At 74.1% G+C, this 45,647-nt stretch carries 46 protein-coding genes; 20 read left to right on the forward strand and 26 right to left on the reverse strand.

Annotation, left to right across the window (positions count from 1 at the left end; all coding sequences use genetic code 11):
- The first annotated feature begins 49 nt into the window (after positions 1-49).
- Together E6R62_RS20030 and E6R62_RS20035 are read left to right on the forward strand one after the other, a co-directional pair.
- Positions 50-652 carry a sigma-70 family RNA polymerase sigma factor gene (locus E6R62_RS20030; protein ID WP_136214848.1) on the forward strand — a complete coding sequence of 201 codons (603 nt, stop codon included), beginning with the start codon at positions 50-52 and terminating at the stop codon, positions 650-652.
- Positions 649-1,377 (forward strand): anti-sigma factor, encoded by a 729-nt coding sequence (locus E6R62_RS20035; RefSeq protein ID WP_136214849.1) that lies wholly within the window; start codon positions 649-651, stop codon positions 1,375-1,377. Before E6R62_RS20030 ends, E6R62_RS20035 begins: the two co-directional genes overlap by 4 nt.
- Positions 1,378-1,775: 398 nt before the next feature.
- Here E6R62_RS20035 and E6R62_RS20040 read toward each other — a convergent pair whose 3' ends face one another.
- The 7 genes from E6R62_RS20040 to E6R62_RS20070 form a co-directional block, all read right to left on the reverse strand.
- On the reverse strand, positions 1,776-2,507 hold the full coding sequence (locus E6R62_RS20040; RefSeq protein ID WP_136214850.1) for a hypothetical protein: 732 nt from the start codon (positions 2,505-2,507) through the stop codon (positions 1,776-1,778).
- A gap of 84 nt (positions 2,508-2,591) precedes the next feature.
- Positions 2,592-3,827: a cytochrome P450 gene (locus E6R62_RS20045; protein ID WP_136214851.1), complete on the reverse strand. Its 1,236-nt coding sequence runs from the start codon at positions 3,825-3,827 to the stop codon at positions 2,592-2,594.
- Positions 3,824-5,062 carry a cytochrome P450 gene (locus tag E6R62_RS20050; protein ID WP_136214852.1) on the reverse strand — a complete coding sequence of 413 codons (1,239 nt, stop codon included), beginning with the start codon at positions 5,060-5,062 and terminating at the stop codon, positions 3,824-3,826. The genes E6R62_RS20045 and E6R62_RS20050 overlap by 4 nt, the downstream gene beginning before the upstream one ends.
- Positions 5,059-5,676 carry an ATP/GTP-binding protein gene (locus tag E6R62_RS20055; RefSeq protein WP_136214853.1) on the reverse strand — a complete coding sequence of 206 codons (618 nt, stop codon included), beginning with the start codon at positions 5,674-5,676 and terminating at the stop codon, positions 5,059-5,061. Before E6R62_RS20055 ends, E6R62_RS20050 begins: the two co-directional genes overlap by 4 nt.
- Positions 5,657-6,010 (reverse strand): DUF742 domain-containing protein, encoded by a 354-nt coding sequence (locus tag E6R62_RS20060; RefSeq protein ID WP_136214854.1) that lies wholly within the window; start codon positions 6,008-6,010, stop codon positions 5,657-5,659. The genes E6R62_RS20055 and E6R62_RS20060 overlap by 20 nt, the downstream gene beginning before the upstream one ends.
- Positions 6,007-6,408: a roadblock/LC7 domain-containing protein gene (locus tag E6R62_RS20065; protein ID WP_136214855.1), complete on the reverse strand. Its 402-nt coding sequence runs from the start codon at positions 6,406-6,408 to the stop codon at positions 6,007-6,009. Before E6R62_RS20065 ends, E6R62_RS20060 begins: the two co-directional genes overlap by 4 nt.
- Entirely contained in the window at positions 6,405-7,964 is a 1,560-nt protein-coding gene (locus E6R62_RS20070; protein WP_136214856.1) for a sensor histidine kinase KdpD, read from the reverse strand. Before E6R62_RS20070 ends, E6R62_RS20065 begins: the two co-directional genes overlap by 4 nt.
- A 263-nt stretch (positions 7,965-8,227) precedes the next feature.
- On the opposite strand from E6R62_RS20070, the gene E6R62_RS20075 reads away from it, so the two are divergent.
- Both E6R62_RS20075 and E6R62_RS20080 read left to right on the forward strand, forming a co-directional pair.
- The gene (locus E6R62_RS20075; protein ID WP_136214857.1) at positions 8,228-9,127 is read left to right on the forward strand and encodes a RimK family alpha-L-glutamate ligase; all 900 of its coding nucleotides are present in this window, start codon (positions 8,228-8,230) and stop codon (positions 9,125-9,127) included.
- A complete protein-coding gene (locus tag E6R62_RS20080) occupies positions 9,124-9,954 on the forward strand; it encodes a RimK family alpha-L-glutamate ligase (protein ID WP_136214858.1) in 831 nt (276 codons plus the stop codon). The genes E6R62_RS20075 and E6R62_RS20080 overlap by 4 nt, the downstream gene beginning before the upstream one ends.
- Positions 9,955-10,057: 103 nt before the next feature.
- Here E6R62_RS20080 and E6R62_RS20085 read toward each other — a convergent pair whose 3' ends face one another.
- Positions 10,058-11,128, reverse strand: coding sequence for a DUF2330 domain-containing protein (locus E6R62_RS20085; RefSeq protein WP_136214904.1), 1,071 nt, complete (start codon positions 11,126-11,128; stop codon positions 10,058-10,060).
- Between the two features lie 118 nt (positions 11,129-11,246).
- On the opposite strand from E6R62_RS20085, the gene E6R62_RS20090 reads away from it, so the two are divergent.
- Positions 11,247-11,726, forward strand: a complete 480-nt coding sequence (locus tag E6R62_RS20090; protein ID WP_136214859.1) for a hypothetical protein — start codon at positions 11,247-11,249, stop codon at positions 11,724-11,726.
- Between the two features lie 66 nt (positions 11,727-11,792).
- Here the strand turns inward: E6R62_RS20090 and E6R62_RS20095 are convergent, their stop codons facing one another.
- Entirely contained in the window at positions 11,793-12,551 is a 759-nt protein-coding gene (locus E6R62_RS20095) for a DeoR/GlpR family DNA-binding transcription regulator (RefSeq protein WP_136214860.1), read from the reverse strand.
- Positions 12,552-12,624: 73 nt separating this feature from the next.
- Here E6R62_RS20095 and E6R62_RS20100 point away from each other — a divergent pair, with 73 nt between their 5' ends.
- Positions 12,625-13,809, forward strand: coding sequence for an MFS transporter (locus E6R62_RS20100; RefSeq protein WP_136214861.1), 1,185 nt, complete (start codon positions 12,625-12,627; stop codon positions 13,807-13,809).
- 173 nt (positions 13,810-13,982) lie between these two features.
- On the opposite strand, the gene E6R62_RS20105 is transcribed toward E6R62_RS20100, so the two are convergent.
- Together E6R62_RS20105 and E6R62_RS20110 are read right to left on the reverse strand one after the other, a co-directional pair.
- The gene (locus E6R62_RS20105) at positions 13,983-14,666 is read right to left on the reverse strand and encodes an HAD family phosphatase (protein WP_136214862.1); all 684 of its coding nucleotides are present in this window, start codon (positions 14,664-14,666) and stop codon (positions 13,983-13,985) included.
- A 155-nt stretch (positions 14,667-14,821) separates the two neighbouring features.
- Positions 14,822-15,607, reverse strand: a complete 786-nt coding sequence (locus E6R62_RS20110; protein ID WP_136214863.1) for a hypothetical protein — start codon at positions 15,605-15,607, stop codon at positions 14,822-14,824.
- 133 nt (positions 15,608-15,740) lie between these two features.
- On the opposite strand from E6R62_RS20110, the gene E6R62_RS20115 reads away from it, so the two are divergent.
- Positions 15,741-17,201: a condensation domain-containing protein gene (locus E6R62_RS20115; RefSeq protein WP_136214864.1), complete on the forward strand. Its 1,461-nt coding sequence runs from the start codon at positions 15,741-15,743 to the stop codon at positions 17,199-17,201.
- A 69-nt stretch (positions 17,202-17,270) separates the two neighbouring features.
- Here the strand turns inward: E6R62_RS20115 and E6R62_RS20120 are convergent, their stop codons facing one another.
- Both E6R62_RS20120 and E6R62_RS20125 read right to left on the reverse strand, forming a co-directional pair.
- Positions 17,271-18,500: an RNA polymerase sigma factor gene (locus tag E6R62_RS20120; RefSeq protein WP_136214905.1), complete on the reverse strand. Its 1,230-nt coding sequence runs from the start codon at positions 18,498-18,500 to the stop codon at positions 17,271-17,273.
- A 71-nt stretch (positions 18,501-18,571) separates the two neighbouring features.
- Positions 18,572-18,931 (reverse strand): YciI family protein, encoded by a 360-nt coding sequence (locus tag E6R62_RS20125; protein ID WP_136214865.1) that lies wholly within the window; start codon positions 18,929-18,931, stop codon positions 18,572-18,574.
- Between the two features lie 235 nt (positions 18,932-19,166).
- Between E6R62_RS20125 and E6R62_RS20130 the strand changes: the two genes are divergently transcribed.
- A complete protein-coding gene (locus E6R62_RS20130; RefSeq protein ID WP_136214866.1) occupies positions 19,167-19,544 on the forward strand; it encodes a hypothetical protein in 378 nt (125 codons plus the stop codon).
- Between the two features lie 118 nt (positions 19,545-19,662).
- On the opposite strand, the gene E6R62_RS20135 is transcribed toward E6R62_RS20130, so the two are convergent.
- Positions 19,663-19,932, reverse strand: a complete 270-nt coding sequence (locus E6R62_RS20135) for a hypothetical protein (RefSeq protein ID WP_136214867.1) — start codon at positions 19,930-19,932, stop codon at positions 19,663-19,665.
- A 114-nt stretch (positions 19,933-20,046) separates the two neighbouring features.
- On the opposite strand from E6R62_RS20135, the gene E6R62_RS20140 reads away from it, so the two are divergent.
- From E6R62_RS20140 to E6R62_RS20150, 3 genes are all read left to right on the forward strand, one after another.
- Positions 20,047-20,385, forward strand: a complete 339-nt coding sequence (locus E6R62_RS20140; RefSeq protein WP_136214868.1) for a co-chaperone YbbN — start codon at positions 20,047-20,049, stop codon at positions 20,383-20,385.
- A gap of 128 nt (positions 20,386-20,513) precedes the next feature.
- Complete coding sequence (locus E6R62_RS20145) at positions 20,514-21,701, forward strand: cytochrome P450 (RefSeq protein ID WP_136214869.1); 1,188 nt, start codon at positions 20,514-20,516, stop codon at positions 21,699-21,701.
- Between the two features lie 5 nt (positions 21,702-21,706).
- Positions 21,707-21,901 (forward strand): ferredoxin, encoded by a 195-nt coding sequence (locus tag E6R62_RS20150; protein ID WP_136214870.1) that lies wholly within the window; start codon positions 21,707-21,709, stop codon positions 21,899-21,901.
- Between the two features lie 71 nt (positions 21,902-21,972).
- Here the strand turns inward: E6R62_RS20150 and E6R62_RS20155 are convergent, their stop codons facing one another.
- Positions 21,973-22,971 (reverse strand): BtrH N-terminal domain-containing protein, encoded by a 999-nt coding sequence (locus tag E6R62_RS20155; protein WP_168714116.1) that lies wholly within the window; start codon positions 22,969-22,971, stop codon positions 21,973-21,975.
- Between the two features lie 91 nt (positions 22,972-23,062).
- Between E6R62_RS20155 and E6R62_RS20160 the strand changes: the two genes are divergently transcribed.
- Together E6R62_RS20160 and E6R62_RS20165 are read left to right on the forward strand one after the other, a co-directional pair.
- Positions 23,063-23,416 (forward strand): DUF1304 domain-containing protein, encoded by a 354-nt coding sequence (locus E6R62_RS20160; protein ID WP_136214872.1) that lies wholly within the window; start codon positions 23,063-23,065, stop codon positions 23,414-23,416.
- A complete protein-coding gene (locus tag E6R62_RS20165; protein WP_136214873.1) occupies positions 23,413-23,982 on the forward strand; it encodes a TetR/AcrR family transcriptional regulator in 570 nt (189 codons plus the stop codon). The genes E6R62_RS20160 and E6R62_RS20165 overlap by 4 nt, the downstream gene beginning before the upstream one ends.
- 66 nt (positions 23,983-24,048) lie before the next feature.
- Here the strand turns inward: E6R62_RS20165 and E6R62_RS20170 are convergent, their stop codons facing one another.
- On the reverse strand, positions 24,049-24,255 hold the full coding sequence (locus E6R62_RS20170) for a cold-shock protein (protein WP_136214874.1): 207 nt from the start codon (positions 24,253-24,255) through the stop codon (positions 24,049-24,051).
- A 495-nt stretch (positions 24,256-24,750) separates the two neighbouring features.
- On the opposite strand from E6R62_RS20170, the gene E6R62_RS20175 reads away from it, so the two are divergent.
- On the forward strand, positions 24,751-26,127 hold the full coding sequence (locus tag E6R62_RS20175; protein ID WP_240801785.1) for a DEAD/DEAH box helicase: 1,377 nt from the start codon (positions 24,751-24,753) through the stop codon (positions 26,125-26,127).
- Positions 26,128-26,148: 21 nt separating this feature from the next.
- Here E6R62_RS20175 and E6R62_RS20180 read toward each other — a convergent pair whose 3' ends face one another.
- The 5 genes from E6R62_RS20180 to E6R62_RS20200 form a co-directional block, all read right to left on the reverse strand.
- Entirely contained in the window at positions 26,149-27,081 is a 933-nt protein-coding gene (locus E6R62_RS20180) for a class I SAM-dependent methyltransferase (protein ID WP_136214876.1), read from the reverse strand.
- A gap of 194 nt (positions 27,082-27,275) precedes the next feature.
- The gene (locus E6R62_RS20185; protein WP_136214877.1) at positions 27,276-27,773 is read right to left on the reverse strand and encodes a hypothetical protein; all 498 of its coding nucleotides are present in this window, start codon (positions 27,771-27,773) and stop codon (positions 27,276-27,278) included.
- 108 nt (positions 27,774-27,881) lie between these two features.
- A complete protein-coding gene (locus E6R62_RS20190; RefSeq protein ID WP_136214878.1) occupies positions 27,882-28,412 on the reverse strand; it encodes an SRPBCC domain-containing protein in 531 nt (176 codons plus the stop codon).
- A 66-nt stretch (positions 28,413-28,478) separates the two neighbouring features.
- Complete coding sequence (locus E6R62_RS20195; protein ID WP_240801783.1) at positions 28,479-29,555, reverse strand: NUDIX domain-containing protein; 1,077 nt, start codon at positions 29,553-29,555, stop codon at positions 28,479-28,481.
- A gap of 310 nt (positions 29,556-29,865) precedes the next feature.
- Positions 29,866-30,273, reverse strand: a complete 408-nt coding sequence (locus E6R62_RS20200) for a hypothetical protein (RefSeq protein ID WP_136214880.1) — start codon at positions 30,271-30,273, stop codon at positions 29,866-29,868.
- 158 nt (positions 30,274-30,431) lie between these two features.
- Between E6R62_RS20200 and pip the strand changes: the two genes are divergently transcribed.
- Positions 30,432-31,397: a prolyl aminopeptidase gene (pip, locus tag E6R62_RS20205; RefSeq protein ID WP_136214881.1), complete on the forward strand. Its 966-nt coding sequence runs from the start codon at positions 30,432-30,434 to the stop codon at positions 31,395-31,397.
- Positions 31,398-31,443: 46 nt separating this feature from the next.
- On the opposite strand, the gene E6R62_RS20210 is transcribed toward pip, so the two are convergent.
- Positions 31,444-32,400, reverse strand: a complete 957-nt coding sequence (locus E6R62_RS20210) for a YafY family protein (RefSeq protein ID WP_136214882.1) — start codon at positions 32,398-32,400, stop codon at positions 31,444-31,446.
- 101 nt (positions 32,401-32,501) lie between these two features.
- Between E6R62_RS20210 and E6R62_RS20215 the strand changes: the two genes are divergently transcribed.
- The 3 genes from E6R62_RS20215 to E6R62_RS20225 all read left to right on the forward strand — a co-directional run bounded on the left by E6R62_RS20215 (position 32,502) and on the right by E6R62_RS20225 (position 38,045).
- Positions 32,502-33,122 (forward strand): TIGR03086 family metal-binding protein, encoded by a 621-nt coding sequence (locus tag E6R62_RS20215; RefSeq protein WP_136214883.1) that lies wholly within the window; start codon positions 32,502-32,504, stop codon positions 33,120-33,122.
- A 100-nt stretch (positions 33,123-33,222) separates the two neighbouring features.
- Entirely contained in the window at positions 33,223-35,076 is a 1,854-nt protein-coding gene (locus E6R62_RS20220) for an RNA ligase family protein (RefSeq protein ID WP_136214884.1), read from the forward strand.
- Entirely contained in the window at positions 35,076-38,045 is a 2,970-nt protein-coding gene (locus E6R62_RS20225; protein WP_136214885.1) for a poly(A) polymerase, read from the forward strand. Before E6R62_RS20220 ends, E6R62_RS20225 begins: the two co-directional genes overlap by 1 nt.
- Before the next feature lie 210 nt (positions 38,046-38,255).
- Here the strand turns inward: E6R62_RS20225 and E6R62_RS20230 are convergent, their stop codons facing one another.
- Positions 38,256-39,173 carry an NADP-dependent oxidoreductase gene (locus E6R62_RS20230; protein ID WP_136214906.1) on the reverse strand — a complete coding sequence of 306 codons (918 nt, stop codon included), beginning with the start codon at positions 39,171-39,173 and terminating at the stop codon, positions 38,256-38,258.
- A gap of 115 nt (positions 39,174-39,288) precedes the next feature.
- Complete coding sequence (locus E6R62_RS20235) at positions 39,289-40,002, reverse strand: peptidoglycan-binding protein (RefSeq protein WP_136214886.1); 714 nt, start codon at positions 40,000-40,002, stop codon at positions 39,289-39,291.
- 247 nt (positions 40,003-40,249) lie between these two features.
- Here E6R62_RS20235 and E6R62_RS20240 point away from each other — a divergent pair, with 247 nt between their 5' ends.
- Entirely contained in the window at positions 40,250-40,696 is a 447-nt protein-coding gene (locus E6R62_RS20240; RefSeq protein ID WP_136214887.1) for a hypothetical protein, read from the forward strand.
- 253 nt (positions 40,697-40,949) lie between these two features.
- Here the strand turns inward: E6R62_RS20240 and E6R62_RS20245 are convergent, their stop codons facing one another.
- Complete coding sequence (locus tag E6R62_RS20245) at positions 40,950-41,261, reverse strand: hypothetical protein (RefSeq protein WP_136214888.1); 312 nt, start codon at positions 41,259-41,261, stop codon at positions 40,950-40,952.
- 92 nt (positions 41,262-41,353) lie between these two features.
- Here E6R62_RS20245 and E6R62_RS20250 point away from each other — a divergent pair, with 92 nt between their 5' ends.
- Complete coding sequence (locus E6R62_RS20250) at positions 41,354-41,815, forward strand: hypothetical protein (RefSeq protein ID WP_136214889.1); 462 nt, start codon at positions 41,354-41,356, stop codon at positions 41,813-41,815.
- Between the two features lie 75 nt (positions 41,816-41,890).
- On the opposite strand, the gene E6R62_RS20255 is transcribed toward E6R62_RS20250, so the two are convergent.
- Positions 41,891-44,629, reverse strand: coding sequence for a DNRLRE domain-containing protein (locus E6R62_RS20255; protein WP_206308782.1), 2,739 nt, complete (start codon positions 44,627-44,629; stop codon positions 41,891-41,893).
- Positions 44,630-45,647: the final 1,018 nt, after the last annotated feature.

Genomic DNA, 45,647 nt, shown 5'->3' on the forward strand with positions numbered 1-45,647 from the left:
GCGCGTGTTCGGACCGCACCACGCAAGCGAGGAAGACGGAGAGGGTGAGATGGCCGGACCACTGTGGCCCCGCACTCGGCGGGGCTCGACCGATGAGGCACTGATCACGTCGGTGTACGAGGAGCACGGCCACGCCCTGCTCGCGTACGCCACCCGGCTCACCGGGGACCGGGCCGCCGCCGAGGACGTGGTCCAGGAGACCCTCTTGCGGGCCTGGCGCCACTCCGAGGTCCTGGTCAACGGGAAGGGCTCGGTGCGCGGCTGGCTGCTCACGGTGGCCCGCAACATCATCACCGACCGGTACCGGGCCAAAGCCGCCCGGCCGCCGGAGGTCTCGGGCGCGGCGGCGGCTCCCCCGGTGGAGCTGGACCACGCGGACTCCGTCGTCGACACCATGACGGTGCTCGGCGCACTGGACCGCTTGACGCCGGAACACCGGGACGTGCTGACCGAGTTGTACTACCGCGAGCGCAGCGTCGCCGAGACCGCCGATCGGCTCGGCATCCCGGCGGGCACGGTCAAATCGCGCGCGCATTACGCGCTCAAGGCCCTGCGCGAGGTCTTCACGGAGGGCGCCAGGGAAGGCAACAGGAGCAAACGATCGGGCAGGCCGCCCCAGCAGCCCGGTGGACTGCGGGAGGTGGTGGCATGAGCCGGCAGCGGCACGAGGAGGAACTGCTCGGCCCGTACGTGCTCGGAGTCCTCGACGAGGCGGACGTACGGCGCGTCGAGGAGCACGTCGGCGACTGCGTGCAGTGCCGGGAGGAGGTGGCCGCGTTGCGCGAGATGGAGACGGCCTTGGGCGAGGTTCCCCCGGAGGCGTTCCTCGACGGGCCCCCGCAGGGGGGTGACCTGCTGCTCCGGCGCACGCTGCGGCAGGTCCGCGGTGAGCGGGCGGCGCGGGAGCGCCGACGCTACGGTCTGGCGGGACTGGCGGCGGCCGCGGCGCTGGCCGCGGTGTTCTGGACCGGTACGCAACTGGGCGCGGACGACGCCGAGAACGTCGCGCAGCCCCCGCCGCCGTCCCCGACCGCGTCGGCCGCGCCTTCGGCGGTGCCCGGGACCCGGGTGGCGTCCGCGACGGACGCCGGCAGCGGTGCGCGGATGACGGTGCAGGTCGTGCCGGCGGCGGCCTGGGTGCGGGTGCACGCGGCGGTGACCGGTGTGCCCGCGGGCGAGCGCTGCCGGCTGGTGGTGGTCTCCCGGGACGGGACGCGCAGCACGGCGGGCGGTTGGGTCGTGGGCACGACGGAACACGGCGAGGGCAAGGGTGCCTCGCTGGACGGTTCTGCGGCGGTCGCGGCGTCCGACATCAAGGAGGTCCTGGTCGAGAACGAGGCGGGCAAGACCTTCGTGTCGGTGCCGGTACGGGCATAGCCGGGGCGTGACGGAGCCCGGGAGCGTATCCAGCTCCCGGGCTCCTGTGGTGCCACCCAATTGCGCACACCGGCGGCGTTTAAGAGTCGCGGATCAGTCTTAAATCGACGTGTTCTACCTTTGAACTACCGCGCCGTGAGAGAGGCACAGAAGGGACTTGAACCCCTATCCATCGATGATCGTCCGCGCTCGGTCGATCCGGTGTTCGGCGGCGAATACTGAGACTGGAGCGAGAATCTGAGATTCAGGGGCCGCCTCTGCCAGGCTTGGGCCACCCCCGCGTGTGGTGCGGGGGGAGGGATTCGAACCCCCAACCGACGCCCCGTGTCAGCTTCAACATCAGTTTCAGCTTGCGCTCTTCGCGCCACCCCCCGCTCGCACGGGGGGCGATCTCGGGGCTACCCGAACAGGTAGCCGAACACGGCGTCGCCGATCCTCTGGTCGGCGACGTCGACGTTGTTGGCCTCTTCGCGGGCGAACTTCACGGCCTGCTGGATCTTCTCGACGCGGTCGAGCAGTTCGTTCACCCGGCGCGCGGGCAGCGCCCCGGAGAACTTCACCGTCGTCCAGTAGCCGACCGGGACGTCCTCGTAGTACACCTCGACCTGCGCCGGGTGCTTTTCGGTCGCCTCGGCCTTCACGTGGTTGCGCGGGACCTTCTTCGTCCGGATCGTGCGGACCGGGTCGGTCTTCCACGAGTCCGTCGAGGGGTCCAGGTTCCAGGACTCCGAGGCGTCCAGCACCGGCAGCTTCCGCACGAAGGTGTGCAGGTCGGTGAGTTGCTTCTCCAGGAAGAGCAGGTACGGGACCGGAACCTGGGCCAGCAGCACCCGCCCGTCGACGACGACGTCGGCCGCGGCGGTGCGGTTGGCCCAGTCCTTGGTGGCCGTCACGTCGAAGAGCCGGGTGAGGGTCCCGGCGGTGGCGCGCAGCACGTCCTCGGCCTTGATCTGCACCCGGGTGGACTCGGGCGGCAGTTGTTCGCCCTCCTCGTCCTTGGGCTGGTACGTCCGGGAGATGCCCGCGAGCAGGGCGGGCTTCTGGACGTCCTGGTGGGCCTGGGTCAGCTCTTGGAGCGACTTGGACTTGACGCCCTTTTCGACGGCGATGATCTGATTCAGCTTCGGCACGTGATGAACCTAGCAGGGCTCCTCGTACGGGCTTTCGTATTTTTCGCCGCCGGATCCCGTTCGCCGTCGTACGGCGCCCGACGCTCAGCGCAGGCGGACCGGAAGGTCGAACAGGTCGTTCTGGGTCAGGATCGGCTTGTTGCGCAGTTCCTCGCGCGGGACGGCGAGCGCGAGGTCGGGGAAGCGGGCGTAGAGCGCGGGGAGCGCGACGAGCGCCTCCAGGCGGGAGAGCGCCGCGCCCGGGCAGACGTGCGGGCCGTGTCCGAAGGAGATGTGCCGGTTGGGGGTGCGGGTGACGTCGAACTCGCCGGCGTCCGGCCCGTGTTGGAGCTCGTCGCGGCCGATGGCGCCGAAGGAGACGATCAGGCCCTCGCCCTTCGGCAGGACGCGGTCACCCACCTCGATGTCCTCGGCGGCGAAGCGGATGAGGACGTGCGAGGTCGGGGTGGACCAGCGCAGGGTCTCCTCGATGACGTTCTCCCACGGCACCTCGCCCTTGAGGACGCGTGCGCGCTGCCCCGGGTGGGTCTCCAGGGCGACGACGGCGTTGACGATGAGGCTGATGGTGGTCTCGTGACCGGCCGCGACCATCAACTGGAGGGTGTTGGTGATCTCCTCGGTGCTGAGGTGGTCGCCGTTCTCCGAGGCCGCGAGCAGCGCGCTGGTCAGGTCGTCGCCCGGGTTCTCCCGCTTGGACTCCACGATGCGGGAGAACAGCGCGGACAGGTCGGCCATCATCTGCGGGACTTCCTGCGGCAGCGTCTGCGTCGAGAAGAACTTCTCGAACAGGGCCTTCAGGCGCGGGTGTTCGGCGGTGTCCACGCCCATCAGCTCACTGATGACGTTCATCGGCAGCGGGTAGGCGAACTCCGCCTTGAGGTCCACGGTCGCACCGGCCGGCAGTTCGGCCAGCCGGTCGAGCATCCCGTCCGTCAGGGCCTCGATACCCGCGCGCAGCTTCTCCACCCGGCGGACGGTCAGGGCCTGCGCGACGAGGGTCCGCAGGCGCCGGTGCTCGTCGCCGTCGACGGTGAGCATGGAGCGGCCGGGGTTGGCGAGGCCGATCAGCGGCCAGTCCAACGGTATCTCGCCGCGCTGCCAGGCGCCCCAGACGTCGATGTCCTTCACGAGGCGGGGGTCGGTCAGCAGCGCCCGGGCCTCCGCGTGGCGTGTGACGGCGTAGACGTCGACGCCCCCGGGCAGGACGACCCGGGCGAGCGGTCCGGCGGCGCGCAGCGCGGCGCTCTCGGCGTCGAGGTCGGCGACGAAGGGGTCCAGGGTGATGGCGGCGGGTCCCGTGTGGTCGATCGGGCACGTCATCCGGAGGCTCCAAGGGCGGGGGTCGGGGTGAAGGTCACGGGCAGCGCGGAGAGGCCGCGCAGCCAAGGCGAGGGCCGCCGTGCGAGGTCGGCGGCGGGCACGGCGAGGTCGACGTCCGGGAGTCGGTCGAGGAGGACCTCGATGCCGGTCCGGGCGATGGCCTCGGCGATCTCCTGGGCGGGGAAGGGGCAGCGGTGTTCCCCGTGTCCGAAGGAGAAGAAGGCGTTGTTGCCGCCGGTCAGGGCCCCCGCGTCGGTGCGCACGTGCGGGTCGGCGTTGGCGGCGGCGAGACCGAGCAGCACGAGGTCGCCGCGGTTGATGCGCTGTCCGCCGAGGCGGGTGTCGCGGGAGGTCCAGCGGCCGGCCACGTTCTGGGTGGGCGTGTCCTCCCACAGGACCTCGTTCATCGCCTCGCCGACGCTGTGCCGGCCGCCCGCGAGGGAGGCCGCGAAGCGGTCGTCGGTGAGCATGAGGCGCAGGGTGTTGCCGATCCAGTCGGCGGTGGGCTGGTGGCCGGCGGCCAGCATCACCATCAGGTCCTGCGCCATCTCCTCGACCGTGAAGTCGCCCCGCCGGGCGAGCATCCGGGAGACGACGTCTTGGCCGGGTCGCACCAACTTGTCCGCGATCAGCGCGAACATCGATTCGGCGAGGTGCTGCTGGCCGTCGAGGGCGCCCTCCCGGCCGTTGATCATGTCGTTCATGGCGGTGACGAGGCCGGGGCCCTGTTCGTCGGAGAAGCCGTAGATCCGGGCCAGGACGCGCAGCGGCAGCAGCATCGCGTACTGGCCGACGATGTCGCACTCGCCCTTGCCGCACAGCCCGTCGATCAGCTCGTCCGCGAACCGTTCGGCGTGCCCCTTCAGTTCGAACGGGTCGACGGCCTCCAGCGCTCCGGTGATGACCTCCGCCCGCTCGCGGTGGCGTTCGCCGACGGTGTAGAGGATGGAGGGCTGTTTGCGGCCGATCATCGGCAGGAGCGGCCAGTCGGCGGGGATGCGGTCCCACTGGTTCCACAGGTCGGAGTCCCGGGAGAAGAGCTGCGGGTCGCTGGTGACCTGGTGCAGCTCGCGGTAGCCGAGGACCAGCCAGGCCGGGACGTCGCCGTCGAGGACGACCGGGGCGACGGCGCCGTGGTCGCGCCGCATCTCCCGGTACAGCGCGAGGGGGTCGGTCTGGAACCGCGGACCGCCGAGGTAGACGGGCTGCGGTTCGCGGTCGGCGGGGGTGGTCACGGGGTGGGCTCCGGGGTGTGGGACAGGGCGGCCGTCTGGAGGTGGCGAACGAGGGAGATCAGGACGTCCTTGCCGGACTCGCGCGAGCGGGCGTCGCAGAAGACGAGCGGCACCTCGGTCGGCAGGTCGAGCGCCTCGCGGACCTCTTCGGCGGTGTGGCCGGGGCCGCCGAAGTCGTTGCAGGCCACGACGAAGGGGGTGCCGTGGTGTTCGAGGCGGTCGATGGCGTACCAGGAGTCGGCGAGGCGGCGCGTGTCGACGAGGACCACCGCGCCGAGGGTGCCGGAGAACAGCCGGTCCCACAGGAACCAGAAACGTTCCTGCCCGGGGGCGCCGAAGAGGTAGAGCACATTGTGCGCGTCGAGGGTGATCCGGCCGAAGTCGAAGGCGACCGTGGTGGCGCTCTTCCCGGCGACGCCTTCCGTGTCGTCGACCCCCTCGCCCGCCTTGGTCATGGTCTCTTCGGTGTTCAGCGGCCGGATCTCGCTGACCGAACGGACCATGGTGGTCTTGCCCACCCCGAAGCCGCCCACGATGACGATCTTCAAGCCGTTGTCGGCGGTGCTGCTGAGGGCCTGCCGGGTTTCACGCCGGTCAGAGGTTGCGGAGTCCAACGAGCACCTGCTCCAGGATGTCGGGGTCGGGAAGGCGGTACGCGGCACGCGGGTGCCGGGCGCTGATCCGGCCCGTACCGAGCAGGTCGGCCAGGAGGATCCGTACGATCGACACGGGCAGGCCCAGCTCGGCGGCGATCTCGACGACCGCCGTCGGGTAGTCGCACATCCGCAGGATCGCCGCGTGTTCCGACTGCATGCCCGGTACGGGGTCGCACTCCGCGACGATCAGCGTGACGAGGTCGAAGGCGTCCGAACCGGAGCTGCTGCGGCCGCCGGTGAGGGTGTAGAGCCGGTCCGGGGAATCGTCCCGGCCCGGCCTGGTCCGGCTCAACCCCGGGGCCTCGCGATCAAATGCTCGCTCAGCTGCTCCACCAGTTCGGACATGTTGTGGCCGACCAGGCCCGCGTCGGCGTCCTCGGCGGCGACGAGCGCCAGGTGTGCTCCCTCCCCGGCCTCCACGATGAACAGGATGCCGCCGTAGAACTCGGCCATCGCGGAGCGGACTCCCCCGGTGCCGTCACCGAACTCGATGGACGCGCCGTGGGAGAGGCTCTGGATGCCGGCGGCGATCGCGGCGAGCTGGTCGGCCTGGTCGACGGAGAGCTCGGGGGTGCGGCACAGCTTGAGGCCGTCCCGGGAGAGCACGAGCGCGTGGCGGGCGCCGGGGGTGCGTTCCAGGAGTCCTTCCAGGAGCCAGCTGAGCGTCTCGTCGGTCGTGGAGCCGGTCATCGCGTGTTGCCTTCCGGGTGCGTGGTGTTCGTGGGCTGCTGGGCCGACGCGCCGCGCACGGCCTGCCGGAAGCTGCCGAAGCGGGCGGCGGACCGTGAGGCGCCGGTGGGGGCGGCCGGGGTGACGGCCGCGCGGGCGGCGACCTCGGGTCCTTCGGGGTGGGCGGCGGCCAGGGTGCGGCCGCGCCGTCGCCGGGGCAGTGCCGTGTCACCGGACCGGGGGTCCGCGTCAGCGGTGGCCGGGCCTTCGGCAGGGACCGTGGACGCGGCGCCGGGGGCGCCACCGTCCGCGGGGCGGGTTCGTCCCTTCGCGCGCCCGGCGCCACCCGCGTCGCCGCCGTCGCCGTGCGGGCGGGACCCGTGGTGCACGACCGGTTCCCCGGTCCGCTCCCCGGCGGTCGCGGCCACGAGGGCGGGCGTCGGCCCGGCTTCGGCCGGGGCACGGCTGATCAGTTCCTGCGGCAGCATCATCAGCGCGCCGGTCCCACCCCGCGCGGAGGGCCGGAACGACACGGTCAGCCCGTGTTTGCGGGCGAGCCGGCCGACGACCGCGAGCCCGAGGCGGGTTCCGGAGAGCCCGGCCAGGTCCAGGGATTCGCCCTGCACCGCCTGTTCGGCGCGGCGCAGCTGGACCTCGCTCATGACCAGGCCGCTGTCCTCGACGGTGATGCAGACCCCGGCCGGCACCTCCTCCACGTACACGTGGACCTCGGCGTTCGGCGGGGAGAAGTTGGCGGCGTTGTCGAGGAGTTCCGCGAGGGCGTGCATGACGCCCTCGGCGGCATGTCCCGCGACGGCGGCGTCGCTCGTGGAATGCAGCCGGACCCGCTGGTAGCCGCCGATCCGGCCCATGGCGCCGCGCAGGATCGACTCCATGACGATCGGCTTCGCCCAGCGGCGGCCCGAGCGGGCTCCGGTGAGGACTGCGATGGAGTCCGCGAGGCGGCCCGCCTGGGCGGTGCGGTGGTCGAGGTGGAGCAGGTCGCCGAGCACGTCCTCGTCGGCGTGGCGGTGTTCCATCTCGCGCAGGTCGGCCAGCATCCCGGTGGCGAGTGCCTGCATCCGGCCGGCCGCGTTGGCGGCGGCGGCCATGGCGGCCGCCCGTCCGGACTCGGCTCGCCGCAGTTCCTCGCCGAGCCGCTCGCGCTCGGCGAACCGGGCGACGGTGACGAGGTCGAGTTCGACGGTGTGGGCGTCCTTCAGGCCCTTGATCTCCGCGGCGTGCTCTCGGGTGAGGCGCGCGCTCTCGGCGGTGCGCGCGGCGGCGTCACGGGCGGCGTCGGCGGTGAGCCGGGCCAGGTGACCGTCACGCGTCGCGATGTCGGCGCGCAGTCCGGCGATCCGGCGTCGCAGCCCGCGGTTGGCGCGCGTCAGCCAGGTGACGGCGAAGGCGGCGACCGAGAGCAGCAGGACCCCGAAGACGGAGAACCAGCCGAGGGGGACGCGGACGGCCGACGGGGCCGCGGCCACCGCCGCCGTGCAGAGCACTCCGGCAGCCACCGCGGTGACGAGCAGGGCGAGCGCGGAAGGGCGAAGGGGGGAGGGCGACGCCGTCATCAATCAAAGCCTCAAACCGGGGCGTAAATGGAAGAGAGGGTTCCTGTGGCAACAAGCCCTCACTATAAGAGAATTGTTGATCAGTTTGGAAAGTTCTTGGTAACTGTGACGCTGAGTAATGGCCACTTAAGGCAGTTCTCATGCGTTTTCTGCGGAATCCCCGGCCGCTACCGGACGATCATCACATTGCGGCCATGGCATCCTGTGACGTCACAACTCGCCGGGCGGGATCGGCGGACGTCCGGAAAATATGGGGAAGGTCCATGAGGCTCTGCTTCCTGGTGGAGGAGCACTACCGCCACGACGGCATGCCGAACGAGGTGATCCGGCAGCTGACGGCGTGGGGCCACCAAGTGGACGTGCTGCGGCCGGGCGGCTCGCTGTTGCGCATGACGGACCTGGTGCGGACCGGGGCGCACGACGCCTGGGTGCTCAAGACGGTGTCCGGCGGCCCCGGGCTGACGCTGCTCGAGGCGGCGGCGGCGACCGGCATGACGACCGTCAACGACGCCCGGTCGATCCGAGGCGTACGGGACAAGGCACTGGCCGCCGCCCTCGGGCGCGCCCGGGGCCTCCCGCTGCCGCCGACGTACGCCGTGGCACGCCCGGAACTGCTCGCGGAGATCCCGGCGTCCGAGTACCCCCTCGTCGTCAAGCCCTCGGACGGCAGCTCCGGCCGGGCGGTGCACCTGGTGGCCTCCCCCGACCGGCTCGCGGCGCTGCTGCCGCGGTTGGCCGGGGAGGGCATGCTCATCGCCCAGCCGTACGTGCCCAATTCGGGCACCGACATCAAGGTGTACTGCGTGGGCGGGGAACTGTTCGCCACCGAACGCTGCTCCCCCCTGCACCCGGACCGCTCCGTGCGCGAGCGCCGCGTGCCGCTCCCCGCCGAGGTCGCCGCGATCGCCGCGCAGGTGGGCGTGGTGTACGGGTTGGACCTGTACGGCCTGGACGTGCTGCTGGGCCCCGACGGGCCGGTGGTGGTGGACGTCAACGACTTCCCGAGCTTCCGTCAGGTGCCCGAGGCGGCCTCCCGCGTGGCCCGGGCCGTGCTCGACCTGGCCCGCGGCGGTGGCGTCGGGCAGTGTCCCCCGCCGCGCCCCACCGCGCTCCACGTGTCGATCCCGGCGCAGGTCCCGGCCCGGGCGGGTGACGGCGCGTGAGGGTCGGCCTGATCACCGCGGACGCCGGGCATCCCCTGCTGGCGGGGGCGGCCGCCGCGCTCGGCCCGGAGCACGAGGTGGTGGTGCTGGACCCGCGGAACGCGGACGCGGAGGCGGTGGCGGCCGGCGCCCGGGCGGACGTGTACCTCCTCAAGGCCCGCGATCCCCGGGCCCTGGAGCTGGCGCGGGCGCTGGAACGACGGGGCGCGCCGGTGGTGAACACCGCGGCGGCCACGGAGCTCTGTCAGGACCGTACGGAGATGGCGGACCTGGCCCGGCGGGCCGGCCTGCCCTTCGCCGCCACCACGGCCTTCCCTTCCCTGGACCGCCTGGCCCGGCAGGCCGGCGACGGGTCGGGGCTGCCGGGGCCTGCGGGGCTGTCGGGACAGCGATGGCCCGTGGTGGTCAAGAGCCGGCGCAGCCGCAAGGGCGACCTGGTGGCACGGGTCGACGACCCGGCGCGACTGCGGGAGCTGGCGGCCGGGTGGGGCGAGGAGCCGGTGGTGGTACAGGCCTTCGCGCCCAACAACGGCTGGGACCACAAGCTGTACGCGATCGGCGACCGGGTCTTCGCGGGCCTGCGGCGCTCGGAGATGGCCCCCGAGGGCCCGGAGGACGACCGCTCCGTTACAGCCCCTCCCGCACGGTGGGCGGAGTTGACGCTCCGGGTGGGGGAGGTCTTCGCGTTGGACGTCTACGGGGTGGACATCATCGACACCGGCGACGGCGCCCCCTTGATCGTGGACGTCAACGCCTTCCCGGGCATGCGCGGCCGGCCCGGCGCCCCGGAGGCCCTGGCGGCCCTGGCCCTGCGCCGCGCCGGGTGACGCACGGCCCGGCGCCCGGGCGCAGGGCCACCGGTCGGACATCAGGCCACCGGTCGGACACCACGCCTGCCGGGCCGCCGTCGGGGGGCTTTCCGGGGCTCAGCTACGCCCCGGACAGGGGTCGCCCGCTCCTCGCCTTCCGGCGCTTGGCCCCGAGGAACCCGAGGACCAGGGCGAGGGCCGCGACCGCCGCTCCCGCCACCGCGAGCAGCCAGGCGGGTACCCCGCCGACGGTCATGAGTTCGTCGTGGTAGACGGCCCGCCGGTACGGGGTGTCCTCGGCGGTGGCCCGCAGCTCGTGGTCCCCGTCGATACGGGCCGGTTCCGGGAACTCCTGCTCGATCGCCGTGAGGAACACCGGTCGGTCACCGCCGGTCAGTTCCGCCACGGAGTCGCGCGGGGTGACGGTCCCGGCGAAGGCCACCGTCGGCGGGGCCCCGCCGATCGGGGAGACGGGCTCCATCCGGTGCTCCGCGAGGACGTAGAGCCCGAGCGACTGAGGGGTCTTGGCCATGCGGGAGAGCCGCATCGGGTAGACGAGCCGGTCGCTGTCGAAGCGGATGCGCAGCGGGTCGAGGTCTCCGCCCAGCGCCTTGGTCCGGTCCCGGGGCGCGAGGCGGACGGCGACGTACTCCCACTTCTGGTCGACGTACGGCCTCAGTTCGGCGGACAGGCCGGCCGGCATCGTGAAGCCGTTGGCCTCCAGCCACCGCCGCAGGGCGTCGGGGTCGGTGGCCGTCAGGCGCGCGACGTCGAAGTCGCCGAGTCGTTCGCGCCCGACGACCCCCACGGGCGGGGCGCCCGCGCCGGGCATCGCGGCGCCCACCCCGTCACCGGAACCCGAGGAGAACGGCCAGTCGTGCTCGCGCGGCCAGAAGTAGCCGCGCGTCCTGCGCTCGGGCACGGTGAGCCGACCGAGGTCGGTGAACAGCTCCGCCTTGCCCAGCTCGACCGTGGCGCGGCCGGGCACCGGCATGATCCAGGCGGCCTTCCTGGCGTCCCCCTCGACCCTGAACCGCATCACGATCTGCTCGATCCGGCCGTCCCAGCGCAGGACCGAGGTCTCTCGCGCGACACCGATCCGGGAGAAACCGTCGGGGATCATCGCTCCGCAGCCGCAGGCGTACGCCGGGCCGACGAGGGACCCCAGCTGCGTCGCGAGCAGGGCGAACACCAAGGTCAGGACTCTTCGTCTTATCGTCGTGTTCCACACGGCGTCTGGGACGAACGACCACCGGATGCGGTTCCTCGCCCTCTGGTACGGCCCCGCGCCGGGATCTCATAATTGCGCCATGAGACGGACGGACAAGCCGCTGCGCAGCCCCTTGGTACCGGAGGCGGTGGAAGCCGCGATCACGCGGCACGACTGGGAATCGATCCCGTGCGGCTGCGGGCGCTCGGCCGGGCATCTGGAGGAGATGCTGTGGGACGCGGCGGAGGGGCATCCGGCCGCGTTCCACGCCCTGGCCGGTCACGTCTTCACCGAGACCAGGCTCCAGCCCCCCGCGCCCGCCGCGTGCGGGGTGCTGATGGCCGTCTGGGCGGCGGGGCCGCCCCGGGAGACCACCCGGGAAGCCCTGCTCTGGACGCTGCTCGCGCTGCTGGGCACCGAGGACGACGGGGGTTCCCACGAGGCCGGTCTGTACGGACAGTGCGCCGCCTTCGTCCGTACGGCGCTCCCCAGCCTGCGCCGGGAGGCGGCGGCGGGACCCGGCTCGGTGACGGGCGCGTACGCGAAGGGCGTGGTGGAGATCCTCGACCTCTGCGCGTAGGGCGTTGAAACTCCCGCCCGGCCCGCCGGCCGCCCGGCGCTGCTTTCGAAACACGCCCCGGCGCGCTCAGACCGCCCGTACGGCGACCCCTTGGCCGGTCAACGCCTCGACGGCGGAGGCGGGCGCGCGGTCGTCGGTGACCACGGCGTGCAGGGCTGAGGCGGGGGCGACGAACGCCAGGGCGGTCCGGCCGAGCTTGGCCGCATCCGCGACCGCGATCACACGGCGGGAGGAGGCGATCGCCGCCCGCTTGACCGCCGCGTCGGCCAGGTCGTAGGCGGTGAGGCCGTCCGCCGGGTCCAGGCCGCAGCAGCCGAGGACGGCGGTGTCGAAGCGCAACGCGGCCAGTGAGGCCTCGGTCAGCGGTCCGGTCAGCGCCAGTTCGCCCGGGCGCGGCCGGCCGCCGGGCAACAGGAGCGTCAACCGGGGCGCGGTGACCAGGGCGTTGGCGGCGTGCAGGGACAGCGGCATGACGGTGAGTCGCCTGTCCTGTAGTTCCCCGGCGACCGCCAGGCAGGTCGTTCCGCTGTCCAGGACCACCGACTCCCCGTCGGCCAGGAGCGAGGCGACCTCGACGGCGATCCGGTGCTTGATGTCACCGCCCTCTTGGGTGCGCAGCGCGAACGGCGGTTCCTCGCCCCGCAGCAGCAGGCTCCGGGCCCCGCCGCGGAACCGTTCCAGCACCCCTTGCTCCGCCAGCACCTCCAGGTCCCGGCGGACGGTCATCTCCGAAGCGCCGGTGAGCGCCGCCAGTTCGGCCACGCTCAGCTGCCCGCTCTCGCGTACGGCTCCGGTGATCCGCCGCAGCCGTTCCATACTCGCCATAGAGTTATTGAACATGAATTGTGTTCGCAACTCAACCTGGCGAACATGAAAAATGTTCTCTACGGTGATGGGCATGAGCCGAACCCTGCGGGCAGCGCGTCTCGCCACCTTCTCCTTCTTCGCACTCAACGGCTTCGTCATGGGCGTCTGGATCGTCCACATCCCGGCCGTGGAACAACGCACCGGGATCGGTCACGCGGCCCTCGGTTCGCTGTTGTTGCTGCTCGGCGCGGGTGCCTTCCTGGGCATGCGGCTCGCCGGCCCGCTCACCGACCGCATCGGCAGTCACCGGACGGTCCCGGCCGGCGCGGCGGTGTGCAGCGCCGCGCTCGTGCTCCCGGCGCTCGCCGGCCAGGCCTGGACCCTGGGCGCGGCCCTGTTCGTCCTCGGCTTCGGCAACGGCTGTCTCGACGTCGCCATGAACACCCACGCGGTGCAGGTCGAGCGGGGTTACGGCCGGCCGGTGATGTCCGCCTTCCACGCCGTCTTCTCCGTCGGCGGGGTGTTCGCGGCCGTCGGCGGCGCACTGACCCTCGCGCTCGGCTGGAGTGCGGCCGTGACCTTGCCGGCGGTGTCCGGTCTCGGGCTCCTCGTCACCGCCCTCTCCGCGCCGGCCCTGCTGCCGCACACGGCACCCGACGTCGAGCGGCCGGCCGCGACGCGTGTGAAGCGCCGTACGCCCGGGCGGATATGGGCGCTCGCCGCCCTGGCTTTCGCCCTCATGCTCTGCGAAGGGGTGGCGAACGACTGGAGCGCACTGCACGTGCGCGATGTGCTCGACGCTCCCGCAGCCACGGCCGCCCTCGCCTACGGCGCGTACTCCACGGCGATGACGGCGGGGCGGCTCGTCACCGACCGGGTGGTGGCCCGTGCGGGCGCGGTGTTCGTCGTGCGGTACGGGGCCCTGCTGGCCGGCGCCGGGCTGACGGCGGCGGCGCTCGGCGGGTCGGTGCCCGCGGCCCTGGCCGGCTGGACGGTGTTCGGCGTCGGGCTGTCCGGCTGCGTCCCGCAGTTCTTCAGCGCGGCCGGGCACGCGGACCGGGACTCCTCCGGGGCGAACGTGTCGCGGGTCGCCGGTCTCGGCTACCTCGGCATGTTGGCCGGTCCGGCGGTGATCGGGCCGTTGACCCGACTGGTGCCGCTGAACCTGGCCCTGCTGCTGCCGGTGGCACTGTGCCTGGCCGCCGCCGGGGCGGCCGGGGTCCTGCGCCCGGCCCCCGTCCCTTCGCAAGCCCCGGCCGGCGCCGCGGCGCCGTGAGCCCGACTCACCGGGCCGCCCCGTCCGTAGCGCCGTCAAACCCGGCGGGCGAGGGCCGCACTCACGAGGACCCTCCCCCGCGTCGCCCCGGGGTGCTGCAGGCCGGGTGCCGGGGCCGGGGCCCGGGAACGCCCGGCACGGCACTGACACCCGGGCCGGCCCCGGGCAAACGGCTACGCGCCCGCGGCGACTCCCCTCGTAGGTCGCCGGACCAGGCATTCCCGCAGGACGTCGACGGTGACGTCCTCCAGGGTGCCCGCGAAGGTGCGCGCCGGGGACTGCGGCACCCGCAGCAGTGACGGCACCACCAGGACCGCACACCCGGCCGCCTCCCCCGAGGCCGCGCCGTCCGGGGAGTCCTCCACGGCGACGCAGTCGCCCGGGGCCACGCCGAGCCGCTCGGCGGCCGCCCGGTACGGCTGCGGGTGCGGCTTCGTCCGCTCGGTGTCGTCGGCCGAGACGGTGAGGGCGAAGGGCACGCCGGCCAGGGGGCCTTCAAGCACCGCGTCCACGACCACCCGGGGCGAGGCGCTGACCAGCGCGAAGGGGACTCCCCCGGCCTCCAGGGCGCCCAGCAGGCGCCGCGCGCCGGGGCGAAGCGGCGCCCCGGCCCGCACCCGGCGCAGGAACGCCCCGGTGAGCGTGGCACCCACCGCGTCGGCGTCGCCCGTACCCGAGACGCGTACGAGGTGCTCGGCGGTGTCGCGCACCGCCCGCCCGACGACCTCGGGCGCGTCGGCGTCGCCGAGCCGGTGACCGAGGCCGCCGGCGACCTCATCGGTGGTCTCCCACCACAGCACCTCGGTGTCGACGAGCGTGCCGTCCATGTCGAACAGGACCGCGCCGAGCCCGCTCATCCGGCGCGCTCCACGACGGGCACGGGCCGCTCGGCCGGCGCGACGCTCGCGCGGGCCCCGGCCGCCGGGCCGCCGGCGCGGGGCCGCGTACCCCGGCCGGACCGCGGGTGGGCCGTCGTCGGGGCCCGAGGGGCCGGGAGCCGGGCTCGGGGCGCTCAGTGGCGGTGGGCGGCGCGGCGTCGTTTTTCGGCTGCGGCGAGGTCCGCGTGCGCCTGGTCCCGCGCGGCCCGGGCGCGGGCGGCGTCCCGTTCCAGCCGCTCCACCTCGGCGTCCGCCTCGGCGACCCGCTCCAGCGCCCGCTGCCGGGCCTCCTCCGCCGTGCGCAGCTCCTCCTCCCGTGCGGCGGCGGCCCGCTCCGCCTCCCGCCGTTCGGCGTCCGGGTCAGGGACCGGCTCGGCCTCGGGACCGGCTTCGGGGCGCGCCTCGGCGGTGCGCGCCACGGCGTCCGGGGCCGCCACCGGGAACTCCGTCACCGCCGCCGGCGCCTTCGCCAGCCGCCCCGACGCCCAGCCCTCGGCCGCCCCCGGGTCGGCGAGGACGGCGTGCAGGATCTGTTCCACCTCCCGCTCCACCGCCTCCGACACCGGTGTCCCCGCCTCCTCGGCCAGCCGTACGGCCTCCCGTGCGAGCGCCCCGATCACCACGTGCTGCTCGTGCGAGAGGTTCCGCAGCTGCTCGCCGTCCAGGTCCCGGTGCGCCTCCCGCAGCGCCCGGCCGAGTTGCAGGAACTGCTCCGCCTCCTCCGGCTGGGCCCGCACCAGCGTGTTCGACGCCCAGGCGGCCAGCGTCGGCCGCCGGAGCGCCGCCACCCGTTTCGCCGCGGCCTTGTCGCCCGCCGCTTTCAGTCGGGCCGCGGCCGCGTCCCGCGCCGCGGTGAACCCGGCGGGCGGCGGCACGTAGAGGGCGTCGATGACCTGCTCGACCTCGTCAAAAGCATCCACGCCGACCACTGTCGGTCATCACCGGCCGGGTACGACGGACCCCGTCCCCCGCGCGCCGCGTGCGGGCGTCACCTCCATGGGCCGGGTGTCGTTAGGCGCACGGGGTTGACTCGGGGGGCGAAGGGATGACGGAATGCGGCAGTTTCCTCTGGAGATGCACACCTTGGCGCCCGGGCGGGTGGTCGAGTGGCGGGTGCGGTCCACGGCCGCCCAGGCCACCGCCCCGGGCGGTCCGGCGGGCAGGAAGGCGTCCTTCAACCAGGACAAGCACTTCACGGTGGCCGAGGAGAGCCGTGGGGCCGACGACCCGGTGGCGTCCTGGCTCGCGGTGACGTTCGAGGTGCGCGGGGCGCTCGACGAACAGGCCCTCGCCGAGGCCCTGCTGGCCTTCGTCAGGCGCCACGAGGTGCTGCGGTGCGAGTTCCGGCGCTTGGCCGGGGAGCTGGCGTGCGAGCCGCTCGCCGCGGACGAACTCGCGCTGGACGCCGTACCGGTGGGCGAGTTCGCGACCACAGAGCTGCTGCGCGCCTTCCTGGTGGAACGGTTCCGGCGGAGCATCGACACGCTGTCGTGGCCGCTGTTCACGATGGGCGCCGTGCTGCGCGAGGACTGCGCCACCGTCTACCTCGCCTTCGACCACATCGTCTGCGACGGGATGTCGATGCCCATCGTGGTGAACGAGGTGCTGACCGCCTACGAGGCCCTGTGCCGGGGCGAGCGTTCCGCCCTGCCGGCCACCGCTCCCAGCTACCTCGACTTCGCCGAGGAGCAGCGACGGCGCTACCTCTCCATCGACGCGAGCGACGAACGGCTCGGGTACTGGAAGTCGTTCATCGCGCGCAACGGCGAGTTCTTCCCCCGGTTCCCGCTGGACCTCGGCGTGGAACCGGACCGGATGTACCCCATCGTCAACGAGGCCTCTCCGCTGCTGGACGCCGGTGAGGCGGAGGTGTTCGACAAGTCCTGTGCGGCCGTGGACGGGAAGCCGTTCATGGGGGTGCTGGCCGCCGTCGCGCTGTCCCTGCGGGAGGCCGGCGGGCCGGGCGTCTACCGGGGTTTCATGCCGGTCAGCGAGCGCGGCCGCGAGGGCTGGTCCGATTCGGTCGGCTGGTTCGTGAACACCATGCCCATCGAGTTCGACGCCTCGCCCGGGCGGGATTTCGCCGAGGTGATGGCCGGCATCCGGACCGGCTTCGGGGAGTTGCTCCGCCACATCGACGTGCCGTTCGTGAGGGCGTGGGAGCTGCTGGCGCCCGAGGAGTTCGCGGCCCGTTCCTGGCCCTACCCGGTGAACTTCTTCTCGTACATCGACATGCGCAAGTGCCGGGGCGCTGAGCGGCACGAGGACTGGCGACCCGCGTCGCACGTGTGGTCGGCGCGTGCGAACGGGGCCTGTTCCTGGTACCAACGCGACGCGGACGGGCTGCACATGAACTCGATCTACGTCGACACCCCGGCCGCCCGCCGCACGATGGGCGCCTTCCAGGAGGCGTTGCGCGAGACGGTGCGGGACATCGCCCGCTCCGGCGGTTTCCGGCGCCCCATCGCGCTGACCGCGCCCCGGCGCCCGTCGGACGCGCCCGTGCGGGTCTGACCGGCGTGCGGTCCGGAACGCGACCGGGTCGGCCCCGGGCCCGGTCCCGTCTCGGGGCTTTTGCGGCCGTCACGAGGCGCCGCCGGTGCGCGCCCGCCCCAGCAACAGGTCCCGCTCTCGCGCGTTGCGGGTGAGGGAGGCGGCCCGTTCGAACTCGGCGCGGGCCTCCGCCCGGCGGCCGAGCCGCTCCAGCAGGTCGCCCCGTACGCTCGGCAGCAGGTGGTAGCCGCGCAGCGCGGGCTCCTCCGCGAGGGCGTCGACCAGCGGCAGGGCCGCCTCGGGACCCTCGGCCATGGAGACGGCGACCGCCCGGTTCAGCTCGACCACCGGCGAGGGGAGCAGCCTGACCAGGCGTTCGTAGAGGGCGGCGATCGTCTTCCAGTCGGTGTCCTCGTACCGGACGGCCCCGGCGTGACAGCCGGCGATGGCCGCCTGGAGGGAGTAGGGGCCGGCGCCGGCGCGGCTCACGGCGTCGAAGCCGCGCCGGATGAGCATGCGGTTCCACTTGGCCCGGTTCTGGTCGGCGAGCAGGACCGGACCGCCGTCGGGCCCGGTTCGGCTCGCGATCCGGGAGGCCTGGAACTCCAGCAGCGCCGCCAGGCCGTGGGCTTCGGGTTCCCCGGGCATCAACGCGGCCAGCACGCGGGCGAGCCGCAGGGCGTCCTCGCAGAGGGCGGGGCGGACGAGGTCGTCCCCGGCGGTGGCCGAGTACCCCTCGTTGAAGACGAGGTAGATCACTTCCAGGACGGAGGCGAGCCGTTGTTCGCGGTCGCTTCCGTACGGGACCTCGAAGGGGACGCGGGCCTTGGCCAGCGTGCGTTTGGCGCGGACGACGCGCTGGGCGACGGTGGGTTCGGAGGTGAGGAAGGCGCGGGCGATCTCCTGCGTGGTCAGGCCGCCGACCAGGCGCAGGGTGAGTGCGATCCGGGCTTCCGCGGTCAGGACCGGGTGGCAGGCGGTGAAGACCAGTCGGAGCAGGTCGTCGTCGATGTCGTCCGCGGCGGGCGGTTCGGGCGGGGGCGGTACGTCTTCCAGGGCGCGGCCGACCTCCGCGAGCTTGCGCGCGTAGGTCTCCTTGCGGCGGACGAGGTCGACCGCGCGGTGCCGGGCGGTGGCCATGAGCCACGCGCCCGGCTTGTCGGGGACGCCGTCCCGCGGCCACTGTTCGAGTGCGGCGACCAGGGCGTCCTGGGCGATCTCCTCGGCGATGCCGACGTCCCGCACGATCCGCGCGACGCCCGCGATGATCCGCGGGGACTCGATCCTGAACACCGTTTCGACCGCTTGGGCCGGGGTCACTGCCGTCACGGCCACCCATCAGAGCAGCCGTGACGATGCGGGGCAAACGGGGCTCGGCCCGCGCGGCGGGGTCAGCCCTCCGCGATCTGCCGGAGTTCGGCGCCCACCGTCCAGTGCTCGGGGTGGACCTCCAGGAACCGCCTGGTCCACTCCAGGGCCTCGGCCTTGTCCTTGGCCTGGAGGATGGCGTAGCCGCCGACGACCTCCTTGGTCTCGGTGAAGGGGCCGTCCGTGTGGCTGAGCTTGCCCCCGGACCAGGTCACGCGGGTTCCTTCGGAGGTGGGGAGCAGTCCGGCGGTGTCCAGCATCACCCCCGCCTTGGTGATCTCCTCCAGCAGGGCTCCCATCCGCCGCTCGAAGTCGGGCGGGAAGGGGGTGTCCGCGGGGAGGCTCTGCTCGTCGATGCGGATCAGGGAAAGGAAGCGCGGCATGGTGACTCCTCGGTCGGTGGGGCGGGGCTGTCCCGCCTTTCACTCCTGTGTCGAACGGGAGGCCCCCGGATCGACAACTCCCGGCAGGTTTTCTTCGGGAAGTCCTACGGATTCCTTTCCGGCCCGCCCGACCGCTTCGCCATGACGGCCGCTTGCTACCGGCGAGTAGGATCGCGGGGCCGTCCCCGCCCGCCCCTCCGTCCCACCCCGCCGTCCCGCCTCCGAGAGGAACCTCATGCCGCGCACCCCCTCCTCACCCCTGCTGCTCGCCGGTCTGCTGGCGACCGCGGCAGTGGCGCACGCGGTCGCGCCCAAGCAGTTCGACGCGATCGTCCCGCGCTCCCTGCCCGGCACGCCCCGCCAGTGGACGTACGCGAGCGGCGCGGCGGAACTCGCCCTCGCGGCCGGGATCGCCCACCCGCGCACCCGTCGGGTGGCGGCGCTCGCCACGGCGGCGTTCTTCGTCGGCGTCTTCCCGGCCAACGTCAAGATGGCGGTCGACGCCCGGGGCGGCGCCCCCGCCCGACAGGCCGCGACCCTGGCCAGGCTGCCGCTCCAGGTGCCGCTGGTGCTCTGGGCGCGCAAGGTCGGCCGGGGCGCCACGACCGCCTGACGTCCCGCGCGTCCGATCCCGCCCCCGCGGCGGAAGTGACCACGGAGCCCCCGGTCGCGCGTCGGTGGACCGGGGGCTCGCCACGCGGCCCCCGCTCCCGGCCCCTTCCCCGCCCCGGTCAGGGACTGTCCCCCGACCAGTCCCAGCGCTCCGGGTCCGTCGCGCGGCGGCGGTAGTGGGCACGGCCGCCCGCCCCGTAGCGACCTATCTCGGTGGGGAGGCGGGCCTCTTCGGCCAGTCGGGGTCCGCTCCAGCCGGTGACGTCGAGCAGGAGGCCGTCGAGCGGCCCGCCCACGAGCTCGCCGTAGTCGTGGCCGGGGCGCGGTCCCGGGTCGGGGTCGTCGTGGTCGGCGCCGTAGACCCGGCGCCGCAGCATCCTGTCGTCCATGCGTCCAGGCTGCCGGCCACCACTGACAACGGACCCCGCCGTCACGGGGATGATGGGGTGCCCGGCCGGACCGAACCCGCCTGGGCCCGTCGAGACACACGAGGAGCAGCACCCATGGCACGTCGGGTACACCAGCCGCTGGAGGACCAGGAGTTCGATTTCATCCTGGGAATGTCCCCGGGGCCGGTTCTCGCCTACTTCACCGGCACCTGGCCCAAGGCCGTGGAGGCCTGCCGGGCCATGGACGTGCTCGTCGGCGAGGCGGCACAGGAGTACGGGGCTCGACTGACCGCCGTGCGCACCGACATCACCCGATGCCCCGGCACGACCAGGCGTTACGGTGTCACGGGGGCACCCACGGTGGTGCTCGTCCAAGACGGCGGGGCGGTCGCGACCCAGGCCGGTCCGCTGACCCGCGAGGAGTTCCGGGCGTTCCTCGAAGCCCACCTCTGACCCGACCGACGGGCCGCTGGGCCCTTCGGGGGACCCGCGCCCGGTCTGGCCGAAACTCCCATGGTGAGATAGGTGCCTAGGGCATGTAATGGAGCCGGCAAGACGGACCATCGCTCGCGAGGTGCTGCATGACAGAAACCGTTGCCTTTCCCCAGGACCGAACCTGTCCCTACCACCCTCCGGCGGCCTACGCGCCCTTGCGGGAAACCCGGCCGCTCTCCCGCGTCACCCTCTTCGACGGCCGCTCGGTGTGGGTGGTCACCGGGCACGCCGAGGCGCGCGCCCTGCTCTCCGACGGGCGGCTCTCCTCCGACCGCCAGAACGCCGCCTTCCCCGCCACGACCAGGCGCTTCAAGGGACTGACGGCCCGCCGGACGGCCCTGCTGGGCGTCGACGACCCCGAACACAACGCGCAGCGCCGGATGTTGATCCCGAGTTTCTCCCTCAAGCGGACCGCCGCCCTGCGGCCGCGGATCCAGGCGACCGTGGACCGACTGCTCGACGAGATGATCGCCCAGGGGTCACCGGCGGAGCTGGTCGGCGCCTTCGCCCTGCCCGTGCCGTCCATGGTGATCTGCGCCCTGCTGGGGGTCCCGTACGAGGACCACGAGTTCTTCGAGGCTCAGTCGAGGCGGTTGTTGCGCGGGCCGGAGCTCTCGGACGTGGAGGAGGCCCGTCACAACCTCGACGCCTACCTGGCGGAGCTGATCGCGCGCAAGCGCACCGAACCGGGCGACGGACTGCTGGACGACCTGATCGCGCAGCACCTGGAGACCGGCCGCACCGACGTCGAGGAACTGGTCGCCCTGGCCGTGATCCTGCTCATCGCGGGGCACGAGACCACGGCGAACATGATCTCGCTGGGCACCTTCACCCTGCTGCGCCACCCGGAGCAACTGGCCGAGTTGCGCGCGGACCCCTCGCTGATGTCGGAGGCCGTGGAGGAGCTGATGCGGTTCCTGTCGATCGCCGACGGCATGCTGCGCGTGGCGACCGAGGACATCGAGGTCGGCGGTGTCACGATCGGCGCAGACGACGGCGTCGTCTTCTCCACTTCGGTCATCAACCGCGACGAATCCGTCTTCACCGATCCCGATTCACTGGACTGGCACCGCCCGACCCGCCACCACTTGGCGTTCGGTTTCGGCATCCACCAGTGCCTGGGCCAGAACCTGGCCCGCGCCGAGATGGAGATCGCGCTCGGCTCGCTCTTCGGCCGGCTGCCCGGGCTGCGACTGGCGGCCGATCCGGAACGGATTCCGTTCAAGCCGGGCGACACCATCCAGGGCATGCTCGAACTTCCCGTGGCATGGTGAGCGACATGCGGATCTCCATCGACCAAGGCGTCTGCATCGGCGCCGGACAGTGCGCGCTCACCGCGCCCGAGGTGTTCACCCAGGACGACGACGGCTTCAGCGAACTGCTGCCGGGCCGCGAGGACGGCCACGGCAGCCCGCTGGTGCGCGAGGCCGCCCGCGCCTGCCCCGTCGCGGCCATCTCCGTGGAGGAGGCCTGACGGAGGCCGCGCGGGGCCGTGCCCGCAGAGCACCCGGGCACGGCCCCGTGCGGTGACCCGTGTGGGCGGTCCTACCCGGCGAGCGTCGCGACGGCCTCGCGTTCGAGCTCCGAGCAACGGTCGACCAGGTCCGCGCACGCGTCGAACAGGGCGCGGCGCTCCTCCGCGTCGGCTCCGGGCGCCGCCGCTCGGGCGAGGCCGGCCAGTCGCGACCAGTGCAGACCCGACTCCCGGAAGAGTCCCGCCGCCTCGGGCCGGCCGGCGAGGTCGAGGAAGTCGGCGTAGAGCGGCCGGGTGGCGCCCGGCGCGGTCCACTCCTCCTCCAGGGAGGCGTGCAGCCGCCGGCCGGCGGCGCGGAAGGCCTCGGGCGAGCCGCCGAACCGCTGCCCCCAGCCCGCGGCCGTGGCGGTGTCGCGCAGGTCCGCGGCGAGCCGGTCCATGCCGGAGAACCCGAAGTTCACGTCGAACCGGTTGCCCAGCACCGGCCCGTTCAGGCGGCCGACGGTGGCCGCGACGGCCGCGTCGAGGTCCGGCTCCGCCTCGGGCGGTCCGGTGGGCACGACCAGTTGGTGGCGGCCCGTGGGATGAGCGCTCCAGGCCGCCCCGAACTCCTCGCGGTCGATCCGGTACGGCGCCGCGGCGCCGTCCTCGACGAAGAGGTCGTCGCCTTCGTAACCGGCGATGACCACGGTGTAGGCGTCGGCGCCCGGCATCGGGGCGGCCGCCTCGTGCCAGGGCAGTGAGGCGCGGTCGACGACGCAGAACACGGGCTGCCCCCCGTCGAGGGCGGCGCGGACCCGGCCCCAGCGCGGGTTGGTGCTGCGGGTGGCGTCGTAGGGGACGTGCAGCCGGCCGAGGGCGACCTGGACCCACGGCTCGGGGTGGGCCTGGGCGACGATCGTGGCGACCGGCGGGCGGTCCGGGTACTCGAAGACGAAGTACATGAAACCGATACCGCCCGCGAGCCCCGCGACCAGCGCCTCGTCGTGGGAGTTGCCCAGCGCGTGGCGGATCAGGGAGCTCTCCCGGTGGCGTCCGGTTCCGAATTCTTCGTACAAGAGCACAGTCATGCGCCCAGCGTAGTCGCGCTCAGAACTCCGATCGGCCGACTTCCTGTACAGTTGTCCAGGAAATTGTCCGCCCCTGCCTCCGGAGGTAGCCGTGCACACGGTCGCTCTCGTCCTGATCGGCGCCGTCGCCGCGCTGCACGCGTACATCCTGGTGCTGGAGATGTTCCTGTGGGAGCGGGCTCCCGGGCGCGCGCTGTCCGGGTTCGACGCGGCCACCGCGCGGCTGACCGCGCCCCTGGCCGCGAACCAGGGGCTGTACAACGGCTTCCTCTCCGCCGGGCTGGTCTGGGGGTTGGTGATCGACTCGCTCGCCACGCAGGTGTTCTTCCTGGTCTGCGTGATCGTCGCGGGGGTGTACGGGGCGGCGACCGCCAACCGCCGCATCCTGATCGCCCAGGCCCTGCCCGGAGCCCTCGCCCTCGGCGCGGCGCTGCTCGCGTCGTGAGCGGCGAGGACCCGCGCACGGCGCGCACGAAGGCCAGACTGCGCGAGGGACTGCTCGTCGAGTGCGCGGACCGATCGTTGGCCGAGGTGAGCGTCTCGGCCGTGGTGCGCCGCGCCGGGGTCGGCCGCGCGACCTTCTACCTGCACTACGAGGACCTCACCGCGCTCGCCGTGGACGCGTGCGCCGACGTCGTCCACGCGGCGGTGGACGCCCTGCACGCCTGGCAGACGGACCAGGCGGCGCTCCCCCCGGCAGTCCCGCCCGCCGCCCTGGCCGGATTCCTCTCCGACGCGGCGGAGCGGGGGCCGCTGTACCGGGCGCTGCTCCTGCCCGGTGGCCACGGCCCCCTGGGCGAGCGCCTGTCCCGGGAGCTGCGCGCCCGCGCCCGCGCCGAGCGCGCGGCCGTCGGGGCCCCGCATCCCGACCTGGTGGCCTCCGCCGTGGCCGCCGCGTTCACAGCCGTCCTCGCGGACTGGCTGCACGCCCGCGTCCCGGCCACCGCGGCCGAGCTGGCGGACCGGCTCTGGCGGCTGCTCCTCGCCCTGCACGCGGCGGGCCGGCTCTGAGCAGCGCGAGCCCCGCCGCAAGCGCTTGCGGCGGGGCTCGGGAACAGTTCGGCTCGTGAAGCGGAGTCAGTGGAGGGGGACCACCCGCTCCGCCTGCGGACCCTTGGGGCCCTGGGTCACGTCGTACTCGACCTTCGCGCCCTCCGCCAGCTCCTTGAAGCCGGTGGCCTGGATGGCGGAGAAGTGCACGAACACGTCAGGACCGCCGTCGTCCTGCTGGATGAACCCGAACCCCTTCTCCGAGTTGAACCACTTCACGATGCCAGTTGCCATGGGTACTGATCCTTCTCAACGTGCCTCTCGGGCCACATACGCGGCCGTCTCGATAGTGCCCAACCGCCCCGCGCGCCACACCCCAGGCGCGGCCAACCGGGGTCGTTCGAACTTCTGACCGCCTTGTCCGTGAAAAGAGTGAGGACCCGCCTCGCCGGCGGCAGGTCACCGCTTCCCCGCGCGACCCGCGTCCGCCGGGGCCCGGGCCCCACGACTGGTAAAATGGGCGGGAAACTTGATGCGCGGGCCGCTCTCGCCCGGTGCGGACGTGTACGACGAGCCGGGGCCCGTACCGAGGGGTACGGGCCCCGGCTCGTTGCCGTCCCGGGGGCGCCGCCGCGCCGCGCTCGCACTCCTCACGGAAGGTTCTGCATGAAGAACCCGTCAGCTCACGGACGTTTCGGCGTCAAGGCCGGAGCCAAGGCAGGCGGCAAGCCGGGCGCCAAGGGCCCCGGCAAGGCCCCTCGGACCCTCGGACCGCAGGGCGAGTTCGCCATGCCCAAGACCGTCTCGCCCGCGCTGGCGCCGGTGGCGTCGTTCGCGGAGCTGGGTCTGCCCGTCGAGCTGGTGAAGACGATGGACGACCAGGGAGTGCGCGAGCCGTTCCCGATCCAGGCCGCCACGCTGCCCAATTCCCTCGCCGGCCGGGACATCCTCGGCCGCGGCCGGACCGGCTCCGGAAAGACCCTCGCCTTCGGCCTGGCCCTGCTGGCCCGCACGGCGGGCCGGCAGGCGGACCCGAAGCGACCGCTCGCCCTGGTCCTCGTACCGACCCGGGAGCTGGCGCAGCAGGTGACGGAGGCACTGGACCCCTACGCGAGGGCCCTGAAGCTCCGGATGGCGACCGTCGTCGGCGGTCTGTCGATCGGCCGGCAGTCCGGAGCGCTGCGCACGGGCGTGGAGGTCGTCGTGGCCACCCCGGGGCGGCTGAGCGACCTCGTCGGGCGGCGTGACGTCCACTTGGAGCGGGTACGGATCACGGTCCTCGACGAGGCGGACCAGATGTGCGACCTGGGGTTCATGCCGCAGGTCACGGAGATCCTGGACCAGGTGCACCACGCCGGTCAGCGGATGCTGTTCTCCGCCACCCTGGACCGCAACGTGGACCAGTTGGTGCGGCGCTACCTGAAGGACCCGGTCTCGCACTCGGTCGACCCGCAGTCCGCCTCGGTGGGGACGATGGACCACCACGTCCTGCACATCCACGCCGCGGACAAGATCTCCGCCGCGACGGAGATCGCGGCGCGCGAGGGCAGGGTGCTGATGTTCCTGGACACCAAGCACGGCGTCGACCAGTTCGTGAAGCACCTGCGGGCGATGGGCGTGCGCGCGGAGGGCCTGCACAGCGGGAAGTCGCAGCCCCAGCGCACCCGGACCCTCGGCCAGTTCAAGGACGGCCTGGTCAACGTCCTGGTCGCGACGAACGTCGCGGCCCGCGGCATCCACATCGACGACCTCGACCTCGTCGTCAACGTGGACCCGCCCGCCGACAGCAAGGACTACCTGCACCGCGGCGGCCGCACGGCCCGGGCCGGCGAGTCCGGCAAGGTCGTCACGCTCGTCACCCCGAACCAGCGCCGCGACATCGTCCGTCTGATGGCCGACGCCAAGATCCGGCCGACCATCACCCAGGTCCGCTCCGGCGAGGCGGCGCTCAGCCGTATCACCGGCGCCAAGGCCCCGTCCGGCGTCCCCCTGTCGGGGTCGGCGCCGACGGACGCCAAGGGCCGGCCGAGCGGCTCGGACCTCGGCTTCCGGGGCATCGGGACCCGCCCGGGCCGCCCCGGCAAGGGCAAGGAGTCCCGTAGGACCATCGAGGCCAGGCAGGCCGCCGAGGCCCGCCGCGCGGCGCGGGTACGCAAGGGCATCTGACGCCGCGCGGGGTGCCCGGGTTCAGCGGCGGCGGCGCCGCGCGGCCACGATCGCCCGGGTGACCAGCGGCGGGAGCAGGTCCTTGGCCAGCTTGCGCCAGCGGGCCGGGGGCTTGCGGACTGCGGCGGGGGCGGGCGGCGCGACGGGCGGCGCCTCCTCCACCGGGCGCAACGGCTTCGGCGGCGCGAGCGGGACCACCCCTTCGTCGCCGATCCGCACGAGCGGCCGGCCGGCGACGATGTCGACGCCGTGCCACAGGTCGGAGCGGCCCTCCAGCCAGCTCAACAGCGCCGCCTGGTGGGGCTCCGGGTCGCCCCAGGTGGCGTAGAGCTTCGACGCCGAGACGGCGATCACCCGCAGGCCCTCGGTGACGACCGCGGCCCACACCGCCGCGGCGACGCCGGGGCAGTGGGCGGAACGGTAGTCGTCGAAGACGACGACCGCGTCCGGGGCGGCCACCAGCCGGGAGGACGCGACGTCCTGCGCGACGTGCTCGTAGAGGTGGGAGGCGTCGATGTGGATGAAGCGGCAGCTCTTGGCGCGCACCCGGTCGGCGACCACGGAGGTCGGGGCCTGGATGAGGGTCGGCAGCTTCTCGTGGAAGGCGAGGTAGTTCGTCTCGAAGCCGCGCCGGGTGAGGGTGGGGTACGAGTCGCGCACCTCACTGAGGTTCTCGTCGTCCGGCGGGGGCGAGTCGAAGAGGTCGCAGACGGTGAACTCCTCGCCGTCCCGCAGATATCCGGCCAGGAAGATCGCGCTCTTCCCCATGAACGCGCCGAGCTCCAGGAGATCGCCCGAGGAGGCGGCGTCATCGTTCTGCCGGGTCAGGAACCAGTCGAAGAGCACCTGGTCATAGTCCGAGAACCACCCCTTGACCTCGCTGAAGGCGCGGGGGGTGGGGGGAGTGGGCTCGGCCTCCGAGGTGCTGACGGGAGCCTGTGAAAGGTGCGACACGGAGAGTCATCCTCCAGTGGAATGGCATGGTCCAACGCTGATACCCGGCCAGGTGAGCCGACCATATGCCCCCGAACGCGCGTGTGACGAGGCTTCGGTGAGAGAGCGTCCGCAATCCGTGCTTCGGCTAGGGCGATAAACCACCTTTACAGCAATATGCCGGATTCACTCCACCGCTGCCCGGACGTCCCCGGTCAGACGGCGGCGCGTCTGCGCAGCCGCCGTGCGGCATCGTCGCGGACCCGGTGCGTGCGGGCCGAGGCGGCCAGCACCCCGAGCGCCTCGTACGAGGTCACGGTCCGGGCGGCCGTGCGCTGGCACCAGTCGGAGGCGGCGGTCAGGTCCGCCGCGGACCAGGGCTCGCCCGCGCCGATGGTTTTCAGCAGGGTCCACTCGCGCAGCCGCCGGGACGGGAAGAGGCGGCCGCGCAGCGCACCCTCCATGGCCTTGGCCCAGCCGGGGAACCGCCCGTCCGCGAGCAGGTGCACCGCCCGCCGGTCCAGGTGCGTGACGACGGCGCTCTCGGCCATCACCGGGTCCGGGTCGCGCAGGACCACGGCGACCGCCTCCGCCTCCGCCGCCTCCCCCGACGCGGCCGCGAGCGCCGCGAGGTGCCCGGCGTAGCGCCACCGCTCGGGCGGCTCCTGCGGCCCGCTCCCCGCCCGGCGCGTCTCTCGTCCGCTGCTCCCCATGCCCCCATTCCACACGACCCCGGCACGCGCGCGTCGCCCGGGGGGCACGAGGGGGGCGGGGCGTCCCGGCCCCGCGAACAACCCCGCACGCCGACTGGGACGGGCGGGTCAGCGCTCGTAGGCCTCGTGGCCGCCGTGGCCCTTCTCCCCCTCGTGGCCGGGCTCGGGCAGCGGGGCGCCGGTCTCCAGCAGGGTCTTCAGGCTGGAGGCGAGGAACGGCCAGGCCCGCGCGCACATGCCGATGAGGGTGCCTCCGGGCTCGAACCCCTCGTGCAGGACGGTCAGTCGGGCGAGGGTGTCACCGACCGGCTCGATCTCGTACGTGACCTTCGTGCGCCGCTCGCGGGCCAGCTCGGCCCGGAGCTCCTCGGCGATCCCGACCGCGGCGGCCCACTGTGGTGTGAAGGTGTGCCAGGTGTAGGAGAGCCTGCGGTTCGGGACGCATTCGAGCACCACCTGGGCCGGGTCGCCGATGCGGGCTCCGCGTTCGATCCAGTCCATGCGCGAGCCCACCCCCCAGTCGGTCTCGAAGCTCATGCCCCAGTAGCGGCGCGTGAGGGCGGGCTCCGTCAGCGCCTGCCACACGCGGGCGGGGTCGGCCTGGACGTAGAGGGTGTAGTTGATCGCGCTGTCGCTCATGGCCTCCATGCTGCGGGACCGCGGCCCGCGGCACCAGGATTGCGGACGCGCCGCAACCCGGGGCCGTCACCAGCGCGCGCCCTCGCGGGGCAGCTCGGTGGGCGGGACACGGGGCGGGGCGGGGAGCGAGAGCTGTGCGCGGGCGGCGTGCACGGCCGCCAGTTCGGCACGCCCGGCGGCGCCCCAGTCGCAGAGCTCGCGGACCTGTTCGGGGGTGGCCAGCAGTCGCGCGTAGGCGGGGTCGCGGTGCGCGGACACCGCCGTGAGGCGGGCGACGGTACGGGCGTGCGCGCCCTGGTCGACGTACCGGTAGCCCAGCGGGACGGCCCCGGCCGTGGGTTCGGCGTGCGGGGTCGGCAGGTGGGCGGCGCCGGTCGCACGGGCGATCAGCAGCAGGACCCGGCCGTCCGGGGCGAACAGCCACCCGGAGCGGTCCCGTACGGGCAGCCCGGCGGGTACCGGTCCGGGGTGCCAGGCGCCGCGCCCGGGGGTGCGGCGGGTGCGCAGCACGCCGAGCCGGTCGAGGGTGGTGGGGGCGACGGGCCGGCCGTCCTCCAGCAGTACGGGGCCGGAGCCGGCGATCCGGGCGCGCAGGGCGGCCAGTGTCCGCCGGGCGTCGCCCGCGTCCATCAGGGCGGGCAGGTCGGCGGGCTCGACGAAGTCGATGCCGGTGATCTCCTGGGCCGGGAGGCGGACGGCCCCGATCCGGTCGGGGGTCCAGGTGCCGCCGTCGTAGACGTACAGGATCTCCCCGGGGAAGCCCATCTCGGGCGGGAACCCGGGGGTGTCGGCGGGGACCCAGTCGACGGCGAGCCCGCGCGGGTAGTGGCCGTCGATCCCGAGCTCCTCGCGCATCTCGCGGGCGGCCGCGGCGGACGGCGACTCGCCCGCGTCCACCGCGCCACCGGGCAACAGACGGTCGGGGCGGTAGTCGACCGTCTGGACCAGGACCCGGCCGTCGGGGTCGGTGACGAGGACGACCGCGCCCGTCCAGAGCGCGGCTCGTGAGGCCCCGTACTCGGCGGGAGTCATCCAGGTCCCGGGCTGCCCGGCGACGCGCCCGGTGACGCGCCCGGCGGTGTCCCCGGCGTGTCCGGTGGTGTCCCCGGTAACGTGCCCGGTGTCATCGGTCAGCTCGGGCATGGGGACTCCGTTTCGCCGTGGGGGGACCCGCCGGTTGTGCAACAGCGCGCGCCGCCCTCCGGTTACGGCGCCCACCCTGATGCGGAATCCGTTGCGCCGCTTCGCCGCGCCGATACCTCCTTATTGCCTGATTATGTCGATCTTGCTAGCTTCCCTGATGCGGACAGGCGGCCTGAAAACCGCCGGTCCGACCACGTGACCGGCCGCCGGGGGGCGCAGCCGGAGCAAGGGGGCGCCGACGGCTGGACGGCCGTCGGCGCAGGGCGCGGGCCGCTTCCGCTTAACGGTGGGCTCCGCCGGCCCGGCCGAATCAGGCGGCCCGGACCTCGATCCTGATCGTCCGCCCCGTGGCCGCATCGATCAACTTCCGCCCGCCCAGGGGCGAGCGGAGCGTGAGGCTCACCCGCTCCGACCTGATGTCGGCCGCGCAGACCGTTCCGGGCTTCTCCCGTTTGGTGATCGACAGCGACAGGGTGACCGACGTACCGGAGACACCGCCCGTGAGCCGGCCCTCCTGACATCCCCCGACGGGCACCACCGTGGTGAGGGTCCGCCCGTTCCGGCCCAGGTACACGGTCGGGGCGAGCGCCCGCGTCGTGGGAGCGGGGACGAGGGACGGCCCGGCCGCCGCCTGGCTCGCCTTGCCACAGCCGGCCAAGGCGAGACCCCCGATGAGGACGGCGGACAGCACGGGACGGGGACGCGGCGGCCTGGACATGCCGTTCGGACGCGCGGGCGGCGCCGCCGGTTCCCCGCGAGGGGGAGGACGAGCGGCGACCGGGTCCACGGGCCGCCGGGCCACCCACTCGCGCCCGAGGGGAGGCGCGGCGTACTGTGAGAGCCGCCATCGGACGCCGACCTGAGGGGAGTTCAGGCTTGGCAGGGCTCTTTCCGCCGATCGAGCCGTATGACCAGGGGATGCTCGATGTCGGTGACGGCAACCTCGTCTACTGGGAGACCTGCGGCAACCCGGAAGGGAAGCCGGCGCTCGTCGTGCACGGCGGCCCGGGATCGGGCTGCGGCCCGGACGCGCGCCGGTACTTCGACCCGAGCCGGTACCGCGTGGTGCTGTTCGACCAACGGAACTGCGGCCGCAGTACGCCCCATGCGAGCGACCCCACGACGGACCTGCGGCACAACACCACGGGACATCTGATCGCCGACATGGAGCGGCTCCGGCGCCTGCTGGGCATCGACCGTTGGCTGCTGTACGGCGGCTCGTGGGGGTCGACGCTCCTCCTGGCCTATGCCGAACGACACCCGCGGCGGGTGACGGAGATCGTCGTCTCGAGCGTCACCACCACCCGCCGTTCGGAGATCGACTGGCTCTACCGGGGCGTCGGCCGGTTCTTCCCCGAGCAGTGGCAGCGGTTCCTCGCCGGCGTCCCGGGCACACCCCCCGACGGTGACATCGTCGGCGCCTACGCCCGCTTGCTGGAGCACCCCGACGACGCGGTCCGGAACAAGGCGACGGCCGATTGGTGCGCCTGGGAGGACGCCGTGTTGTCGGGCGAGACGAAGGGCGCTTTTCGCCCGTACGGCGATCGTCCCCCGGTGGCCCGGCAGGCGCTGGCGCGTATCTGCGCGCACTACTTCTCCCACGGGGCATGGTTGGAGGAAGGGGCGCTGCTGCGCGACGCGGGCCGGCTGACCGGCGTCCCCGGCGTACTCGTCCACGGCCGACTCGACATGGCCGGACCACTCGACACCGCGTGGGAGCTCTCCCGCGTCTGGCCCGACGCCGAGCTGGTCGTCGTCGAGGACGCGGGCCACCTGGGCGGTACGACGACCCGCGAGCACGTACTCGGAGCTCTCGAACGCTTCGCGGCCGGCCGAGGCTGACCAGGCGTCAGGACGGCCTGACGTCAGGACGGCCGGCGGCCGGGCGTCAGGGCGGGGCGTCGGGACCGTACAGCGCGGTCAGTTCGGCACCTATGCCGGCCAGGGTCCGGCGCAGTTCCGGCGGTTCCAGGACCTCGACCGACGCGCCGAAGCCGGCGAGCTGGGCTGCCAGCGCGCGGTGGGCCGGTCCGTCGATGCGGACCTCCGTCCAGCCGTCGGCCCGCCGTTCCCCGACCGTGACCCGGCCCCGGAGCAGCCGTTCGAGGCGGGCCAGCGCGCCGGGGGCGACGCGGGCCCGGGCCGTGACGGCGAACATGCCGCTCTCGATCACCTCCGCGCGCTCGCGCCACACCGATGCCAAGTCGAAGTCCGGCGGGCGCACCGCCGGTTCGCCGATGGGTTCCACCGAGGTGACCCGGCTGAGCCGGAAGGTCCGCAGACCCGCCTCGGTGCCCGCGACGAGGTAGTCGGCCCCCGCCTTGGCGACGAGACCGAGGGGGTCGACCACCCGCACCCCCGACGGCTTGCCGACCCCCGCGTATCCGAGCCGGACCCGCTCCCCCTCCACCACGGCGCTCTGGAGCAGCGCGCGGTGGTCCGCCTGCGCCGTGGGGGCGTTGCGGGACCAGTCCGTGTCGTCGGTGATGCCGGCGCGGGCCGCGGCCTCGGCGTCCCCGCGCAGTGGTGGCGGCAGGGCGCGCACCAACTTGCGCAAGGTGGTGCGTAGTTCCGGGGTCGCGGCGAGCGGCCCGGTGAGCAGGAACAGCGCCCGGATCTCGGCGACGGTCAGACCGTTGAGGTTGGTGCGCGCCCCACCGACCAGGGACCAGCCGCCGCCCCGGCCGCGTCGGGAGTAGACGGGGACGCCCGAAGCGGCCAAGGCCTCCAGGTCGCGGCGGGCGGTGCGCTCGGACACCTCCAGCTCGGCGGCGACCTCCGCCACCGTGACCCGGCCGCGCTCCTGGAGGAACAGCAAGGTGGCCACCAGGCGGTCGGCCCTCACGCGCGCTCGTTCACGGTCACTGCCCCCTGGCGAGGTCGATACACGAAATCGGCCGGTTGAACAGGCCGGAAGGTGGCCACTTTAGCCGCCAGGATGAACACATGAACGAGAACACCGCGCAGCTCGCGACCCCCCGGGCCCCGTCCGCACCTTCCTTCGACCCCCGCCGGGACCTCTCGGCGGCCATCGCGCTCGCCGGGCGCACCCTCGCCGCCGTCCGCCCCGACCAGTACGACTCCCCCACCCCGTGCGAGGACTTCGATGTACGGCGGCTGTCGAGCCACCTCGTCGCCGTCGTGCGTCGGATCGCCGTGATCGGGCGGGGCGAGGACCCGTTCGCCGTGCCGTCCTTCGCCGACGAACTGCCCGACGGCGCTTGGGCACAGGCCTGGGGACCGGCCGCCGCGGAGGCGGAGGCAGTGTGGGCGGACGAGGGCATCCTCGGCCGCGAGCTGCGGCTGCCGGTCGGGCCGAAGCCGGGGGCGGTCGGCGCGCTGATCTACACCAACGAACTCACCGTGCACACCTGGGACCTGGCGCGAGCCACCGGGCAGCACCCCGCGTGGGACCCCGCTCTGCTGGAGCGGGTGCTGGAGGTCGTGCGCCGGTCCCTGCCGGCCGACCGGCGGGGCGGGGCGGTGCCCTTCGGGGAGGTCGTGAGGGTTCCCGACGACGCTCCCGCCGTCGAGCGGCTGGTGGCGTGGGCCGGGCGGCGCCCGTAGTTCCGGTCGGCGCGGCCCCGCCGGTCGCGATATCGGGTGGATCCGGCCGCGCCGCCTACCTAGAGTGACGGTGGAGGACGTCGTCGAGCAGGAGCGGATCATGCGCACGCATTACCCACGTACGGCGCATCTGCCCTGGTCCCCCGGGGCCACACCGGATGACGTGCGGGTGTCCGGTCCGGTCGCACTGGCCGGGCGGGAGGTCGTCGTCACCGAGAAGCTCGACGGGGAGAACACCACCCTCTACCGGGACGGACTGCACGCCCGCTCCCTCGATTCGGGGCACCACCCCTCCCGCGCCTGGGTCAAGGGCCTCCAGGGCCGCATCGGCCCTGGGATACCGGCGGGCCGGCGGGTGTGCGGGGAGAACCTGTACGCCCGACACTCCCTCCCGTACGAGGGCCTGGAGAGCTGGTTCTACGGATTCTCGGTGTGGGACGGCGACCAGTGCCTGGACTGGGACCGGACCGTGCGCTTCCTTCGGCGACTGGGCGTCCCGACCCCGCCCGTGCTGTGGCGGGGCGTCTACGACGAACGGGCGCTGCGCAGGCTGCGGATCGACACCACCCGCCGGGAGGGGTACGTCGTACGGACCGTCGAGGGCTTCACGCGGGCCGACTTCGGGCGCCGCGTGGCCAAGTGGGTGCGCGGCGGGCACGTACGCACCGACACGCACTGGATGTACGCGCCGGTCGTGCCCAACGGGCTGGGGCCGACCGCCGCGCTGTGGGCGGTTCGGTCCGGGTCCGAGCCGGATGCGGCGGCCCTGGTCGGCGCGCTCGGAGTGCAGTCCGGGGAGTCCGGGTCGGCGACGGGAACCGCATGCCGCGTTCCGGGGATCGTCACGGAGGCCGTCACGGAGGCCGTGGCCGAGGTGGCCGGGCGGTTGGACGGGCTGGGGCGGACCGGGGAGAGCCGGCTGACCGGGGTGCTCGCAGCCGCGCTGCACGGCCTGCCGCGGGCCCGGCTGGGCGCGCGGCTGGCCGCCGGGCCGCTCGGGATGCCGACGGCCCGGCGGGTGGCCGACCTGGTGGGCCTGTACCCGGCGCTGCACCGGCCGTTCCCGGACGCCGAGCGGCGGGCCGGGCTGATCCGGTTGGCCGAGGCCGCCGACCTGGGCGTGCTGCACGCGCTCGCCGGGACCCTGGCGGACCCCGGGGACACGGCGGGACGGGAGTGCGTGGAGTGGTCGGCGCTGTACGCGGAGGAGGCCGGGCTGCTGGGGCCGGACCCGCTGGGGCCGTTGCGCCGGGGGCTGCGGAAGGCCCTCTCCGGGCTCGGGCAGCGCGCCGCCGACCGCTGCTGGGCGCAGGCGCGGGAGGCGTTCGGGCAGGGCACGCTGAGCACCGCCGAGGAGGCGGTCGCCGCGTCCTGGCGCCGGCGCCACGGCGCCTACCCGCACCTCGTGCAGATGTGCGGCCCCTCGGGCAGCGGAAAGAGCACCTTCGCCGGGAACCTGGCCGGGGTGGAGGCGTACGTCAGTCTCGACGACCTGCGCACCGCCCGGGGGTCCCGCTCCGACCAACGGGCCAACGCGGATGTCCTGCGCGAGGGCCTGGACCGGCTGGACGCCGCTCTGGCGGCCGCCGCGCACGGCGGCGGGACGGTGGTGTGGGACGCCACTTCCCTCACCCGGCAGCAGCGGAGCCTGGCCGGGGCGGTCGCGCGCCGCCGGGACGCGCTGGTCACGCACGCCGTGCTGTGGGTCGAGGAGGAGGAACTGCTGCGACGCAACGCGTCCCGGGCGCATCGCGTACCGGAGGGGGTGCTGGCCTCGCAGCTGCGCCGGTTCACCCCGCCGTACCCGGGTGAGGCGCACCTGACGTGGTACGTCGGCGCCGACGGGACGGTCTGCGACACGGCCGGATCCCTCGGCCCGACGAATGCCGGGACCGCCTCGGCGGCGACGGGACGAAGCGCGGCTGGCGCCGCCGTGGCGGACGGGGTCGGCTGATGCGTACCAGCGAGGAGCTCTACCACCAGGTCCGCTGGGACCCCCGCTTCGACCCGGCGCGGTTCACGCTGGGGCTGCTCCAGCGCGGGGCCGCCCCCAAGCGGGTTCCGCTGCCGTCCTTCGTGCCGGGCGGCGACATCCCCTGGCACCGGGTGCTGTTCGTTGAGGCGGACGGCGAACTGGTGTGGGACCGGACCACTGGTGTGGACCGGATCGACGTCACGCGGGCCGGGCGGGTGCGTGATCCCCGGCTGCTGCGGGCGCCGTTCTTCACCGCCCGCACCCCGTACGCCTGGGACCCGGCGGGCGGCGGGGCCTGGCGGCCGTCGGACGGGCCCGGAGCCGGGAGGACGGCCGGCCCGGCGCGCGTGCGACTGCTCACCTGGAACACGCTGTGGGACCGCTACGACGCCCCGCGCATCGCGACCGCCCGACGCAGGCCCCTGTTGCTGGCCGACCTGGAGGCCGCGGACGCGGACGTGATCGCGCTCCAGGAGGTCGAACCCGCGCTGCTGGCGACGCTGTTGGCGCAGCCGTGGGTGCGGGCCCGCTACACCCTGGGCACCGACCCGGATTGTGCCGATGTCGCCGACAGCGGGTTGTTGCTGCTGAGCCGCCTGCCGGTGCGCGAGGCGGCCCGGCACGCCCTGGGCCCGCACAAGGCGGTCACCGCGGTCACCGTCGCCACGGCGGACGGCCCCCTGGTGGTGGCCGCGACCCACCTGACCAGCGACCACACCGAACGTGGTGCGGAGCGGCGCGCGGCCGAACTCGCACGGCTGGCCGAGGGACTGGGTGGCGTGGAGGCCGCCTTGGCCCTGCTCGGCGACTTCAACGACGGTCGGTCCGGGGCGCAGGGCCCTGCGGCCGCGCTGGGGTTGCGGGACGCGTGGAGCGACGTACACGGTCCGGCGGACGACACCCCGACCTTCGATCCGGTGGCCAACCCGCTGGCCGCGGTGGGTTCCCTGTCGGGGCGGGCGGCCCGGCTGGACCGCGTCCTGCTGCGTTCGGCGGGGGCGCGGGTGCGGGAGGCCGCCCTGCGCGGCGACTCCCCCACCGCCGAGGGCCTGTTCATATCCGACCACTACGGGGTGGAGGCCACGGTCGAGTTCGGGGCGGACGGCTCGGGCGGCTCTCTCGACATACCGGCGACCGCGCGGACGGCGGTGGCCTGGTTGCCGCCGCCCGACCCCGTCGTGGACGCGCTGCGGCGGGAGTACGACCCGGGGGCCGACCGGTGGCCGCCGCACGTGAACCTGCTGTTCGGCTTCGTGCCGGAGTCCTCCTTCGAGGAGGCGCTGCCGCTGGTCGCCGAAGCGGCGGCGCGGACCGCGCCCTTCACCGCCCGGCTCGCCGGGGTGCACAGCTTCGGGCACCGCGAGGACGCCACCTTGTGGCTGGACCCGGCGGCCGACGGCGACGCGGCCTGGCAGGAGTTGCGGCGGGCGCTGGTGGAGCGCTTCCCCGGGTGTCGCGGGCGGGAGGCGGAGGTACGGGGCTTCACCCCGCACCTGACGCTGGGACGCAGCCGCGATCCGCAGCGGGCGGTGCGCGAGTTCGAGGCACGGCTCGCGGATCGGGATGCGACGGCGCGGGTCGGATCGCTGGCGGTGCTGTCACGGCGCGGGGACGAGCCGATGCGGGTACGCGCGACCGTTGATCTGGGGACGGGGTCGGTGCGGTGGCTGCCCGACGATGCACCGTCGCCGCGGTACGCGGACAGCGCGGGGACCGCCACCGTGGGGCAGGTCGCCGACGGTCCCGACAACGCCGACACGGTCGCCGCCGAGACGGTCGCCGCCCGGGTCGCGGCGGCGCTTCCCGAGGGCGCGGTGCACCTGGTCGGTTCGCGGCGCCTGGGCTGCGAACTGCCGGGAGCCGACTTGGACCTGGTGGTGACGCTGCCGGGCGGGGAGTCCGCCGAGCGGTTGCGGGAGAGGATCGCGGCAGCGCTGCCGCAGGCGCACGGGCTCCGGTCGGTCACCGGGGCGCGGGTGCCGGGCCTGCGGTTCCGGGTGGACCGGCTGGACGTGGACCTGGTGGCCGTGTTCACGGGCGGAACGGACCCGGCGGAGGCGGTGTCCCGGCGGGCCGGGCTGGGCGACGCGGCGGCGACGGCGCTCGGCGCGGTGAGTGACGCCGACGCGGTACGGGACGTCGTGGGTGCGCGGTCCGGGGCGTTCGCGTGGCTGGCGCGCGAGGTGAAGTCCTGGGCCCGGGCCCGCGGTCTGGACTCCGCGCCGTTCGGCGGTCTGCCGGGGCTCGCCTGGGCGGTCCTGGCCGCGCGCACGGTGGCGGACGCCGGGAACCCGGCCCCCGGCGCCCTGCTGCGGGAGTTCTTCGCCACCTGGGCGGCATGGGACTGGCGCGTCCCGGTCGCCCTGAGCGCGCCGAGCGGCGCGAACGCGGCCGTGGACGTGGCCGCTGACCCATACCCGAGGACCGGCACCGGCGCCCGCCGGCGGGGAGAGACCACCGGCGAGGACGCCGACGCGGCCGTCAGCGTGCTCACGCCCTCCCACCCCGTCCGCCGTTGCACGGCCCAAGTGGGCCCTGGCCTGCGGGATCTGCTGGTGCGGGAGCTGTACGCCACCTGGGAGTGGCTGGAGGACGACCACGGCCGCCTCGCACCCGCCCCGCCCGCCCCGCCGCACCGGCGGCACGCGGCGTGGGCGGTCGTGACCGTACGGGGCGCGGGGCCCGCGGAGTTCGAGGAGAACCTGGGCCGGATGCGGGGTCGTCTGCGCGCCCTGCTCGGCGATCTCGCGGACGCCGGTCTGCCCGACGCCCATGCCTGGCCCCGCCCGTTCGAACGCGGCGACACCCTGGCCCGGTACGCGATCGGTCTCGGAAGCCGCCCGCCGGACGCGGCCCGGCTCGCCGCCGTCACCGCCCCCTGGTCCCGGGGACTGCCGGGCGTCGACGTCACCCGGGCGGAGTGCGGGGCGGTCCCCTCGCTCGCCTGACCCGGGTCCTGCCGTCAACGTAGCCCCGTTGCGGACCGGGGCGCCCGGTGCGGTGCATCGCAAGACGGAGGGGCGCCCGGGTACCGGACGTACTCGGGCGCTCCGACAACGCGGCGAGGTGCGGTACCGGACGCCCCGGGCCAGGGGGCACCTACCAACGGTAGGTGGGGACGGGACTTCGACGGCAGGGCCTGGCGGGCCGGGCGGCGCTCAGACCTCGATGACGATCTTGCCTGCCGTGTGTCCGGCCTGACTCAGCTCGAAGGCGGCCGCCAGCCGGGCCAGGGGAAAGGTCTCGGCGACGGGCACCGTCAGCAGCCCGCTGTCGGCGAGCCGGCCCAGTTCGGTGAGGTCGCTCGCGTCCGGCCTCACCCACATCCACTGGCCGCCCGCGCCGAGCACCGTGTGGTCGGCGATCGAGGCGTGCCGCCCACCCTCCGCGAGGACCGCCCGGGTCACGTCCAGCACCCCGCCGACGAAGTCCGCGACGACGTCCACCCCTTCGGGCGCCAGCTCGCGGACCCGGTCGGCGAGGCCGTCGCCGTACGCGACGGGCTCGCAGCCCAGCTCGCGGAGCCGGTCGTGGTTGCGGGGCGAGGCGGTGCCGATGACGCGGGCACCGAGCGCGCGGGCGATCTGCACGCCGAGTGAACCGACCCCGCCCGAAGCGCCGTGCACGAGGACGGTGTCGTCCTTGCCGGTGCCGAGGCGGGTGAGGAGCTGGTACGCGGTGAGGCCGGCCAGCGGCAAGCCCGCCGCCTGCTTCCAGTCGAGCGAGGCGGGCTTGGCCGCCAGCGCCCGTACGGGCACGCTGACGAACTCCGCGAAGGTGCCGCCGTGTACGTAGTCCTTCCGGGCGTACGCGATGACCTCGTCCCCGACCGCGTACTCGGGGACGTCGATGCCGACCCGTTCGACGGTGCCGGCGACGTCCCAGCCCGGGACCACCGGGTACACGACGTCCATCAGCGCGTCGAGTCCGCCCGCCATGATCTTCCAGTCGACCGGGTTGACCCCGGCGTACTTGACGCGGACGAGCACCTCGCCGGGTGCGACCTTGGGGACGGGCAGCCTGGTCTCGGTGAGTACCTCCGTACCGCCGTACGTCTCGTAAGCCATGGCCCGCATCGTTTCCTCGGACATGTACCGGCCTCTCCGTATGTGGGTGCGATCGCCTGCGTGCCGCCATCCCATCACGGGCGCCCGGAGCGGCTCGGGCAAGCCGCGCCGCCGCCGGACCGTCTCAACCGAAGGCGGCTCGCGTGGCCGGGCCGTAGACGCCGGGCGGGTCACCCTTGATGCCGCGGTCGCTCTGGAGCTGCGCCACACCGCGCCGGGTGCGCCCGTCGTAGACGCCCGTGACGGCGACGTACGTGAACCCCTGCCCGTAAAGACGCTGCTGAAGCTCGCGCACCTCCGGCCCCTTGTCGCCTTGGCGCAGGGTGCCGGACTCCCCGGCCGGGGTCGGCGGGGCGACGGACGGCCCGGAGCTCCCGGGTCGGGTACCCGGACTCGCCGTCGGCGACGCCGACGCCGACGGCGACGCGGCACCGGGAGCCGAAGCGGACGCCTTCGGCCGGGTCGGCGCGGCGGACGAGGGGACCGGTTCGGAGTCGGAGCTGCGCGCCGGGAGCACGGGCACGGTCAGGCCGGGCGGCGCCTTGGCCCGGGTGCGTTCCGGGTCGGGGCCGCTCAGCAGGAACACCAGCCCGCCGGCGCCCGCGAGCGCGAGGACGGCGAGGAGCGTCAGGACGGGTGGTGTCCGCCGCCTGCCGCGTCGGTGGACGCGGGGCGCGCGGGTCGCCGCCGCGGCGGGGGAAGCGTACGGGGCGGGCGCCGGTTCCGGGCCCCGGACCGCAGACGCCGCGGCGTGGGGCCAGATCGGAGCGGCCGTCGCCGCGGACGGCTGGTCCCCGGCGGCGACGTAGGGGCGTACCAACAGGCCGTCGTCAGGCATGGGCCCGCTTCCGGCAGGTGACACGGGGGACCGCCGTGCGGGCGGGCAGGGGCATGGGTACGTCTTTCGAAGTGCGGGTCGCGCCGTAGTTCCGGATCGGGCGCACTCTCGCCTCCCGGGGCGGCCGCGGTCAAGCCCGGTGTCCGATCCGCCCGTTCCCTCCGGTCGGCGGATCCGACCTGAAACTGCGTCACCCGGACGCGTGAGGGGCGCGGCGGGGCCGTCCGGCGTACGGCATGGTGGCGGTATGCAGATACGCCGTGCCGCCCTGCCCCTTACCCTCCTCGCGCTCTTGGCGGGCGCGGGTTGTGCGTCGGTCGGACCGGGGCAGCCTGCCGCCGACCCCGCACGGGGGACCCGGCCACCGGTGGGCGGGCCGGACACCCTCCCGGCCGCGCCGCCGCCGCTGCCCCCGCCCCTGCCCCTGGGCGACCTCCCCGACGCCGCCCCCGCGCCGGTGTCCGACGCCGGACCGGGAGCGGACCGGGAGCCGAGGGGGACGCCGGGTGCCCGTCCGCCCCGCCGGGGCGGCGAACGCGCCACGAAGCCCGCCGCCCCCCGACGGGTCCGCCCGCCCGCCGCACCGCGCGGGGCGCCTGCGCGCAGGCTGCCCGGAGAGGAGCCGTGCGCGGCGGCGGAGGGTGTCGTACCGCCGTCCGTCGTCGACCTGTGCGTGCGCCAGTACGGCCACTGACCGGCCCTGACCGGTGAGAATGACGGCCCGGCCCTGCCGGGCTTGACCCTCACACCGTGTCAGGGCCTGGACTGGAACGTGCCGTCGCCGTCACCGGCCGCGCCGAGTAGGCCGTGTCCTTTGGATCAGGCCGGAGCCGCGGGCCCGGCCTGATCCGAAAGACACGGCCCAGCCACGCCCTGCCGCGGGACCATCCGTCGACGGCCGCCACGCGTACGGTCGGCTCATCTCGTGGTCCCGCGTGGCTGTGGGCCTACGCGCGACGCGCGCAGGCGGTGGCGCACCGCCGGGCCGAGCGCGCCGTGCCTTCACGGGCGATCCGCAGCCGGCGCACGGCGGTGTGTCCGCGTCGCCGCCACTCGGCGCGGGGCAGGCCGGCGCGTTGTCCGCCGCCGGTGATCAGGGCGTTGACCGGGGCGTGGGGGTCGGCGGCCATACCCTTGGCGATCAGGACTCCGACCACCAACGGGGCCAGCGCCACGGCCAGCGCCGAACCGGCGATGGTCAACTGCCGCAGGCGCGGGCGGTGCGGTCGCTGCGTGCCGCGCGCGGCTTCGTACGTCATGCCGCCATTCGATCAGCGTGAGGGCTGCGGGGAATCGGTGCGCGTACTCAGGCCGTTGGACGTGAGGTACTCAAACGGGATAGGTGGTGTGCGTGACGGGCGGACCTGGCGGGCAGGGCTTCGAGGCGGCCACCGGGGACGGCCCCGCGCCACCGGCGGGCCCCGGGCGGGCGGCCGAGGTCCGGACGGCGTACGAAGGGCTGATGCAGATCCGCCGTCTGGTGAACGGTCCGCCGGGCGCTGCGGTTCCCGCGCCGTGGGAGTCGCGTCAGGCGCCGCGCGCGGTGGCCCTCGTACTGGAGGCGGCGGGCATCACGCCGTCGGCGGTGGACCCGGACGGCCGGCGCACGCGCAACGGTTACCGGGTGGCGCCCGCGCCGGAGCCGGGCACGGTGCGGGTCTCCTGGCTCGGCCCGCCGGGCGGGGGCGCGGCGGAGGAGGAACAGGAGCGGCTGACGGACTGCGGGCGGGTGCTGGAGCGACACGGGTGGGAATGCCTGCTGTACTGCGGCCCCCGCCGCCGTCGCTTCCTGGAGGTCGAACCGCGCCGGTGAGCCCCGACCGTTCCCTCCCCGGGAAGGGCGGTACGGGCCCGGGAGGGCCCGTACCGCCTCCACCTCAGGGGCGGATCACGGCGCGCCGAAGGTCAGCGTCAGGCGGGGGGTGCCCTCGTTGGCCGCGGCTTCCGAGGACCACAGCCACAGGGCGTCCGTTCCCGTACCGGTCAGCGCCAGACCGTAGGGGGCGCCCAGGGCGGACGCGACGGTGGCCGTGTCCAGTGGGGCGGTGTGGACGGCCGAGCCGTCCGGGACGCCCGGGAAGGCGCCGAGGGCCGGGGCGCCCAGCCCCGGGCGGTTGTCGTACGTCGTCGCGCCCTCGCTCCACGCGCCGGTGACCGGGACGACGGAGACGGTGTCCGTCGTGCCCGCGCCGCTCATGGTGCTGGTCTTCACGCTGAGCGTCGCCGACTTCAAGACCGTGCCCGCCGGCGCGGCGGGCAGGTCGAAGCGCAGGTAGCTCGTGTACAGCGAGGTCCCGCGGACGGCGAGGGAGCCCGAGGTCCCGTAATTGGTGTCGGGCGCGCCCGCGTTGGCGTAGGTGTCCTCGCTCGCCGTGAGCTGTACGACCGAGTCGGCGGGCGCGGAGGCCAGGGCGTAGTGGGTGTGCACCTGCGCCGCGTTCAGCACGCTTGGGTACACGGCGGTCTCGTCGAGCAGACCGGCCCAGTAGTCGCTGGTCGGGCGATCGGGCCACCCGTTCAGGTTGTCGCCGCCCGCGTGCCAGTAGCCGGCGAAGTTCTCGTGCGTGGTGACGCCGAGGGTGCCCTTCTGGGCGCCGTCCACGTACAGGGTCATGCCGCCGGGGCCCTGGGTGGCGACGACGTGGTGCCACTTGTCGTCGTTGTACCGGTCGGTGCCCCCGGTGGTGATGGTGCGCGTGGCCCCGGTGTAGACGCCGTAGACCAGCCGGCCGTCATCGGTCATGTAGACGTGCTTGTCGTACTGGCCGCTGGTGCGGTCCTGGTTGTTGCCGAAGCCGACGAGTTTGCCGCCCCGGGTGGTGTTCGTCTTGAACCAGGTCTCGATGGAGTAGCTGCTGCCGACGGTCTGCCGTTTGTCCCCGTACACCTGGGTGTTGGCGCCGTTGAAGCCGATCGCGGTGCTCTGGTCGGTGAGCGCGCCGGGTGACTGGCGCAGCGCCGGTCCGTTCAGGTGAACGCCGCTCTGATTGCCCGCCGCCGAGGAGTCGGCGACGAACGGCAGGGCCGACTCGTCGTAGCGCCAGTACTGCTGGGCGCCGTCGGCACGGACCGCGTTGGGGTAGGCGGCGGCGGAGGTCGGGACGGTGACGGACGCGGTCGCGGACAGCGCGCTGGTGTTGCCCGCGGCGTCGGTCGCCGTGACCCGGTAGGTGTAGGACTGCCCCGCGACGGCGCTGGTGTCCGTCCAGGAGGCCTGCGGTCGCCTGAAGAACAGGGAGTCGGCCGTGACCGTGCCGATGGGGGTCGCCGAGCCGTTGCGGTAGATCCGGTAGGTGAGGGCGCTGTCGTCGAGGTCGAGGCTGGTGCGCCAGCGCACCTGGACTTCGCCCGGTGCGAAGCTGGCGGCGCTCGCGACGGGGACGGTGGGGGCGCCGGTGTCGCCCGTCGAGGCGAAGCGGGTCAGACTCTGCTGCGCGGCCCCGTTGACGGTGGTGAATTCGCCGCCGACCCACAGGTACTGGACCCCGGCCTTCGACCCCACCGTCAGCACGCGCGGGCCGATGCCCTCGCCGATGCCGTCGTTGGTGTCGGGCGCCCAGCCCAACTTGCCGACGGAGGTGGTCGGCTCGGCCAGGAGGTGGTGGCGCTGCCCGTCGGGGTACTCGCCGACGCTGGAGCAGTCGTGCGCGTGCGAGGCGCTGTAGAGCACGTTCTGGTAGGGCAGCACGGCCTGGGTGGCGCCGAGGCAGGTGTCGCGCCACCGCTGGTTGAAGTCGCTGAGGTTGAGGGCGATGCGGCCGTCGAAGACCCCGCCGCCCGTGCCCTCGTTGCCGGTGTAGAAGCCGGTCGCGTCGGTGGCGATGTCCTTGACCACGGAGTTGGTCTCGATGAAGCCCGGGTAGGCCTTCGTGAGCGCGCCGCTCGTCGCGTCGACGACGGCCAGGGCGTGGGTGTTCGTACCGTTGACGGTGAAGAAGTCGCCGCCGAGTACGACGTCGGCGCCGTCGGGCGTGACCTCGACGGCGCGGCCCGGCTCATCGGCGTCTGCGGTGAAGGGCTTGAGGGCGCCGTCGGTCGCGTCGACCGCGGCGAAGCGCTTGCGGGGTTGGCCGGAGACGGTCTGGAAGTCGCCGCCCGCGTAGAGGGTGTCGTCGGTGACGGCGAGGGCCCGAACGGTGGCCGCGAAGGCCGGCCGGAAGGAGGTCTTCACGGTGCAGCTCGCCACGTCGATGGCGGCGACGCTGGAGACGGGCGTGCCGTTGACGGCCCCGAAGTAGCCGCCCGCGTAGAGGGTCTTCTTGTCGGGTGAGAGCGTGAGCGCGCGGACGGTGGCGGTGCCCCCGCCGACGGTGAAGGCCAGCGAGCAGGAGGTCGGGGCGCCGGTCGCCGCGTCGAGCGCCGCGAAGTTCACCGCGGAGCGCTCGCTGCCGGCGCCGCCCGCCGGGGGGCGTACGGCCGAGAAGGTGCCGCCGACGAAGACCGTGCCGCCGGTCTGGGCGAGGGCCCAGACGACGCCGTTGGCCTGCCAGGTGGGCAGCGCGTCGGCGGTGAAGGCAACGGGCGGGGTGACGGCCGCCGCCCGCGGGACGAGTCCGAGGCCGATGACGGTGCCGGTAGCCGCCACGGAGAGTGCGAGAGCGGTGGCAAGCCCTCTGGATCTACGCATGAACCCCCCAGTTCGGTGTGCGTTCCACCGCGCGTGCGCCGCGCGGACAGGGCCGCACGACCACCCGGCCCGGGAACCGGGCCGACGGTCGTGCGTACGGGCGCACCCTAGGGCGGATCGCCTTGCCGGGCACGGCACTTGACCTATCGGATGCCGAACCGGCGCCCGGGGCTCCCGCCCGGGGCGGCGCACGGTACGTCCGCGGCGGCGGCCTGCGTCGGGCACCACCCGGTGTCGCCGCCGGGGCGCTCGCCCGCAGGGCACCCGACTCCGGACGGCACGCGGTCACGCCACCGGGCGGCCGGCCCGGCGGCGGGGCGGCCTCGCGGCCGCGCCGAGACCTCCGCCGGGGCGGGCAACCCGGCCGAGGCTGTCGCCGCCGCGGACGGGCATCGGCGGAGCGGCGGGTCGGGCCGCGTCGGCCCACCGCACCCCGGATCCGGACCGACACCGGCCGCGACGCGACCCGATCGCCGCGGCCGGCCCGGCCAGCACGGCGGCCGACCGTGAGCCTCGGCGGCCCCCACCGCCGCCCCGGGACCGGACAGGCACCGGCGAGGGCCACGACGCGGCCGGCCCGGCCCATCGGGCCGTGGCACCGACCGGCCCGGCCCATCGGGCCGTGGCAGGCGGCCGGCCAGGCCCCGGAATCACCCGGGCGCGGCCGGCACGGCAACCGAACGAAGACATCCGCCGACCCCACCGCCGCCCCGGGACCCAGCAGGCCCCAGCGGGGACTACGAGGTCGCCCGATCACTGCGCCGAACCCGTCTCCCTCCGACCGAGACGGACCCGCCCGCATCTGGCGGACACTGCCGGCAACCACCCAACCTCCGGAACCGCCCCGGCGCGGACCGATCGGTGCGACCGGCCCGGCCCATCGGGCCGTGGCAGGCGGCCGGCCAGGCCCCGGAATCACCCGGGCGCGGCCGGCACGGCAACCGAACGAAGACATCCGCCGACCCCACCGCCGCCCCGGGACCTAGCAGGCCCCAGCGGGGATTGCTAGGTCGCCCGG

This window comes from Streptomyces sp. A1136 (genome assembly GCF_004795055.1).
Lineage (GTDB): Bacteria > Actinomycetota > Actinomycetes > Streptomycetales > Streptomycetaceae > Streptomyces.

What these genes read in the sequence shown, in the direction of transcription:
- E6R62_RS20115 (WP_136214864.1), top strand. Translation starts at nt 15,741, where the DNA reads ATGCGGCAGTTTCCTCTGGAGATGCACACCTTGGCGCCCGGGCGGGTG.
- E6R62_RS20090 (WP_136214859.1), top strand. Translation starts at nt 11,247, where the DNA reads ATGAGACGGACGGACAAGCCGCTGCGCAGCCCCTTGGTACCGGAGGCG.
- E6R62_RS20190 (WP_136214878.1), bottom strand. Translation starts at nt 28,412, where the DNA reads ATGAGCGACAGCGCGATCAACTACACCCTCTACGTCCAGGCCGACCCC.
- E6R62_RS20240 (WP_136214887.1), top strand. Translation starts at nt 40,250, where the DNA reads ATGCAGATACGCCGTGCCGCCCTGCCCCTTACCCTCCTCGCGCTCTTG.
- E6R62_RS20155 (WP_168714116.1), bottom strand. Translation starts at nt 22,971, where the DNA reads ATGACTGTGCTCTTGTACGAAGAATTCGGAACCGGACGCCACCGGGAG.
- E6R62_RS20075 (WP_136214857.1), top strand. Translation starts at nt 8,228, where the DNA reads ATGAGGCTCTGCTTCCTGGTGGAGGAGCACTACCGCCACGACGGCATG.
- E6R62_RS20170 (WP_136214874.1), bottom strand. Translation starts at nt 24,255, where the DNA reads ATGGCAACTGGCATCGTGAAGTGGTTCAACTCGGAGAAGGGGTTCGGG.
- E6R62_RS20185 (WP_136214877.1), bottom strand. Translation starts at nt 27,773, where the DNA reads ATGGGGAGCAGCGGACGAGAGACGCGCCGGGCGGGGAGCGGGCCGCAG.
- E6R62_RS20095 (WP_136214860.1), bottom strand. Translation starts at nt 12,551, where the DNA reads ATGGCGAGTATGGAACGGCTGCGGCGGATCACCGGAGCCGTACGCGAG.
- E6R62_RS20220 (WP_136214884.1), top strand. Translation starts at nt 33,223, where the DNA reads ATGCGCACGCATTACCCACGTACGGCGCATCTGCCCTGGTCCCCCGGG.
- E6R62_RS20030 (WP_136214848.1), top strand. Translation starts at nt 50, where the DNA reads ATGGCCGGACCACTGTGGCCCCGCACTCGGCGGGGCTCGACCGATGAG.
- E6R62_RS20215 (WP_136214883.1), top strand. Translation starts at nt 32,502, where the DNA reads ATGAACGAGAACACCGCGCAGCTCGCGACCCCCCGGGCCCCGTCCGCA.
- E6R62_RS20125 (WP_136214865.1), bottom strand. Translation starts at nt 18,931, where the DNA reads ATGCCGCGCTTCCTTTCCCTGATCCGCATCGACGAGCAGAGCCTCCCC.
- E6R62_RS20230 (WP_136214906.1), bottom strand. Translation starts at nt 39,173, where the DNA reads ATGCGGGCCATGGCTTACGAGACGTACGGCGGTACGGAGGTACTCACC.
- E6R62_RS20200 (WP_136214880.1), bottom strand. Translation starts at nt 30,273, where the DNA reads ATGTCCAGGCCGCCGCGTCCCCGTCCCGTGCTGTCCGCCGTCCTCATC.
- E6R62_RS20135 (WP_136214867.1), bottom strand. Translation starts at nt 19,932, where the DNA reads ATGGACGACAGGATGCTGCGGCGCCGGGTCTACGGCGCCGACCACGAC.
- E6R62_RS20150 (WP_136214870.1), top strand. Translation starts at nt 21,707, where the DNA reads ATGCGGATCTCCATCGACCAAGGCGTCTGCATCGGCGCCGGACAGTGC.
- E6R62_RS20045 (WP_136214851.1), bottom strand. Translation starts at nt 3,827, where the DNA reads ATGACGTGCCCGATCGACCACACGGGACCCGCCGCCATCACCCTGGAC.
- E6R62_RS20235 (WP_136214886.1), bottom strand. Translation starts at nt 40,002, where the DNA reads ATGCCTGACGACGGCCTGTTGGTACGCCCCTACGTCGCCGCCGGGGAC.
- E6R62_RS20225 (WP_136214885.1), top strand. Translation starts at nt 35,076, where the DNA reads ATGCGTACCAGCGAGGAGCTCTACCACCAGGTCCGCTGGGACCCCCGC.
- E6R62_RS20175 (WP_240801785.1), top strand. Translation starts at nt 24,751, where the DNA reads ATGCCCAAGACCGTCTCGCCCGCGCTGGCGCCGGTGGCGTCGTTCGCG.
- E6R62_RS20245 (WP_136214888.1), bottom strand. Translation starts at nt 41,261, where the DNA reads ATGACGTACGAAGCCGCGCGCGGCACGCAGCGACCGCACCGCCCGCGC.
- E6R62_RS20100 (WP_136214861.1), top strand. Translation starts at nt 12,625, where the DNA reads ATGAGCCGAACCCTGCGGGCAGCGCGTCTCGCCACCTTCTCCTTCTTC.
- E6R62_RS20255 (WP_206308782.1), bottom strand. Translation starts at nt 44,629, where the DNA reads ATGCGTAGATCCAGAGGGCTTGCCACCGCTCTCGCACTCTCCGTGGCG.
- E6R62_RS20145 (WP_136214869.1), top strand. Translation starts at nt 20,514, where the DNA reads ATGACAGAAACCGTTGCCTTTCCCCAGGACCGAACCTGTCCCTACCAC.
- E6R62_RS20065 (WP_136214855.1), bottom strand. Translation starts at nt 6,408, where the DNA reads ATGACCGGCTCCACGACCGACGAGACGCTCAGCTGGCTCCTGGAAGGA.
- E6R62_RS20195 (WP_240801783.1), bottom strand. Translation starts at nt 29,555, where the DNA reads ATGCCCGAGCTGACCGATGACACCGGGCACGTTACCGGGGACACCACC.
- E6R62_RS20035 (WP_136214849.1), top strand. Translation starts at nt 649, where the DNA reads ATGAGCCGGCAGCGGCACGAGGAGGAACTGCTCGGCCCGTACGTGCTC.
- E6R62_RS20105 (WP_136214862.1), bottom strand. Translation starts at nt 14,666, where the DNA reads ATGAGCGGGCTCGGCGCGGTCCTGTTCGACATGGACGGCACGCTCGTC.
- E6R62_RS20130 (WP_136214866.1), top strand. Translation starts at nt 19,167, where the DNA reads ATGCCGCGCACCCCCTCCTCACCCCTGCTGCTCGCCGGTCTGCTGGCG.
- E6R62_RS20070 (WP_136214856.1), bottom strand. Translation starts at nt 7,964, where the DNA reads ATGACGGCGTCGCCCTCCCCCCTTCGCCCTTCCGCGCTCGCCCTGCTC.
- E6R62_RS20140 (WP_136214868.1), top strand. Translation starts at nt 20,047, where the DNA reads ATGGCACGTCGGGTACACCAGCCGCTGGAGGACCAGGAGTTCGATTTC.